50 protein-coding genes (1 of these 50 running past the window's edge) are annotated in these 56,885 nt (G+C 62.8%); 43 read left to right on the top strand and 7 right to left on the bottom strand.

From position 1 onward, the window contains the following. Nucleotides 1-85 precede the first annotated feature (85 nt). The 3 genes from ACYQ8E_RS02205 to ACYQ8E_RS02215 all read left to right on the top strand — a co-directional run bounded on the left by ACYQ8E_RS02205 (nt 86) and on the right by ACYQ8E_RS02215 (nt 2,218). Entirely contained in the window at nt 86-481 is a 396-nt protein-coding gene (locus ACYQ8E_RS02205; protein ID WP_066726561.1) for a DUF948 domain-containing protein, read from the top strand. Nucleotides 482-484: 3 nt separating this feature from the next. After that, a complete protein-coding gene (locus ACYQ8E_RS02210) occupies nt 485-802 on the top strand; it encodes a YtxH domain-containing protein (RefSeq protein ID WP_066726563.1) in 318 nt (105 codons plus the stop codon). A 78-nt stretch (nt 803-880) separates the two neighbouring features. Continuing rightward, the gene (locus tag ACYQ8E_RS02215) at nt 881-2,218 is read left to right on the top strand and encodes a YhjD/YihY/BrkB family envelope integrity protein (RefSeq protein ID WP_066726565.1); all 1,338 of its coding nucleotides are present in this window, start codon (nt 881-883) and stop codon (nt 2,216-2,218) included. Here the strand turns inward: ACYQ8E_RS02215 and ACYQ8E_RS02220 are convergent. Next, nucleotides 2,212-2,922: a UDP-2,3-diacylglucosamine diphosphatase gene (locus tag ACYQ8E_RS02220; protein WP_066726567.1), complete on the bottom strand. Its 711-nt coding sequence runs from the start codon at nt 2,920-2,922 to the stop codon at nt 2,212-2,214. The genes ACYQ8E_RS02215 and ACYQ8E_RS02220 overlap by 7 nt on opposite strands. Nucleotides 2,923-2,982: 60 nt before the next feature. Between ACYQ8E_RS02220 and ACYQ8E_RS02225 the strand changes: the two genes are divergently transcribed. The 31 genes from ACYQ8E_RS02225 to coaBC all read left to right on the top strand — a co-directional run bounded on the left by ACYQ8E_RS02225 (nt 2,983) and on the right by coaBC (nt 36,583). Then, nucleotides 2,983-3,441, top strand: coding sequence for a nucleoside recognition domain-containing protein (locus ACYQ8E_RS02225; protein ID WP_066726569.1), 459 nt, complete (start codon nt 2,983-2,985; stop codon nt 3,439-3,441). Continuing rightward, nucleotides 3,441-3,884, top strand: a complete 444-nt coding sequence (locus ACYQ8E_RS02230) for a nucleoside recognition domain-containing protein (RefSeq protein ID WP_066726570.1) — start codon at nt 3,441-3,443, stop codon at nt 3,882-3,884. The genes ACYQ8E_RS02225 and ACYQ8E_RS02230 overlap by 1 nt, the downstream gene beginning before the upstream one ends. 105 nt (nt 3,885-3,989) lie before the next feature. Further along, nucleotides 3,990-4,208 carry a tautomerase family protein gene (locus ACYQ8E_RS02235; protein WP_066726571.1) on the top strand — a complete coding sequence of 73 codons (219 nt, stop codon included), beginning with the start codon at nt 3,990-3,992 and terminating at the stop codon, nt 4,206-4,208. Nucleotides 4,209-4,320: 112 nt separating this feature from the next. Continuing rightward, nucleotides 4,321-5,574 carry a tetratricopeptide repeat protein gene (locus tag ACYQ8E_RS02240; RefSeq protein WP_066726572.1) on the top strand — a complete coding sequence of 418 codons (1,254 nt, stop codon included), beginning with the start codon at nt 4,321-4,323 and terminating at the stop codon, nt 5,572-5,574. Beyond that, nucleotides 5,571-8,075: a heavy metal translocating P-type ATPase gene (locus ACYQ8E_RS02245; protein WP_066726573.1), complete on the top strand. Its 2,505-nt coding sequence runs from the start codon at nt 5,571-5,573 to the stop codon at nt 8,073-8,075. Before ACYQ8E_RS02240 ends, ACYQ8E_RS02245 begins: the two co-directional genes overlap by 4 nt. A 39-nt stretch (nt 8,076-8,114) precedes the next feature. Further along, nucleotides 8,115-8,615: a TIGR00725 family protein gene (locus tag ACYQ8E_RS02250; RefSeq protein ID WP_066726578.1), complete on the top strand. Its 501-nt coding sequence runs from the start codon at nt 8,115-8,117 to the stop codon at nt 8,613-8,615. Further along, nucleotides 8,605-9,642, top strand: a complete 1,038-nt coding sequence (locus ACYQ8E_RS02255) for a DHH family phosphoesterase (protein ID WP_066726582.1) — start codon at nt 8,605-8,607, stop codon at nt 9,640-9,642. Before ACYQ8E_RS02250 ends, ACYQ8E_RS02255 begins: the two co-directional genes overlap by 11 nt. A gap of 101 nt (nt 9,643-9,743) precedes the next feature. After that, nucleotides 9,744-10,823 (top strand): N-acetylmuramoyl-L-alanine amidase, encoded by a 1,080-nt coding sequence (locus ACYQ8E_RS02260; RefSeq protein ID WP_066726583.1) that lies wholly within the window; start codon nt 9,744-9,746, stop codon nt 10,821-10,823. Beyond that, nucleotides 10,813-11,547, top strand: coding sequence for a ribonuclease PH (gene rph, locus ACYQ8E_RS02265; RefSeq protein WP_335339867.1), 735 nt, complete (start codon nt 10,813-10,815; stop codon nt 11,545-11,547). The genes ACYQ8E_RS02260 and rph overlap by 11 nt, the downstream gene beginning before the upstream one ends. Further along, nucleotides 11,547-12,155 carry an XTP/dITP diphosphatase gene (locus ACYQ8E_RS02270; RefSeq protein ID WP_066726590.1) on the top strand — a complete coding sequence of 203 codons (609 nt, stop codon included), beginning with the start codon at nt 11,547-11,549 and terminating at the stop codon, nt 12,153-12,155. Before rph ends, ACYQ8E_RS02270 begins: the two co-directional genes overlap by 1 nt. A 51-nt stretch (nt 12,156-12,206) precedes the next feature. After that, nucleotides 12,207-12,569, top strand: coding sequence for a hypothetical protein (locus ACYQ8E_RS02275; protein WP_459860011.1), 363 nt, complete (start codon nt 12,207-12,209; stop codon nt 12,567-12,569). 148 nt (nt 12,570-12,717) lie between these two features. After that, nucleotides 12,718-14,229 carry an SDR family oxidoreductase gene (locus ACYQ8E_RS02280; RefSeq protein WP_459860012.1) on the top strand — a complete coding sequence of 504 codons (1,512 nt, stop codon included), beginning with the start codon at nt 12,718-12,720 and terminating at the stop codon, nt 14,227-14,229. A gap of 133 nt (nt 14,230-14,362) precedes the next feature. Beyond that, nucleotides 14,363-16,090, top strand: coding sequence for an autotransporter assembly complex protein TamA (locus ACYQ8E_RS02285; protein ID WP_066726597.1), 1,728 nt, complete (start codon nt 14,363-14,365; stop codon nt 16,088-16,090). After that, nucleotides 16,084-20,352, top strand: a complete 4,269-nt coding sequence (locus tag ACYQ8E_RS02290; protein WP_066726600.1) for a translocation/assembly module TamB domain-containing protein — start codon at nt 16,084-16,086, stop codon at nt 20,350-20,352. Before ACYQ8E_RS02285 ends, ACYQ8E_RS02290 begins: the two co-directional genes overlap by 7 nt. 97 nt (nt 20,353-20,449) lie before the next feature. Beyond that, nucleotides 20,450-20,863 (top strand): nucleoside-diphosphate kinase, encoded by a 414-nt coding sequence (gene ndk / locus ACYQ8E_RS02295; RefSeq protein ID WP_066726602.1) that lies wholly within the window; start codon nt 20,450-20,452, stop codon nt 20,861-20,863. Between the two features lie 83 nt (nt 20,864-20,946). Beyond that, on the top strand, nt 20,947-22,341 hold the full coding sequence (locus ACYQ8E_RS02300; protein WP_066726604.1) for an MBOAT family O-acyltransferase: 1,395 nt from the start codon (nt 20,947-20,949) through the stop codon (nt 22,339-22,341). 9 nt (nt 22,342-22,350) lie between these two features. Further along, a complete protein-coding gene (locus ACYQ8E_RS02305) occupies nt 22,351-23,487 on the top strand; it encodes an alginate O-acetyltransferase AlgX-related protein (protein ID WP_197463757.1) in 1,137 nt (378 codons plus the stop codon). A gap of 84 nt (nt 23,488-23,571) precedes the next feature. After that, entirely contained in the window at nt 23,572-24,630 is a 1,059-nt protein-coding gene (gene rlmN / locus ACYQ8E_RS02310; protein ID WP_231875405.1) for a dual-specificity RNA methyltransferase RlmN, read from the top strand. Nucleotides 24,631-24,675: 45 nt separating this feature from the next. Beyond that, complete coding sequence (gene mtnP, locus ACYQ8E_RS02315) at nt 24,676-25,542, top strand: S-methyl-5'-thioadenosine phosphorylase (RefSeq protein ID WP_459860016.1); 867 nt, start codon at nt 24,676-24,678, stop codon at nt 25,540-25,542. 95 nt (nt 25,543-25,637) lie between these two features. Beyond that, nucleotides 25,638-26,549: a PfkB family carbohydrate kinase gene (locus tag ACYQ8E_RS02320; RefSeq protein ID WP_066726613.1), complete on the top strand. Its 912-nt coding sequence runs from the start codon at nt 25,638-25,640 to the stop codon at nt 26,547-26,549. Between the two features lie 16 nt (nt 26,550-26,565). Further along, complete coding sequence (locus tag ACYQ8E_RS02325; protein ID WP_157471839.1) at nt 26,566-27,333, top strand: hypothetical protein; 768 nt, start codon at nt 26,566-26,568, stop codon at nt 27,331-27,333. A 9-nt stretch (nt 27,334-27,342) separates the two neighbouring features. Beyond that, a complete protein-coding gene (locus ACYQ8E_RS02330) occupies nt 27,343-28,092 on the top strand; it encodes a tetratricopeptide repeat protein (protein ID WP_066726617.1) in 750 nt (249 codons plus the stop codon). A gap of 67 nt (nt 28,093-28,159) precedes the next feature. Continuing rightward, entirely contained in the window at nt 28,160-28,732 is a 573-nt protein-coding gene (locus tag ACYQ8E_RS02335) for a response regulator (RefSeq protein ID WP_066726619.1), read from the top strand. 4 nt (nt 28,733-28,736) lie between these two features. Further along, the gene (locus ACYQ8E_RS02340; protein WP_066726621.1) at nt 28,737-29,564 is read left to right on the top strand and encodes a purine-nucleoside phosphorylase; all 828 of its coding nucleotides are present in this window, start codon (nt 28,737-28,739) and stop codon (nt 29,562-29,564) included. Between the two features lie 122 nt (nt 29,565-29,686). Then, entirely contained in the window at nt 29,687-30,082 is a 396-nt protein-coding gene (locus ACYQ8E_RS02345) for a response regulator (protein ID WP_066726626.1), read from the top strand. A 21-nt stretch (nt 30,083-30,103) separates the two neighbouring features. Further along, on the top strand, nt 30,104-30,553 hold the full coding sequence (locus ACYQ8E_RS02350; RefSeq protein ID WP_066726629.1) for a universal stress protein: 450 nt from the start codon (nt 30,104-30,106) through the stop codon (nt 30,551-30,553). 171 nt (nt 30,554-30,724) lie between these two features. Beyond that, a complete protein-coding gene (locus tag ACYQ8E_RS02355; RefSeq protein ID WP_066726630.1) occupies nt 30,725-31,915 on the top strand; it encodes a response regulator in 1,191 nt (396 codons plus the stop codon). 41 nt (nt 31,916-31,956) lie between these two features. Further along, complete coding sequence (locus ACYQ8E_RS02360; RefSeq protein WP_066726632.1) at nt 31,957-33,549, top strand: NAD(P)/FAD-dependent oxidoreductase; 1,593 nt, start codon at nt 31,957-31,959, stop codon at nt 33,547-33,549. After that, nucleotides 33,546-34,658: a 3'-5' exoribonuclease YhaM family protein gene (locus ACYQ8E_RS02365; protein WP_066726634.1), complete on the top strand. Its 1,113-nt coding sequence runs from the start codon at nt 33,546-33,548 to the stop codon at nt 34,656-34,658. Before ACYQ8E_RS02360 ends, ACYQ8E_RS02365 begins: the two co-directional genes overlap by 4 nt. Before the next feature lie 3 nt (nt 34,659-34,661). After that, complete coding sequence (locus tag ACYQ8E_RS02370; RefSeq protein ID WP_066726636.1) at nt 34,662-35,279, top strand: MBL fold metallo-hydrolase; 618 nt, start codon at nt 34,662-34,664, stop codon at nt 35,277-35,279. Nucleotides 35,280-35,377: 98 nt separating this feature from the next. Then, nucleotides 35,378-36,583: a bifunctional phosphopantothenoylcysteine decarboxylase/phosphopantothenate--cysteine ligase CoaBC gene (gene coaBC, locus ACYQ8E_RS02375; protein ID WP_066726641.1), complete on the top strand. Its 1,206-nt coding sequence runs from the start codon at nt 35,378-35,380 to the stop codon at nt 36,581-36,583. Here coaBC and ACYQ8E_RS02380 read toward each other — a convergent pair. Next, nucleotides 36,580-37,488 carry a zinc dependent phospholipase C family protein gene (locus ACYQ8E_RS02380; protein WP_066726643.1) on the bottom strand — a complete coding sequence of 303 codons (909 nt, stop codon included), beginning with the start codon at nt 37,486-37,488 and terminating at the stop codon, nt 36,580-36,582. The two genes, coaBC and ACYQ8E_RS02380, sit on opposite strands and share 4 nt — an antisense overlap. Nucleotides 37,489-37,555: 67 nt before the next feature. Between ACYQ8E_RS02380 and ACYQ8E_RS02385 the strand changes: the two genes are divergently transcribed. Genes ACYQ8E_RS02385 through ACYQ8E_RS02395 form a run of 3 tightly spaced genes read left to right on the top strand, consistent with a single transcriptional unit; the run spans nt 37,556 to nt 39,843 of the window. Then, nucleotides 37,556-38,287 (top strand): uracil-DNA glycosylase, encoded by a 732-nt coding sequence (locus ACYQ8E_RS02385; protein WP_066726645.1) that lies wholly within the window; start codon nt 37,556-37,558, stop codon nt 38,285-38,287. A 3-nt stretch (nt 38,288-38,290) separates the two neighbouring features. Then, a complete protein-coding gene (locus ACYQ8E_RS02390; RefSeq protein WP_066726647.1) occupies nt 38,291-39,046 on the top strand; it encodes an ABC transporter ATP-binding protein in 756 nt (251 codons plus the stop codon). After that, on the top strand, nt 39,043-39,843 hold the full coding sequence (locus ACYQ8E_RS02395) for an ABC transporter permease (RefSeq protein ID WP_066726649.1): 801 nt from the start codon (nt 39,043-39,045) through the stop codon (nt 39,841-39,843). Before ACYQ8E_RS02390 ends, ACYQ8E_RS02395 begins: the two co-directional genes overlap by 4 nt. Before the next feature lie 52 nt (nt 39,844-39,895). On the opposite strand, the gene ACYQ8E_RS02400 is transcribed toward ACYQ8E_RS02395, so the two are convergent. Together ACYQ8E_RS02400 and ACYQ8E_RS02405 are read right to left on the bottom strand one after the other, a co-directional pair. Then, the gene (locus ACYQ8E_RS02400; protein ID WP_066726651.1) at nt 39,896-40,702 is read right to left on the bottom strand and encodes a mechanosensitive ion channel family protein; all 807 of its coding nucleotides are present in this window, start codon (nt 40,700-40,702) and stop codon (nt 39,896-39,898) included. Nucleotides 40,703-40,736: 34 nt separating this feature from the next. Next, complete coding sequence (locus ACYQ8E_RS02405; RefSeq protein WP_066726653.1) at nt 40,737-42,119, bottom strand: sigma-54-dependent transcriptional regulator; 1,383 nt, start codon at nt 42,117-42,119, stop codon at nt 40,737-40,739. Nucleotides 42,120-42,258: 139 nt separating this feature from the next. Here ACYQ8E_RS02405 and ACYQ8E_RS02410 point away from each other — a divergent pair, with 139 nt between their 5' ends. The 6 genes from ACYQ8E_RS02410 to ACYQ8E_RS02435 all read left to right on the top strand — a co-directional run bounded on the left by ACYQ8E_RS02410 (nt 42,259) and on the right by ACYQ8E_RS02435 (nt 52,905). Further along, entirely contained in the window at nt 42,259-43,605 is a 1,347-nt protein-coding gene (locus ACYQ8E_RS02410; protein WP_066726655.1) for an NfeD family protein, read from the top strand. A 22-nt stretch (nt 43,606-43,627) separates the two neighbouring features. Continuing rightward, nucleotides 43,628-44,389, top strand: coding sequence for a slipin family protein (locus tag ACYQ8E_RS02415; RefSeq protein ID WP_066726659.1), 762 nt, complete (start codon nt 43,628-43,630; stop codon nt 44,387-44,389). A gap of 325 nt (nt 44,390-44,714) precedes the next feature. Then, entirely contained in the window at nt 44,715-48,167 is a 3,453-nt protein-coding gene (locus ACYQ8E_RS02420; protein ID WP_066726661.1) for a pyruvate carboxylase, read from the top strand. Between the two features lie 171 nt (nt 48,168-48,338). Further along, entirely contained in the window at nt 48,339-49,247 is a 909-nt protein-coding gene (locus ACYQ8E_RS02425) for a SphA family protein (protein ID WP_082820242.1), read from the top strand. Nucleotides 49,248-49,663: 416 nt separating this feature from the next. Then, complete coding sequence (locus ACYQ8E_RS02430) at nt 49,664-51,193, top strand: ATP-binding protein (RefSeq protein WP_066726663.1); 1,530 nt, start codon at nt 49,664-49,666, stop codon at nt 51,191-51,193. Beyond that, nucleotides 51,190-52,905 carry a sigma-54 dependent transcriptional regulator gene (locus ACYQ8E_RS02435; RefSeq protein ID WP_066726666.1) on the top strand — a complete coding sequence of 572 codons (1,716 nt, stop codon included), beginning with the start codon at nt 51,190-51,192 and terminating at the stop codon, nt 52,903-52,905. Before ACYQ8E_RS02430 ends, ACYQ8E_RS02435 begins: the two co-directional genes overlap by 4 nt. Before the next feature lie 131 nt (nt 52,906-53,036). On the opposite strand, the gene ACYQ8E_RS02440 is transcribed toward ACYQ8E_RS02435, so the two are convergent. The 3 genes from ACYQ8E_RS02440 to metG form a co-directional block, all read right to left on the bottom strand. After that, nucleotides 53,037-53,501, bottom strand: a complete 465-nt coding sequence (locus ACYQ8E_RS02440) for a hypothetical protein (protein ID WP_459860024.1) — start codon at nt 53,499-53,501, stop codon at nt 53,037-53,039. Nucleotides 53,502-54,054: 553 nt separating this feature from the next. After that, entirely contained in the window at nt 54,055-55,440 is a 1,386-nt protein-coding gene (locus ACYQ8E_RS02445; protein ID WP_066726670.1) for a TatD family hydrolase, read from the bottom strand. 68 nt (nt 55,441-55,508) lie between these two features. Further along, on the bottom strand, nt 55,509-56,885 hold the 3' portion of the coding sequence (gene metG / locus ACYQ8E_RS02450) for a methionine--tRNA ligase (RefSeq protein WP_066726672.1). The gene runs 156 nt beyond the window's last position; only the last 1,377 of its 1,533 coding nucleotides appear in the window; the start codon falls outside the window, past its right edge; the stop codon is at nt 55,509-55,511.

Genomic DNA, 56,885 nt, shown 5'->3' on the forward strand with positions numbered 1-56,885 from the left:
CTGATTGCGATATTGCATCCGATGCGGATTGTGCTCTAATTTAGGGGCAAGCCCGCTCAAGGGTCGGTAACGCCGAGGAGGATGCATGTCTGTCCAGATCGATATCTTTGTCCTGATCATTACCGTAGTCTTTCTCGTCATCGCGGCGGCACTCGTTCCCTTGCTGCTGCAGCTGAAGCGCACTGCCAGTGAAGCCGATGCGCTGCTGGCCGAGCTGCGCCGCGAACTGATTCCGACCCTGCGGGAATTCCGCGAGGCTTCCGAGCGTCTCAACCGGGCTTCGGCGCAGGTCGAAGCCGGGGCGGGCCGGGCCGGAACGCTTCTCGAGTCGTTGGGCGAGGTCGGGGATTCGATCCACAGCGTCAACAGTTTTTTCCATCGTGACATGGCTCGCTACGCGGGCAATGCGGCCGGTCTCTGGCTGGGGATCCGGGCGGCCAGCAAAGTCATTCTCAAGGGTCTCCAGGAAAAGGGAGGTTGAATCATGGCTGATGATTGCAGGGACTCGGGAGTTGCATCGGTATTCCTGGCGTTTGTGCTTGGGGCCGCCATCGGCGGTGGTCTGGCACTGCTGACAGCGCCCCGCTCCGGCGAAGAAACCCGTAACCGGATCCGGGACCTGGCCGACGAAACCCGGGACCGCCTCGGCAAGCTTGCCGAAGACGCGGAGTCGCGGGTCAAGGAGGCGGTCGAGGAGGGCAAGGAACTTCTTGAAGCGAAGAAGGAACTGGTCCAGGCGGCGATCAAGGCCGGCAAGGAAGCGGTCGAGGCCGAGCGGGCCGGAAAGTCGAAACCGGCGTAATCGGGTTGCTGAAAAGCCCACCGCAGGGTGGGCTTTTCTTATGATGGTGCAACAAATTCTGAAACGAGGGCAGCAGCGATGATTTCAGGTCAACGCTGGCGGGACCTCCGCCAGTTTTTCAGCAAAGGGCTATGGGAGGTCGATCCCAAAAAACTCGGTCGCGGGCGCCATATCCTTCTCCACCCGCTGCAGCTGGCGACCCTGGTGGTACGGGATTTTATTGCCGATCGCTGCATGCTGCGCGCTTCGGCCCTGACCTACACCACTCTTCTCTCGATCGTGCCGCTGCTGGCCCTGATGTTCTCCGTCCTCAAGGGGTTCGGGGTGCAGAACAGCCTGGAGCCGATGATCCTCGAGCGGATCGCCGTTGGGTCCGAGGAGATCGTCGACAATATCATCACCTATATCGACAACACCAACGTCGGCCGCCTCGGAACGGTCGGTCTCGTTGCCCTGATTCTGACGGTTCTCGCCCTCCTCTCCAATATTGAGGAGAGCTTCAACCACATCTGGGGGGTCCGGGAGACGCGCAGCCTGATGCGGCGCTTTTCCGATTACTTTTCCGTCGTCATCTTCGGCCCGATCTTACTCCTGGCCGCCGTTTCGATGACCGCTACCCTGCAAACCCAGGGCTTCCTGCAGCACCTGATGAACCTGGCGTACATCGGCCCACTGATCCTCTTCCTCTTTAAAGTGCTCCCCTACGTGGCGATGTGGGCGGCGTTTACCTTTCTCTATGTCTTCATGCCGAACATCAAGGTGCAGATCCGTTCCGCCCTCATTGGCGGCATTGTCGGTGGCACCCTCTGGCAACTGGGGCAATTTGGCTATGTTCATTTCCAGGTCGGCGTCGGCCGCTACAACGCCATCTATGGAACGATGGCGGCCCTGCCGATCTTCATGGTCTGGATCTATCTCTCCTGGCTGATCGTCCTGCTCGGCCTCGAAGTGACCTATGCCTCGCAAAACCTGAAGACCATCCGCCAGGAAATCCACGGCGGCAAGGTCAACTTTACCAGTCGTGAGCGGGTCTCCCTGGCCGTACTCCTGATTATTTTTGGGGCATTCCTGCGCGGCGAAGAAGCCCGGACCCAGGAAGAGATCGGCGAGGAGCTCGACCTGCCGCCGCGGCTGGCACGCAGCACGCTCAATGACCTGGTGCGACTCGGGTTTCTCACGGTGGTGCAGGGGGAGGATCAGGACCGCTACCAACCGGCGCAGGCGCCGGAGAGTCTTGCCGCCTTTACCGTATTGCGGAGCCTGCGCAGCGATGGCATCGAATTCCTGCAGCGGGAGCGCCCGGAACGGGATATCGTCCGTCAACTGGTGGCGCAGCTGGAAAAGGTCCAGGAGGAGGCGCTGGAAGGGGTGTCGATTGGTGAGCTGGTGCGGCGCGCGGAGGAGGGAGCTCAGTAAGTCATCAGGGTGAAGCGGCCGTCTTCGACGACAGCATAGGCCGACTGCTCCAACCAGCCGCCGAGGGACAAGAGGGTCCCTGCGGCGGTTGTTTCGTGATGCGGAATATGGAAGTGGCCGGTGATCACGACCTGGCAGCCGGCAGCGAAGCGCTCCCTGGCGTGACGACGCAGCAGGTCGAGGGGGAGCTGGCGATCCACTTTCGCTGGTTTGCCGGCAATGCTGCGAGCCTCCAGCCAGCGGTAGACCACCCAGGTCCAATCCGGGTGCACCACCTGCGCCAGGGCGCGAATCAGGGGGCTGCGTAACAGCCGGCGCAGGCGGCGGTAGCCGCGGTCGCCGGCGTTGACCAGGTCGCCATGGGCAAGGTAAATTTGCTGACCGTCGATCGCGACGGCTCCGCCATCGGGCAGGATCCTCGCACCGAGTTCCGCGCTGAAGTAGGGGCCAAGATGAAAGTCGTGGTTTCCTTCGACGCAGACCAGTTCGGTGCCGGCCTCGTGCAATTTGCGCAGTTCCGCCAGCAGCGGGACGTGCGCCGCGTAGACGGTGTGGCGAAAGCCGAGCCAGAAGTCGAAGATGTCGCCCAGCAGGTAGAGGGTGCGTACCTGGCCGCGTTGCTCGGCCAGAAAGGCAAGCAGCCGCCGGTACGACGGGTCATCGGGGTGGCGCAGATGTGCATCGGCAAGAAAGATATCCCTCATGGCGTGCCACTATAATGAGCAGTCACATCGAAGTCAATTGCTGAAGGGGCAGGGAACATTATGACGACCCTCGAACCGGCCATTCCGGCGCTGCGGACGCGGTTGAATATCGGGATTCGCAGCGGCCTGCAGACCTCCTGGAAGCTGATCCGCTTCGTGCTCCCTCTCTATGTGGTGGTCGACCTCCTCAAGGAATCACCGCTGGTCGATTTTCTCGGCGCCCTCTTTGCGCCGCTGATGAAATTATTCGGCCTGCCCGGCGAAGCCGCCTTCGCCTTCATGGCCGCCTTTCTGCTCAACCTCTATGCGGCGATTGCGGTGATGGCGCCCCTCGATTTGACCCCCTGGCAGGTGACCCAGTGCGGCCTGATGATGGGGATCGCCCACAACCTCCTCCTCGAAGGGGGCGTACTCGGTAGTACCGGCGCCCGCGGCGGCCTGCTCACCCTGTGCCGGCTCGCCATTGCCTTTGTCACCGGCGGCCTGCTCGAACTGGCCCATCGCCTGTGGGTGGCCTGATGGACGCGTTTCTTCTTGCCCTGCTCGGGGCCGGCAAGCTCTCCCTGAAGCTGGTGCTGATCATCGTGCCACTGGTGACCATTTTCGAAGTTCTGCGCTACCTCCCCGTCTTTCGGCGCGCCGGGGGTGCGGTCGATCCGCTGATGCGCGGCATGGGACTGACCCGGGACGCCGCCATCCCCCTCTTTACCGGCATCTTCCTCGGCATCGCCTACGGCGCCGGTATCATCATCCGGGTCGCCCAGGAAAAGCGCCTGCCCCGGCGGGAGCTCTTCCTGATGGGGCTTTTTCTGGCGACCTGTCATGCGGTGGTCGAGGACACCCTGGTCTTTGTCGTCATCGGCGGCAATGGCTGGATCATGCTCGGGGTGCGGCTGCTGATTGCCATCGGCCTGACCGCACTGCTGGCGCGGCTGTGGCGCCCGACGCTCCCCCGCTCCTGATCGCCTTGCCCTCAACGCCGGGATACTTGGCAGGGAGGGGGCTAAAGAGTAGACTGATGGAGAAGTGCGGAGGTTTGCCGCCATCCTTTGATCCGGGAGGTTCCCATGCCTTATGTCAATGTCAGAATCACCACCGGCGCCAGCCGCGAACAGAAAGAGCAGCTGATCGCAGGGATCACCGAACTGCTGGTGCGAATTCTCGACAAGAACCCGGCCAGCACCCAGGTCGTCATTGATGAAATCGCGCCGGAATCCTGGGGAGTCGGGGGGAAGAGTGTGGCTGAACTGCGCGCCAGCGGTGCTCCCGGGGTTTCCAGGGGCTGAACGCCCCTGACCCGTCCTTGGCGGGTGCATCGGCTAGGCGAATCTGTTATAGTGGCCGCCCCGAGTGACCGGACCTGACGGGTCATTCGCCAATTTCCGATCGGGAGTCACTATGGAAGACGAATTCGACGATTATCTTGATGACGAGGACGATGCCGAGAAGCTCGAGCTGGCTCAGGCCGCCCTGGACCGGGGGGAAGACGAGACCGCTCTTGATCTTGCTGAAGAATACCTCGAATCCTACCCCCTGGATATCGAGGCTCTCAACCTCTGTGCCGTAGCCGCAGCCAACCTCGATGACGAGACCAAGGCCCTCGGCCTTTATCGCAATGCCTTGCGTTTTGACCCGAAGAATGGAGCCATCCACCACAACTACGGGGTCCTGCTTGAGCGGCTAGGCGATCTTGAGGCCGCACTGAAACATTTCCGCCGCTCCCTCGAATTGCAGCCCGATTTCCCCGAAGCCTATATCAATCTCGGCAACACCCTCGATGAACTGGGGCAGACCGAGGAAGCTCTGGCGATGTACGACGAGGCCTTGCGCCGGCTTCCGGACAGCCCCGATGCCTTCTATAACAAGGGGTATGCCCTCAACCGCCTTGGCCGCTACCAGGAGGCGGTGGCAAGCTTTCTGCTCGCTCTCGAACACAATCCCGGCGATGCGCCGAGTCTCAATGGCCTCGGTTACGCCCTCGCCGGGACCGGCCAGGACCGGGAAGCGCTCGAGCATTACCGGCGCGCCATCGCCCGGGAAGGGGACGTTGCCACCTATCACTACAACTGCGGTCTCTCCCTCGCCCGGCTTGGTGAAGAGGAGGAGGCCCTGGCCGAGTACCGCCGTGCCCTCGAAATCGATCCGGAGTTTTTCGAGGCCTGGGTAGAGCTCGCCAACCTGCACAGCCAGCAGGAGCGCTACGCCGAAGGGCTTGAGGCGTTGGCGAGCGCCGACCGCATCGAGCCGGAGAGCCCGGAGACCCCCTTCTACCGCGCCCTGCTGCTGGAGAAACAGGGGAACCTCGAGGCGGCCCTGGAGGAGCTGGAAGAGAGCCTGCGCAGGGACCCGGAGTCGGTCTATACCCTCAACAACAAGGGGAATGTCCTGATGGATCTCGGCCGGCTTGATGAGGCCCTGACCTGTTTTGACGCCATTCTCGGCCGCACCACCCGTTATCCCCTGGCCCATTACAACCGGGCCTGCGTTCTGGCGCGGATGGGCAAGGTCAGGGAGACGGTGCGCGCGCTCTCGGCGGCTGCTGCCGGCGATGACCGTTTTCTCGATGACGCCCTGGAAGATCCGGATTTTGCCGAAATCCGCAGGACTCCGGCCTTTCGCCGCCTGCTGGGCGGGAGAAAGACTGTTGCATGAAGGAAGACCGGCCTGCGGCAGCGACCCTGAATATTCCGGTGGCCGGGATGAAATGCGGCAAGTGTGTCGCCAAACTGACCACCGCCCTGGAGGCGTTGCCCGGCGTCTCCGCCGTGGCGGTGAGCCGCGAAGAAAAGTGCGCCAAGGTCACGGTCGATAAAGCCCTCTGCAACCGGCCGGACCTGGTCGCTGCCGTTGTCGCTGCCGGATTCACGGTCCCGGATGGGAAGGAAAACCCTCGTTCCCATGCGTCCTCTGAATCCCAAAGGACTCATGAGACCGATAAGACCAACGATCAAGCTTCCGCCGCCGTCGCCGCCGGCAACGACCGGCGGGCGACGTTGCACCTCTCCGGAATGCATTGCGCCAATTGTGCGCAGACGATCGAGAGCGGAATCGCCAGGCTGCCGGGGGTGCGCCGGGCGAACGTCAACTTTGCCGCCGAGAAGCTGGTTGTTGAATATGCCGCCGGGAGCCAGTCGCTGGAGTCGATCATCGACCGGGTCGCCGGCCTCGGCTACCAGGCCAGCCTGACCCGGGACGCCGGCCGGGAGGCGGATGAAGCGCGGCGCGAACTGCGCTGGCTGCTGCTGGCGGCGGCTTTTTCCGCACCGATCATGCCGCTGATGTGGTGGCAACCCCTTGGCGCCAGCACCATCTACCTCAACCTCGCCCTGGCGACGATCGTGCAGTTCAGCGCCGGCCTCACATTTTACCGGGGCGCCTGGGTTTCGCTGCGCAATCGTTTCGCCAACATGGATGTCCTGGTGGCCCTCGGGATCAGCGCCGCCTACGGCTATTCGCTGCTGGCGACCTTCGGCCTGTTTGGCCTCAGCGGTCCGGTCTTTTTCGAAACCGGCGCCATGCTGATCACCTTTATCCGCTTTGGCAAGTGGCTTGAAGCGCGGGCGCGGGGGCGGGCCGGGGCGGCCTTGCGCGCCCTGCTCAATCTGCAGCCGGACCAGGCGCGGCGACTCAGCGATGGCAACGAGGAGGATGTCCCCCTCGACCAGGTCCGGGTCGGAGATCTGCTGCTGGTTCGTCCCGGCGAGAAAATCCCCGTCGATGGCGTGGTCACTGCCGGGGAGTCGACGGTGGATGAGGCGATGCTCAGCGGCGAGGCGCTGCCGGTCGCCAAGACGGTGGGGAGCGACGTCGTCGGGGCGACCATCAATTGCGGCGGCCGCCTGACGATTCGCGCCACCCGGGTCGGTGCGGAGACGGTCCTGGCCCAGATCGTGCGCCTGGTCGAGGACGCCCAGGTCGACAAGGCCCCGATCCAGCGCCTTGCCGACAAGGTTTCCAACTACTTCGTGCCGACGGTGGTGGCGATCGCCCTCTTCACCTTCGCGGTCTGGTACTGGGGGGCGGGGAGCGGTTTCCTGTTCGCCTTCAAAATGGCGATCGCGGTCCTGGTGATCGCCTGCCCATGCGCTCTCGGTCTTGCGACCCCGACCGCCATCATGGTCGGCAGTTCCATCGGCCTTGGCGCCGGCATTCTCATCAAGCGCGCCTCGGCGCTGGAACATATCTCCGGTCTGGACCTGCTCCTCTTTGACAAGACCGGTACCCTGACCACGGGCCGCTTTGCAGTGACCGGATTGCTCCCTGCCGCCGGCAGCGACGACCGGGAATTGCTCCAGGCAGCTGCCGCTGCCGAGGCGGTGAGCAATCATCCCCTTGCCCGGGCGGTGGTGAACCGGGCGGCGACGGCGGGGATCACCCCGGCCGTCGTCAGCGACGTGGAAGAGCAGGGCGGACACGGCCTGCGCTGCACCCTCGACGGCGAGACCCTGCTGGTCGGCAGCAACCGGTTTCTCCAGGCGGCCGGGATCGAAACCGATACCCTGGCCGAGGATGGCGATGCCCATGCCCGGCGCGGTGAATCGCTGGTCTATGTCGCCCGCGGCGGGCGCCTGCTTGGCGCCCTGGCGCTGGCGGACAGCATCAAGGAGGGTTCTGCAGCGACCATCTCCGCGCTGCAACGGCTCGGGATCCGCTCCGTCCTGGTCAGCGGCGACCGGCGCCCGGTCGCCCTGGCGGTGGCCGCCGAGCTCGGGATCGAAACGGTCGAGGCCGAGGTGCTGCCTGCCGACAAACAGCAGGTGGTGCAGCGCTACCAGCAGCAGGGGTACCGGGTCGGCATGGTCGGTGACGGCATCAATGACGCCCCGGCCCTGGCCCAGGCCGACGTCGGCATCGCCATCGGCAGCGGCACCGACGTGGCCAAGGAAACCGGCGATCTGATCCTGGTCAAGGGTGATGTCCGGGATGTCGAACGGGGAATTCGCCTTGGTCGCAAAACCCTGACCAAGATCCGCCAGAATCTCTTTTGGGCCTTTGCCTATAATGTCATCGGTATCCCGATTGCGGCGGGGGTCCTCTACCCGGCTTTCGGTATCGTCCTGCAACCGGAGTATGCCGGGCTGGCGATGGCCTTTTCGAGTCTCTCGGTGGTCACCAACAGCCTGCTCCTGAAGCGTTTCGCCCACCACCTCTGACCCTAAGCCCGGCGCGGCCGGAAAGTTCAGGTTGTGATCATGGCAGCAGATACTCTGCCTCGGCGGATCGGCGTGATCGGCGCCGCGGAGCCAAGCCCCGCAGGATATGCCGACGCTTTCGAGGTCGGGCGGCTCATCGCCGCCGCCGGCGCCGTGCTGGTCTGCGGCGGTCTCGGCGGGGTGATGGCGGCAGCCTGTCGCGGCGCCCGGGAAGCGGGCGGCTTGACGCTCGGCATCCTCCCCGGTTCCGCGGCCGCCAGTGCCAACCCCTGGGTGGTGCTACCGGTCGTCACCGACCTTGGCCACGCGCGCAACGTGGTGATTGCCCATACCGCCGAGGTGCTGATCGCCATCGAAGGGGGTTACGGCACCCTGTCGGAGATTGCCGTGAGCCTCAAGCTCGGTCGCCAGGTCTTCACCCTCGGCACCTTGCCGCACCTGCCGGGAGCGCAAGCTGCCGAGACTCCCCGCGCTGCCGTCGCCGCCGCTCTGGCAGTGCTGGCTCATTTACCGGAGAGAGAGGATACGGATGGCTGTTGATTTTGCCCGTTCCGCCGAATTTTCCGCCGCGATCATCGACTGGATTCGCGGCAAAGGGAAGATCCTGATCATTGCCCACGACAATCCGGACCCGGACTCGCTGGCGGCAGCCTTTGCCCTCAAGCAGCTCTTCTGGGTGAAGACCAACGTGGAGGCCACCGTCGCTTTCGGCGGCATCATCGGTCGCGGCGAGAACCGGGTGATGGTGCGCGAGCTGGAGATCGACGCCCTGCCGATCGAGAAGATTGACCTGGAGGAGTACGGCGTGGTCTGCATGGTCGATACCCAGCCGGGGACCGGCAACAACTCCTATCCCGAAGATCGCGAAGTTCATATTGTCATCGACCATCATCCGTTGCGTGAAGCGACCCGCCGCTGCCGCTGGTTCGATGTCCGCGAAGACTTCGGCGCCTCGGCGACCATCCTCTTCGAATATCTGCAGTGTCAGGATGTCTATATCGGAACCAAGCTGGCGACGATCCTCTATTACGCCATCAAGACCGAGACCCAGGACCTCGGCCGCGAATGGAATCGGGCCGACCGCGACGCCTACCTCAAGCTGCTCCCCCTTTCCAACAACCGCATCCTTTACGAAATCAGCCACCCCCGGGTGCCCCGGGAGTATTTTTTCGTCTTCAACCTCGCGCTGGAGAACGCCAGAATCTACGAGCAGGTACTGGTCTTCAACCTCTACCAGATCGACAATCCCGATATCGTCGCCGAGATGGCCGATTTCCTGCTGCGCATGGAGGGGGTCGAGGTGGTGATGGGGATGGGCTGTTTCAATGAGCGGGAAATCCTTTCCCTGCGCACGGCCAGCTTCGAAGTGGTCGCCGGTGAAGTCATTCACAAGGTGGTGGGCGAGCTTGGCACCGCCGGTGGGCACAACATGACGGCCGGCGCCCAGATCGTGCCGATGCAGGGCGACAAGGCCGTGCAGAAGGAGCTCGAAGCCACCCTCACCCGGCGACTGCTCGAGACCCTGCAGGTGCCGATACAGCGGGGCCGCCGCCTGATCCCGGCCTGAGCCGCGGCGTTGACAGCGCCGCGGCTGCCGAGGTATAAATCGTCACTCGTCCCAAGCCTTTTGCCGTTGCCGCCTGCGCGGCGACACAGGAATACTGCCCGATGCAGCGCCTCCTTCTACCGCTTCTCTGCCTTCCTTTGCTTCTGGTCCCCGTTTCCGTACAGGCCGCTGCCGAGCTCGCCCTTGCGGGGCAACCGCCCCAGGTGATCACCGAGGTCTATCTCCAGGATGGCATCGCCTTTCTCCCCCTCGACGATGTCCTGCCCGCCCTCGGGCTGAGCGGCCACTGGGATTCGGTCCGGCATACCTATGCCATGCGCACCCCACGGGGGACGGCAACCCTCTTCCCCGGCGGCCATTACCTGAACTTTGGCGACAGCTTCCTCCCCATCTCGCAGCCGGCGCGATTCATCGACGGTCGCCTGCGGGTACCCGAAGATTTCGTCACCGGACCCCTCGCCAACCTCCTTGGCAGCCGGGTCTACTACCGGAACCTGCAGCCGCCGGCCGCGGCCCCGGTGGAAGGGAGCTCCCTCGACCGCCTGTTTGCCTTTCTGCTGCAGAAAAAGGGAGCCCGCCAGGGAACGGCCCTGCGCGGCGTCGCCCTCGATCCCGGCCATGGCGGCCAGGATCCCGGTTCTCTCGGCGGGGGGCTCAAGGAGAAGGATCTGACCCTGGCCCTGGCCCGCGATCTCGAAAAACAGCTGAAGATGCAGCTTGGCATCCCGGTCTACCTGAGCCGCGACGCCGACTACCAGCTCAACGTCGAACAGCGGCTGCAAGCGGCGACCCCTCCCGAGGTCGATGCCCTGTTGCAGTTGCATGTTCAGGCCGCCTTCAGTCCAGCCGCGGCGGGGATCACCCTCTTTGTTCGCCCGGCCGAGGAACGCGATGGCAAACTGCTTGCCGCCGCCGGCGGTGACAGCATGCGCCTGGCCCTCCTCCTCGAGGAGGCGCTGCGGCAGGCTGGCCTGCCGGTAACCGGCATCGTCGCCGCGCCGTTGCTACCTCTCGGGCGCGGGGACCTGCCGACGGTCCTGGTCGAAGCTGGCTACCTTTCCAACCCCGCTGACCGGCTACGGCTGGCCGACCCGGCCGCGCGCCAAAGCCTGACCGCTGCGCTCTTTTCCGGCCTGCGCGCTTTCGGCCAGGAAACCATGGAGGAACACCGTGTCAATTGAAGCCAGATTCCGCGCTGAAGGCAGGGCGATGGACAGCCTGCGGCCGATCCATTTCGAACGTCACTTCACCCGCTATGCCGAAGGGTCGGTCCTCGTCAGTTTCGGCGCCACCCGGGTGTTGTGCAACGCCAGCGTCGAAGAGTCGGTTCCCCCCTTTCTCCGCGGCAGCGGCCGGGGTTGGGTGACCGCCGAGTACGCCATGCTGCCGCGGGCGACCCACTCGCGCTCACCGCGAGAGTCGACCCGGGGCAAGGTCGGCGGCCGGACCCACGAAATCCAGCGCCTGATCGGCCGCTCGCTGCGGGCGGTGATCGACCTGCAGGGACTCGGCGAACGCACCATCCAGATCGATTGCGATGTGCTGCAGGCGGATGGTGGCACCCGCACCGCCGCCATCACCGGCGCCTGGGTCGCCCTGGCAGATGCGGTACAGGGGCTGCTCGACCGCGGCCTGCTCCAGCAGAACCCGCTGCGGGAAAGCGTCGCCGCCGTCAGTGTCGGCATCGTGGAGGGTCGGCCCCTGCTCGACCTTGACTATGCCGAAGACTCCCATGCCGAGGTCGATATGAACTTCGTCATCACCGCCTCCGGGCTCTTTGTCGAGGTCCAGGGGACTGCTGAAGAGACTCCATTCAGCAGCACCGATCTCGATCGCCTGCGTGATCTCGCCCTGGCGGGCTGCCGTCGCCTGAGCCTGCTGCAGCAGCAGGCGCTGGAGGGGTGATGGAACTGGTCGTCGCCACCGGAAATCAGGGGAAACTGCGGGAGATTCGCCGCCTTTGCGCCGATCGCGGCATCGCGGTGCTGGGGCTCGATGCGTTTCCCGGCGCGCCGGAGGTGGTCGAAGACGGGGCTACCTTTGCCGAAAATGCCGTCAAAAAGGCGGCCAGCCTCGCCCGTTTCTGCGGGCGACTGACCCTGGCCGACGATTCCGGGCTGACGGTCGCGGCCCTCGATGGTGCCCCGGGCGTCCAATCGGCGCGCTATGCCGGGGAACCGAGCGACGACGACGCCAACAACCGCAAGCTGCTGGAGGCAATGCAGGGGGTCGCGGCGCGGGACCGGGGCGCGGCGTTCTGCTGCGTCATCGCGCTTTGTGAAGCGGACGGGATGTGCCATACTTTCGAAGGACGGCTCGAAGGTCTGATCCTCGAAACGCCGCGGGGGGAGGGCGGTTTCGGTTACGACCCTCTCTTTTTGGTGCGGGAATATGGCAAGACCCTGGCCGAGTTGCCCCTCGAAGTGAAAAACCGGATCAGCCATCGGGGGCAGGCCCTGGGGAAGGCCTTTGCCTGGCTCGACCAGAAGCGCCCGGTGCCGGTTGCCAGATGAGTTGAACCCCGGGTAGATGTGAGTTCCGGTTTCCAGTGGAGTACTGGTTTGATGACATACAGGCCGTTGAAATCCTTCACGATGATTCTGTTGGCCCTCAGTCTCGGTGGGTGTCCGTCCCTGCTATTGACCGACGCCGATCGGGCACAGATGGACCGGATGATTGCCGCCGCCGATCGTGCCGAGGCCGCTGCGGTGCGCAATGACGCCGCCGCCGAACGTTACGAAGCAGCAGCGCAGCGCAACGAGGAGGCGGCCCGACGTGCCGAAGCTGCCGCTCAGCGCGCGGCGGCTGCCAGCCAGCGCGCCGAAGCGGCCGCAGGGCGCGCCGAGGATGCGACCGTTCGGGCCGAACAGGAAGCGAACAAGGCGCTCCAGGATGTTCTCAAGTTCCTGCGGGACCTTGGCCAGTAACTTCCTTCCCCTCCCTTTTCCCATCTCCCCCCGGCAATCTACAGCGCGCTCCTCGCGGGCGCGGTTGCCACCGTAGCCTGGCGGTTTAGAATTAAACAGGAATTCCGACAACGACGATGCGCGGGGAGCCCCGCTGCAAGGCAGACCGATGGAGCAGGAGAGAGGAACCATTGCGGTGCTCGGGGCGACCGGCTATATCGGTGGGCGCCTGGTTCCGCAGCTGCTGGCGGCCGGCTACCGGGTCCGTGCCCTGGGGCGCAGCCTGGAGAAACTGCGCGGCCGCAATTGGGCGAACCATCCGGCCCTTGAACTGGCCGCTGCCGATGTCCTGCAGCCGGCCTCGCTGCAGGCCGTCCTGCAAGGATGCAAGGCTCTCTTCTACCTGGTGCACTCGATGGCGCCGGGCCATGGCGATTTTGTCCGCGCCGACCAGGATGCTGCCAGCCATACCGCCGCCGCTGCAGCTGCCGCGGGAGTCGGGCGGATCATCTACCTCGGCGGACTCGGGGAGGACCATCCGGGATTGAGCCGGCATTTGCGGTCCCGGGCGGAGGTTGCGACGCTGCTGGGAGCCGGGCCGGTTCCGGTGACAGTGCTGCGGGCAGCGATGATCATCGGTTCGGGGAGCGCCTCCTTCGAGATCCTGCGATACCTGGTGGAGCGGCTGCCGGTCATGGTGACGCCACGCTGGATCAATACCCCCTGTCAGCCGATCGCGGTCCGCAATGTTCTCGGCTACCTGGTCGGCTGCCTTGCCGTCCCGGAAACGGTCGGTGCAACCTTTGACATCGGCCAGGAAAGGGTAGTCACCTATCGCGAACTGATGGCCATCTATGCTGAGGAGGCCGGTCTGCGCCGGCGCCTGATCCTGCCGGTCCCGGTCCTGACGCCGCGGTTGAGCTCTTACTGGATTCACCTGGTGACGCCGGTTCCGGCGAGCCTCGCCCGTCCCCTCGCCGAAGGCCTGAGCAATCCGGTCGTCTGCCAGGAAGATCGCCTCGCCGCCCTCATCCCCCAGCAGCTCCTCGATTGCCGGGAGGCGATTCGCCTCGCCCTGCAGAAGGTCCGGGATCAAGCAGTGGAAAGTTCCTGGACCGACGCCGGAAATTTGCCACCCGCCGAGTGGGGGCGGGCCGGCGATCCCCACTGGTCGGGCGGCACGGTCTTCCGGGACGGTCGGAGCATGCTGCTGGGGGTTGCCCCGGCTGTCGCCTGGTCGGCGGTGACGCGGATCGGCGGGGCGACCGGCTGGTATTACGCCGACTGGCTCTGGGAGGTACGCGGCGCCATCGACCGGCTGCTGGGAGGGGTGGGTTTGCGGCGCGGACGCCGGGACGCCGCGGCCCTGCAGGTCGGTGATGCCCTTGATTTCTGGCGCGTCGCCGCCCTCGAACCACCGCAGCGCCTGCTCCTGGTCGCCGAGATGAAGCTCCCCGGGGAAGCCTCCCTCGAATTTACCCTGCGGCCGGTGGCGGCCGGAACCGAACTGCTGCAGGTGGCGCGCTTTCGCCCGCGGGGTCTCTGGGGGCTCCTCTACTGGTGGCTGGTCACTCCCTTTCACCGGCCTGTTTTTTCGGGGATGCTGAAGGGGCTGGCCGCGTCTCTCGGGACGCAACCGCTGGCCGGGCCCCAGCGGCTCCCTGCCGAGGAGGAAGCATGAGGCTGCACCAACTACTGGTCGCCCGTCGGTTGCAGGGAATCTTTGCCTTTCGCCGCGAGGCCCTGGCCGCCCATTTTGGAGTTCTCCCCTGAAGAGTTGCAGAAGTGGCATACCCTGCTGGATCGTTTCCGGGATGATCCTGATTCTCAGTCTCGCGTCGCCGGTTTTTGCCGCTGACCAACTGGAAGTGCAGGTCCAGGGTCTGGAGGGCGAGCTGCTGGCCAATGTCGAGGCTGCCCTCACGCCCCCGGTTGGGTTGATCCGCAATGGCGATCTCGATCGTCCCTGGCTGGAGCGTTTCCGTCGCCAGGTGCCCGGTCTGGTACGTGCGGCCCTGGAACCCTATGGCTATTTCGACCCGACGGTGGCGGTCGAACTCAAGGAACTCGGGGGGGGGAAGGTCCGTTTTGCGGTAGATGTGGCCGCCGGCGAGCCGGTCAGGGTGGCCACTGTCCACGTTGTCCTGCGGGGGCCCGGTCGCGAGGAGCCAAAGCTGCGCAGCATGGTCGCTACCTTTCCGTTGCGGGCCGGCACGGTGTTGCGGCAACCAGACTACGAGGCCGGCAAGGGTGCACTCAAGTCGAGGGCGATCGATCTCGGTTATCTCGATGCGACCTTTACGGTTCATCAGCTGGCCGTCTCCCGCGTCGATCGGCGCGCCGACGTTCGCCTGGAACTGGAAACCGGCCCGCTTTACTTTTTCGGACCGGTATTGATTCACGGCAATGTCGATTTTCCCGAACCCTTCCTGCGCCGCTACCTCGCCTTTCATCCTGGAGAGCGCTTTCACTACCGGCTGCTCGGGCAGACCCAGCTCAATTTTCTCGATTCCGATCGCTTCCGGGAAGTGCTGATCACCCCCCGGCGCGAGTTTACCGTCGGCCAGGAGGTCCCCGTCGGCATCCAGCTGGTTCCTGCCGACCGCCGCCGGTTGCGGCCCGGTCTCGGTTACGGGACCGATACCGGGGTGCGCGGTTCGCTGCGCTACCAGGACGTCAATATCTTTCATCGTGGGCACGAATTCAAACTGGAGACTGGCCTTTCCGAGTTGAAACAGAACGTCGGGGCCGATTACCTGATTCCCAGCCCGAGTGGTCTGGACAATCTTACCGCCCTGCATCTCAACTTCGACCGCGAGGAGACGGACACCTACCAGAGTTCCAAGGTGAGTGCCGAACTGGAACGTATCGAACGCCTCGGTCGTGACCTCCTCGGCTCCCTCTTCCTGCGACTCCAGCAGGAACATTACCAGATCGGGGTGACGGACCAGCGCTCGCGGATGGTGATTCCGGGCCTTCGGCTGACCCTGCGTAATTTTTCCGACCCCCTGCGACCGGTAAAGGGCTATCGTTTCAACCTCGAAGTGCGTGGCAGTCACCCGGCCCTCGCCTCCGACGCCAAACTGTTGCAGGTTCTCGGCGACACCACCCTGCTGGTACCGCTCCCCTGGCGCCTTTCGTTCCTGGCCCGGGGTGAAGGCGGTCTGACCCTGCAGAGCGATCGTCTTGCCGAGATCCCGGCTTCACTGCGATTTTTCGCCGGTGGGGACCAGAGCGTGCGTGGTTACGCCTACCGCTCCCTCGGTCCCCGCGATGCCAGCGGAGAAGTGGTCGGAGGGAAACAGTTGCTGGTCGGGAGCCTCGAACTGGAACGGGCGATTGGAGAGAATTGGGGGGTCGCCGCCTTTTACGATGCCGGCAACGCCTTCAACTCGCTGGCCGACCTTTCCCTGGCCCAGGGCGCCGGTCTCGGTCTGCGTTACTACACCCTGGTCGGCCCGATCCATCTCGATCTGGCACGGCGCGTCGGTGAAGCGACCGGCGCCTTCCGGGTTCACATCAGCGTGGGTTTCGCATGGTAAAGGGAGGCTGGCGCATAGGGCTGTTTCTTCTGGCCACGCTCACGCTGCTGGCCCTGGCCGGCATCGTCTGGCTCGGCTGGAGCAGCGGCGGGGCGCGCTGGGTACTTGCCACCAGCACCCGGTTGCTGCCAGGGCAGCTGACCTTTGCCGCGGCAGAGGGACGGCTCGCAGATCAGCTGGTGTTGACCGATCTTGCCTATACCGGCCCGCAGGGATCGATCCGCGCCGATCGTCTCGAACTGCGCTGGCAGCCCTTCGGGATGGTGCGCGGCGAATTGCGGATCGCCCGATTGGTGCTGCATGACCTTGAGGTGACCCTTGCTGCAGGCAACGGGGAGGTTAAGGCAGTCCCGGATGGGTCTCGGGACGCCTGGTCCTGGCCACAGTTGAACGGTTGGCCCCTGCGGGTCAGGGCACGCATCGATGCGCTGGTCGTCGACCGACTGCGCATTCGCTCCGGCGCAGCGTCCCTCTACGAGCTGAAGCGCCTGCATGGCGCGTTACGCTGGACGGGGGAAACGCTGAAAATTGCAGATTTGCAATTAGAAAGCGGCGACGGACAGCTCGGCATGACCCTGGAGGCCAATCTTGTCAGTCGTCGGGCCCAGGCGAAGGTGACCTTTGCGCCCGACCCCGCCGGGCAACTGGCCGGAGTTCCCGGTGGGGAGGTCAACCTGCAACTGCTGGGTGGCGATGCCGAAATGCCCTTGCGGGGGGAACTGCGGGCGGCCGCCGCCTGGGGCGCCGAGCCGAAGCTGCAGCTTATCACCAGTCTCGAACTGGGGCGCGACGAACTGCGACTCCCCCACCTGCAACTGAGCCGGGAAGGGGTAGCGGGGAGGGCGACCGGTTCTGCACGCTGCTTTAGCCGCGATGGCGCGCCGGTTCTGGACCTCGACCTGCAACTGCAGGCGGTCGATCTCCAGCCCGAAACCCGCTTTGCCACCACCATCTCCGGCAGGTTGCAAGGTCGGGTGGATAAGGAGGGGTATCATGGCGATTTCGACCTCGTCAATGCCGTTGCGGGGTGGAAGGAACTCGCGGTGCGCGGGCATTTTGCCGGTGGTGGGAGCGGCATCGAATTGAGCGCCTTGCAGGCCGACTGGCTTGCTGGTGGGGTACAGGGGCGGATTGACGTCAACTGGCACGGAGTCCCGTCGGTAAGCGTCGAGCTCGACGGTGGCGGACTCGACCCGGCCCGGGTCGCCGCCGACTGGCCCGGTTCGATCAATCTGGCGGTGCGCGGCCGCCTTGACTTCCCCGCGGATGCCTGGATGCAGGCACGTTGGCAGGCCGAAATTTTGCCGAGTAAACTGCTCGGCCGGCCGTTGCAAGGGGGGATAACGGGACGCTACGACGGAACTACCATCGAACTGGCCGAGTTGGCGTTGCGCGGAGATGGTTTTAATCTCACGGCGCAGGGGCGATTGCAAGAACGTCTCGATGTGACGCTGCAAGCTGAGGATATTGGTGGTCTGCTGGCGGGTGCAACCGGAGCCGGCACCCTGGCGGGTTGGCTGAACTGGCAGCCGGACCAGGGATGGGCGGGGAAGGCACACGCGGAAGGGCGCCAGCTCGCCTACGGACCCTGGCAGATTGCCGAACTGCAAATGCATGGCGAATGGTTGCCGGAGCAGAACCAGATGGCCTTTGGGGCCATGCTCCGCCAACTCTCCCGGGGGGTATGGGCGGCGGACAACCTGCAGGTCCAGGGCTCCGGAAGGATCGATCGTCACCGCCTGGAACTGGCAGCCCGCTGGGCGGGTGGGGACAGCAACCTGTTGCTGGCCGGGGGGTGGCAGGAGGGTGCCTGGCGCGGCGAGTTGCGCACCCTGAATGCCCATGACAACCAATACGGCACCTGGCAGCTGCAGCAGCCGGTAATGCTCGACCTGAACCAGGACCGGATCGCCTGGACGCAGCTGGTGCTGCTGGGCGAGGGGGAACAGCGGCTCAGCAGTCAGGGTGCGCTTCGCCTCGGTCGTCTCGATGGCAGTCTGGAACTGGAACTCCGGCAATTTTCCCTCGGCTGGCTCGCCCCCTGGCTGGCGGATGCCGACCTCTCCGGCGCCGCTGACGGCTCGATCGCATTGCGCTGGCAGGATGGGAGCCTGCTGGCGCTGGATGGGCGTGCTGCCGGCACGGGGGCCTGGATTCACGGTGAGCAGCGTCTCGATGTCGATCGCCTGGACGCCGAGTTGAGTTGGTCGGCCGCCGGCCTGAAGGGGCGCTGGCAGGTCGATCTTGGTTCCCGCGGCACCAGCAATGGCCTGGTAAGCTCGCGACTGTTACCGCAACTTGCCCTGCCCGAGCGTGGGGTTGTGGACGGTTCCTGGGAGAATTTCGACCTTACCCTGCTCAACCCCTGGTTCGAGGCGCTGCAACTGAGCGGCCACAGCTCCGGCAGCGGGCGGGCGAGCTGGCAGGAAGATCGCTCGCTGACCCTGCATCTCGATGTGCAGGGAACACCGGTCCTCGATACGGCAGAGATCCATCTCGCCCTGACCCGCGTCGAACTTGGTCTCGACTGGGACCAGGACGGTTTGCGTGGCCATCTTGAGGTGACTGAGGCCACCGGGGGCCAATTGATCGGCGACCTGCACTCTGCCGAACCCGCCCGGCTCGCCTGGCCCCAGCGCGGGGAAGTCGCTTTCAGTGGCCAGGGGATTGATCTTGCCCTGCTGCGCGCCTGGATCCCGAAGGGGGTGGAGCTTGTCGGGGTACTCTCCGTCAGCGGCCGGGGAAACTGGGAGCCAGGTGGGGCGCTGACTGCGAGCGGCCGGGCGGACCTGGAGGACGGTCGCTGCAGCTGGCGCAGCGGTAATCGTGAAGTTTTCGCGCCCTTGCAGGCGGTCGGTCTTGACTGGCGTTGGAATGGCGAATCGCTCTCCGGCGACCTGGCGGTCAAACTCGGCGCCCGGGGCTCGCTGCAGGGGACGTTGCAGCTCCCCTTGCCGGCCCGTTGGCCGTTGCGCCTGAATCGGCAGGGGGCACTCGCGGCCACCCTGGACGGTCGTTTCAACGAGGACGGCTTGTTCAGCTCCCTCTTTCCCGGGCTGGCCCAGGAAAGCAAGGGGGAGTTGCGTCTGCAGCTTGCCCTTGCCGGTACCTGGGACGCGCCGGAGCTGACCGGAACCACCCTGATCAGCAGTGGCGGCGCCTATCTTCCCGCTGCCGGAGTGCAGTTGCGGGACGCTTCGGTACGCCTGCGCCTGACCGGCGAGCGGTTGCTGGTGGAGGATTTCACGGTTTCCTCGGGGGAGGGGAGTGTGACCGGTCACGGCGAGGTGGCCCTCAAGGGGTGGACCCCGGGCGATTATCGATTTGTGGTGCAGGGGAGCAAGCTGCAGGCCGTCAATCTTCCCGAGCTGCAGCTGGTGGTCAATCCCGATCTCGAAATCGCCGGTAACGGCAGGCGCCTGAAGGTGACCGGTAGCGTCCTGGTTCCCGAGGCGCTCTTTCGCGGTCGCCAGGGCAAGGCGCCCGTGACCTCAAGCGAGGACCTGGTGATTGTCGATGCCATGGCCACGGAGCAGGCGCCGCTGGCACTGGAGATGGCGCTCAAGGTCAAGGTTCGTCTCGGCGACCATGTCCTGGTCAAGGCCGAAGGGGTCGATGCCCGCCTGACCGGGGAAGTCCTGGTCCAGGGGAACGATATCCGCAGCCTGACCGGACAGGGCCGTATCCTGGTCGCGGAGGGGGACTATGCCTCCTACGGGGTGCGCCTGGCAATCACGCGGGGGAGCGTGGTCTTCGCGGGAGGGCCGGTGACCGATCCGGACCTCGATATCCTCGCCTTGCGGGAACTGGAGGAGGTGAAAGCCGGGGTCCGCGTGACCGGCACCCCCCGGGCCCCCCAGGTGAAACTCTATTCCGAACCGTCGATGCCTGATACCGATATTCTCGCCTATATCGTCCTTGGCCATCCGCTGGGGGGGGACAGCGGCCAGCTGAACCTGATGCTGGTGGCAGCCGGCGCGCTCCTCTCCCAGGGAGATTCGGTGGTCCTGCAGGACCGGCTCAAGCGCCAACTGGGGATCGATGTCATCGACGTGCAGACCGGGAACGGCGAAACCACCCAATCGATCGTCACCATCGGCAAGTACCTCAGTCCCCAGCTTTACATCAGTTTCGGCCAATCGGTCTTCTCCAACCAGAGCCAGGTCGGGGTTCGCTACGAAATCGATCGGCACTGGCAGCTCGAGTCCTCCATGGGGAACGAAAGCGGCGTCGATCTCTTCTACCGCATCACCTTCGATTGAATATCCCGGGGCCGGACTTGTTCTTGACATCCCCGGGCGCAGGTGTTAGAAGATGACGCTTTGACAACACCAATTCAGCGTCCTGGAGGATGAATCGATGGAAAAAACCTTTGCGATTATCAAACCTGATGCCTTTGCCGCCGGTCACGCCGGGAAAATCCTGGCCCGCATCTATGCCGAAGGCTTTAAGGTCGTTGGCCTGAAGAAACTCTACCTGAGCAAGGTCGAAGCCGAAGGCTTCTACTATGTCCACAAAGAGCGCCCTTTCTTTGGCGAACTGACCGATTTCATGAGCAGCGGCCCCTGTATCGTCATGGTCCTCGAAGCCGAGGGAGCCATCAAGAAATGGCGCGACCTGATGGGCGCCACCGACCCGGCCAAGGCCGATGCCGGCACCCTGCGCAAGGAGTTCGGGACCTCCATTGGCAATAACGCCACCCATGGCTCCGATGCGCCGGAAACCGCCGCCTTCGAAATTCCCTATTTCTTCTCCGGACTTGAGCTTCTTTAAACGACTGTCTGGAAGGGACCTGCTGAAATCACCCAAACCCTTTGGAATAGCATCCAAAGGGTTTGTTTCGTTGGAACTTTGGCATGTTATTCAATTCTCCGATCTACATTTTTTTGTTCCTTCCAGTCGCCCTGGCGGTCTATTTTTTGCTCAACCGGTATCGGATGCTGATTGCCGGCAAAAGCTGGCTGGTATTCACCTCGCTCTTTTTCTACGGCTACTGGAATCCCCTCTACTTACCGTTGATCATCGGATCCATGCTCGCCAACTACGGGATTGGTACCGCTCTCGGCAAGGCGGCCGGCGGCGCCAGCCGGTATTCCCGTCGAGTGGTATTCGCCTTCGGTATCGGCGCCAATCTCGCCTTGCTCGGTTACTACAAGTATGCTGATTTTTTCCTGAGCAATTTCAACGCCGTTATCGGCAGCGATTTCTCGCTGCTGCGTCTGGCCCTGCCGCTCGCCATCAGCTTTTTTACCTTTCAGCAGATTGCCTACCTCGTCGACAGCTACCAGGGGAAGACCCGTGAATACGACTTCCTCAACTATTGCCTGTTTGTAACCTTTTTCCCGCAACTGATTGCCGGTCCAATCGTCCACCATGAAGAGATGATGCCCCAGTTCGAGCAGCTGCGGGGTAAATTTCGCAACTACCGTAACCTCGCCCAGGGGGTCTTCATCTTTGTCCTGGGCCTCTTCAAGAAGGTGGTTATTGCCGATACCTTTGCCAGCTGGGCGACTGCCGGATTCGACCAGAGTCCGGAGTTGAGCTGTGCCGGGGCCTGGATTGTTTCCCTTTGCTATGCACTGCAGCTTTATTTCGATTTCAGTGGCTATACCGACATGGCGGTCGGTTCCGCCCGCATGTTCAATATCCAGCTTCCGGTCAACTTCAATTCTCCCTATAAGGCGCTCAATATACAGGATTTCTGGCGGCGCTGGCACATGACCCTGAGCCGCTGGCTGCGTGACTACCTCTACGTTCCCCTCGGCGGCAACCGCAAGGGGAATGGGCGAACTTATGTCAATCTCTTCCTGACTTTTCTCCTTGGCGGGCTCTGGCATGGTGCCGGCTGGACCTTTGTCCTGTGGGGGGCGATGCATGGTGCCGGGACCGCCCTGCACAAATTTTGGTCCGGTTTTGGTATTCGGATGCCGCGACCTGTTGCCTGGCTGTTGACCTTCGGCTTCGTGAACTTTTCCTGGGTCTTCTTTCGTGCCCGCAGTTTTGCCGACGCCAACAAGGTGTTTGCCGGGATGTTCAGTTTTTCCGGCTACCGGATGCCTGCAGGAGTACGGGACGAGGCGATCGCCTGGGTCGTCGTCTGCCTGTTGATCACAGCTCTGGCGCCCAATTCCCTGCAGCTTGCCGAGCGCTTCAAGCCCAACTGGAAATGGCTCCTTTACACATTGGGGATGGCCTTGGCAGCCATCGTCAGTCTCGACCGGGTCAGTGAATTTCTTTACTTTCAGTTTTAGCAGGCGATGATGATCCTATTTCGATCCTATCGGAGATTTTTCTGGCTGGCCCTGACCGGAATCGGCCTGATTGCCCTGGTCAATGTCCTGACCTGGTATTTGGCCGCCAGCAAGGTGCTCTCGGGGGCGCCTGATATTGGTGACCTGGCCCGCATGGGCTATCTGCCTGCCTATGTCGCGGACGGCAAACCCGGGGGGACCCTGCCGCCCGGGAGTAAGCACCTTGAATACTGGCAATACCAGGGGCAACCTGTCGATATCGTGACCATCGGCGACTCTTTCTCGCAAGGGGGGGGCTGGTCCTACTATCAGGATTATCTGGCTGAGAGCCAGAAAATGACAATCCTCAATCTCAGCGAACTCTTCTGGTACCCGAAGTTGACCGACCGGTTTGATCCGGTGGTCAATCTCCTCAATGCCGGAGAATTCGACCGGCTGCGGCCGAAATATCTCCTGATTCAAAACGTCGAACGCCTGGCGGACGCTCTCGCTGCCGATGTCGACTGGGAAGCGAGGGAGCGGGCCGGGGATTACCTGGAATACCTGGCCCAGCGCCAGCGGGAGACACGTCTCGAAACACCCGTCAAAAAAGGAATATTCAATCTCGGCAATGTCAAGTATCTGTATAATAAGCCCTTTTACTATTTTGCCCACCACGACTATCGAAGGCGGATCTACAAGGTGCGTCTTGATAAGAATTTCTTCAGCGGCCGGCACGGAGATGGGCTGTTGTTCCATTTCGAAGACCTCAAGTGGGCGCGGCGCTATACTCCGGCCATGGCAGAAAAAATCAATGCCAACCTCAATGAGCTGGCCCATAGGCTGGCCGCGCGCGGCATCGGGCTCTGTTTTATGCCGGCGGTCGACAAGTACAATCTCTACCGTGAATTTTTCGCTGAAGATCTCGACTACCCTGTCGCATCCCTCTTTGCCGACCTGGAAGGGTTGGAAAAAGACTACATCCTGATCAACACCCGTTCGATTCTTCTTGAACAGGTCCGTCGTGGCGAACTGGACATCTTCTGGCAGGATGACACTCACTGGAGTTGGAAAGCCGGGGCTGCAATCGCGGAAGCGGTCCATTTACCACCGGTGCCACCCCTTTTCGCCAAGGGTGTCAGGCCGAGCCCAGTGCGAGCAGAATAACCTTGTGAAATCAAAACCCTTCAGTTAATATCGAAGGGTTTTTTGCTGAACATTGCCCTTTCGATTTGCCGCCTGGAAATGCCTGTGCCAGATAAGGTCGACCTGAAAAACTTCACCCTCGATGAGCTGACCCGTTTTCTCACCGGCCTTGGCAAGGAGCGGTTCCGCGCCGGGCAGATTTTCCGCTGGATCTATCAGCGCGGTGTGGTCGACTTTGCCGAAATGACCGATCTCGCCAAGGCGCTGCGCGAGGAGCTGACGGCGCGCGCTTTCATTTCCGACTGGCAACCGGAGGCGGTGGAGCAGAGCAGCGACGGCACCAGGAAGTACCTGTTTCGCCTCGCGGACGGCCAGACTGTGGAAACCGTTCGCATTCCGATGGAAGAGGGGCGGGCGACCTTGTGCATCTCCAGCCAGGTCGGCTGCGCCATGAACTGCTCTTTCTGCCTGACCGGGAGTTTTGGCCTTCGTCGCAACCTGACCGCCGCCGAGATCGTCAACCAGGTCTGCGCGGCGGCACGGGAAGGGACCATCAACAACATCGTCCTGATGGGGATGGGCGAGCCGCTGCACAACCTCGACAATGTGGTGCGGGCCCTCGAAATTCTCTATGCCCGCGATGGCTTCGATTACGGACCCCGCAAGGTCACCCTCTCGACCTCGGGCCTGATCCCGGAACTGATCGAGCTGGGGCAGCGGATCCGCGTCAACCTGGCGATCTCCCTCAACGCCACGACCGATGCGGTGCGCGACCAGCTGATGCCCATCAACCGCCGCTATCCCCTGGCCGAGCTGATGGCCGCCTGCCGCGAATTTCCGCTGGCACCGCGGCAGCGGATCACCTTCGAATATATCCTCATCCGCGGGGTGAACGACTCTCTTGCCGATGCCCGGCGGCTGGTCAAGCTCCTGCACGGCATCAAGGCGAAGGTCAACCTGATCGCTTTTAACGAACACGAGGGGTCGGCCTTGCGCGCGCCGACAGCGGAAGCTATCGACGCCTTTCAGGGGTACCTGCTCAGCCGCGACCTGGTGGCGATCCGCCGGGCCAGCAAGGGGCAGGATATCTCTGCCGCCTGCGGCCAGCTCAAGGGGAAGCTGGAGCGACTGCAGGGGAGGCTGCCGGCCCCGATCGATTCCTGAGACCCGGAGCGGCTACCGGGTTACATTTCCTTCCGGAGGTTTATCATGTCCAATCCCGCCATCGGCGTAATCGGCGGCAGCGGCCTCTACGAGATCGAAGGCCTGACCGAGATCCGCGAAGTTGTCCTCGAAACCCCCTTTGGTGCGCCCTCGGACGCGTTTATCTGCGGTGTTCTCGACGGCGTGCAGATGGTCTTTCTTCCCCGGCATGGGCGCGGTCACCGGCGGCTCCCCTCGGAGGTCAACTACCGCGCCAACATCTACGGCATGAAGCAGCTCGGGGTCGGCCGGATCATCTCGGTGTCGGCGGTGGGAAGCATGCGGGAAGAGATCGTCCCCGGGCATATCGTCATTCCTGACCAGTTCTTCGACAGGACCCAGGGGAAACGGGCTTCGACCTTCTTCGGCAACGGCGTGGTCGGGCATGTGCAGTTCGCCGACCCGGTCTGCGGCGAACTCTCCGCCGCCCTTTACGATGCGGCCAAAACGGTCGGCGCTACGGTTCACCGCGGCGGCACCTATATCTGCATCGAGGGGCCAAATTTCTCCACCCGGGCCGAATCGAATATCTTCCGCAGCTGGGGGGTTGATGTCATCGGCATGACCAACCTCCCCGAAGCCCGGCTCGCCCGCGAGGCGGAGATCTGTTACGGCACCGTCGCTCTTGCCACCGATTACGACTGCTGGCACAGTGAGCACGATGACGTTTCGGTGGAGGCGGTCCTCGCCATTATCGAACAGAACGTCGCTACCGCCCGCAATATCATCCGGACGGTGGTGCCGCAGCTGGCCGCCGCACCCGGTTGCGGCTGCGGCGAGGCGCTGCGCTACGCCATCATGACCCGGCGCGATCTGATCCCCACCGAAACCCGGCGCCAGCTGGCGCCACTGCTCGCCAAGTATCTGGACTGAACAGGCCAGGATCGCGGCAGGGGTGGTTGCCCCAGGCCGGTTCCTGGGTTAACATCAAATGCGGCCGTTGCCGGCCTTTAAGGAGAGAATTCCGGATGAGCATCCTGGTTGTCGGTTCCGTCGCCTTCGATTCGGTCGAGACCCCCTTCGGCAAAGTCACCGAAGTCCTTGGCGGCTCGGGAACCTATTTTTCCACTGCGGCGAGCTTTTTCACCCCGGTCAACCTGGTCGCGGTGGTCGGCGCCGACTTTCCCGAGGAACATATCGAATTCCTGCGTTCGCGCAATATCGACCTGGCCGGACTGCAACGGGCCACTGGGCGTACCTTCCGCTGGCAGGGGCGCTATGGCTACGACCTCAACGAGGCGGAAACCCTCGACACCCAGCTCAATGTCTTCAGCGACTTCAGCCCGCAGATCCCCGAAGGTTATCGGGACGCCGAGTTCGTCTTCCTCGCCAACATCGACCCGGAGCTGCAGCTGGAAGTGCTGAAGCAGGTGCGCCGCCCGCGCCTGGTCGCCTGTGATACGATGAACTTCTGGATCGCCGGGAAACGCCAGGCGCTCCTCGAGACCCTGCAGCATGTTGATATTCTGGTCATCAACGAGGGGGAGGCGCGGCAGCTCGCCGAGGAACCCAACCTGATCCGGGCGGCCCGGCGAATTCTCGGCATGGGACCCCGTACCCTGGTGGTAAAGCGGGGGGAGTACGGGGTGCTCATGTTCAGCGAGCACAGTGTTTTCGCGGCTCCGGCCTATCCGCTGGAGTCGGTCTTCGATCCGACGGGGGCCGGTGATACCTTTGCCGGCGGCTTCCTTGGTCATCTTGCTGCCAATGGCAACCTGGAAGAGGCTGGTTTGCGCCAGGCGATCGTTTTTGGCAGCGTGATGGCCTCCTTCACGGTCGAAGACTTCAGTCTCAACCGCCTGCGCACTCTCGATTACGGCGAACTCGAGGAGCGCTATACCCGGGTCAAACTGCTGACCGAGTTTACCGGTCTCAGTTGATCCTGCCGAGGTGACCATGTTCCGTCTGCACAAGGAAATGTCCCGGCTCGATATTCCCGCCCAGAGGGTGCTGCGCCTGGAGCGCTCTCTCAGCGACGTTCAGGTCGCCATGCCCGGGCTGCCCGCCCAGGAAGCGACCGCCTACCTCTGCAGTTTTTCATCCGGGCAGGGACTGCGGGTTGCGGTCGCGCTGCAGTTGCACAGCAGCAGCCAGCTCGCCTTCTACCTCAATGATGATGGAGAGGTTCCGCCCCGGGAAGGGACGCGAATTTACAATCAGGCCCTGGGCTTCGCCGAATCGATGGGGTTCATGCTCGGTGATCTCGATATCCACCTGAAGTCGGCTGAGGAGCGCACCCAGCTATGGAAGTCACTCCCGCTGCAGTCCGGCCTGGCGGCGCCGGCCCCGGCGGTCGCGCCGGCCCCAAAGAGTTCGGTGGCAGCTGGGGCTGCCGCCCAGGCGGCGCCCACAACGGCGCCCACAACGAAAACCGTGGTCCGCGCCCAGGTTTCCGCTGCCTCGGGGGCGAACCTCTCTCCGCCCGCAGCACCCGCCGCCAAGCTGTCGGGGCCACCCGACCGCCTTCCCGGGAAACCCGCCCCACCGTCGCCGCCGGTATCGGCATCCAATCCGGCCGGTCCCTCCTGTACCACCAGGGAATCTGTCGCTCCGCTGGTTGCGGCCGGGGGAAAATCCCCCACCCGTTGCCCCACTCCGGCCGAGTTGGCCGTCAAACGCAAAGAGCTCCGGGAAAATCTCGGGCGGTTTTTGGCGTCACTTTGAGGAGGTTGTGTGCTCATTCGATTTTTCTGTCTCACCCTTTGCTCCAGTCTGCTCTTTATCGGCGGTTGCAGTCTCAGCAAGAAAGAGGCGCAGCAGGCTGATATTCACTACGTCCTCGGCCTCTCCTCCCTGCGCGAACAGAATCCGACCATGGCGATGCGGGAGTTGCTGCAGGCGGTGGCGATTGCCCCGGAGCGCGCCGACATTCACGATGCCCTCGGCCAGGCCTATTACCTGAAAAAGGCCTATCCCGAGGCCGAAGCGCAATTTCTCAAGGCGGTCGAACTGGCGCCTGAGGATGCCCAATACGAAAACAACCTGGCGGCCCTCTATCTTGACCTGCAGCGCTGGGACGATGCGGCCCGCCATTTTCTCCATGCGGCGCGCAATCTCTTTTTCGCCACCCCGGAGGTCGCCTTTACCGGCGCCGGGTTCGCCAACTTCCAGAAGGGGAATTATGTCGATGCCATCCGGCTTTACCGGGAGGCTCTCGACCATAATCCGCGCTATGCCCAGGCCTTTGTTTACCTCGGCGAAACCTACTATGCCATGGACAAGACCGAGCTGGCGGTCGCTGAGTACACCCGGGCGCTGGAGATAAACCCCGATTACACCGAGGCCAATTACCGTCTCGGTCTGGCCTACCTCAAGCTCCGGCAACCCGAGAAGGCGGAAAAGTCGTTCCGGACGGTGTTGCGGCTGGCGCCCGATAGTGACCTCGCCAGGCAGTCGCGGGACTATCTCAAGCTCCTTCCCTAGCGCCACGAGTTTGGCGGAACAGACGCTACGGCCAGGTCGTACTATCTATTCCTTGCGGAGATGAGTAATGCAGATTCAATGCCCCGGTTGCGGCGGCTCCTACCGGATCAATACCGAACGCTCCGGGCGTTCTTCGGGGCGGGTTCGCTGCCCGAAGTGTTCCCGGATTTTCGAGGTTCAACTCGACGGGGCGGTTCCGAAACCGGTGACGGAACCACCGCCGGCAGCTGCGCCAGCGACTGCCGCGCCTGTTGCCGGGAACGGGAAGGGGGCTGGCGCCACGATCCTGGTGGTCGATGACGCCCGTTTCTTTCGGGAAATGATTCTCGATCTTCTTGCCCCTCTCGGCGCCCGCGTTCTGACCGCTGCCGATGGCGAGGCGGCCCTCGAACTGGTTCGCCGTGAACAGCCGCAACTGGTAATTCTCGACCTGAACCTGCCGAAGATGAGCGGCTATGACCTGGTTCGCGGCATCCGTGCCGAATGCGGTCAGGGGATCAAGCTGCTCGCCATGAGCGGGGTTTTTCGCAAGGACGAGGATATCAGCGGAATCGAGCGCGCCGGCGCCGATGACTTCACCAGCAAGTCCTTCAAGCCGGAAACCTTTCTTGCGCGGGTGCGCAAGCTCCTCGGAAGCTAGTCTGATGAGCGGGGAATTTGCCGGCCTCCGGCAGCGGGTCGCGGGGGAGGTCGGCCCCGAGCCCTTCTCCACGGCAGTCATCCTCGGCTCCGGTCTTGCTTGCGGTGCGGAGGTTGGCAGGACCCTGGGGGAGATCGATTACCAGGAACTCCCCGGACTGCCCGCGGCAAAGGTGGCCGGTCATGGCGGGCGGCTGGTCGCCGCGGAATGCTGGGGGGAGCGAACTCTTTTCTTTGTCGGTCGCAGCCATCTTTATGAAGGATACGACGCCCGCACCGTCGCGGCTCCCGTGCGGGCTGCCCAAACCCTGGGCTGCCGCCGTCTTTTACTGACCAGTGCCGTAGGCGGCATTCGGGCAGGGCTTGAACCTGGTGATTTTCTTTTTGTCACCGACCATCTCAATCTGCTCGGCGATAACCCCCTGCGGGGGGAGCGCCTCGCCCCCTTTATCGACCTCTGCAGCCTCTATCGCCGGGACCTTTTTCCGCCCCTCGCCCGTCGTGCCGCCGACCACGCTATCGACCTCCACTCCGGTGTCCTCGCCGCCTGTCCCGGTCCCTCCTACGAAACACCAGCTGAAGTTTCCATGCTCGGACGTCTCGGCGCCGATGCCGTCTCCATGTCCACCATCCCCGAGGCGATCATGGCCGCCTACCTGAAGATGGAGGTCGTTGCCCTGTCGCTGGTCAGCAACCATGCCGCCGGTCGGGCTGCCCATCCCCTGAACCATGCCGAGGTGCTGAGCGTGGGGGCCGCCTCGCGCTCAAAATTCCTGCTATTGTTGGCGATCCTCCTCGAACTGTGGCACGAAGCTCCGGTTGTTTCCGGGTAAGTCAGGATTTTGTAACTATCTGTATAATCAAGCAAAAAAGAAATAAATCAGGGTTTATGGATGGCTTGACAGGGTCCGACTTGGTGGTAGACTTCCCTGCAAATCAATTCGGGAGTTGTGTTTTGGGTCGTCATATTCGGAAGATATTGATTGTTGATGATGAAGAGAATGCCCGGCTGGGTCTCGGCAAACTGCTGACCCAGGAAGGGTACGAAGTCAACAGCGTCGCCAATGGCTTCGAGGCCCTGCAATTCCTCGGGCGGCACCAGGTCAACCTGGTGATCAGCGATATCAATATGCCGGAGATGAACGGGCTTGCTTTCCTGCGGGAATTGCATCGCAGTTACCCGGAAACCCACGTGATCATGATCACGGCCTATGGCGGTGTGGAGTCTTATCTGGAGGCGATGAATCTCGGCGCCTTCGAATATATTCACAAACCGGTCAAGCTTGAAGAGCTGAAATCGGTGATGAACAAGATTGCTGCCGACAAAAGCTCTCCCACCTTGTTGCCATGAAACCGATTCCAGGGAGGATCCATGAACGACTTTAAAACCATCCTGTTCGCCACCGACTTTTCCGAGAGTTCCGACTTTGCTTTTGGGCGGGCTTTGACCTTGGCAAAAAAATTCAACGCCCGGCTTCTCATTCTTCATGTGATCAATGAGCCGGTCGATCTCCGCGGTTTCTATGTCCCGCATATCTCCTTCGACAAACTCGAAGAGGAGATCGAGGAAGGGGCGCAGAAGATGATGGAAAAATTCTGTCGAACCCATATCCAGAACTACGACAACTACGAATGCTTCATCCTTCCCGGTATTCCCTATGACGAGGTAATCAAGAAGGCCGTCGAGGAAGGGGCGGACCTCGTCGTAATGGGAACGCATGGCCGTACCGGGCTCGATCATGTCCTGTTTGGCAGCACTGCGGAGAAAGTGGTTCGTAAATCCCCGGTTCCGGTGATGACGATCCGGGTTCCCGCCGCCTAGAGGGGAAAATCGGGCAAGGACAGACCTTCGGGGTGGCCGTTGACGGCCACCCTTTTTTGCATGTCGGCTGCGGCGGCTTTGCCCTTGTCAAACCCTGGCCCAGACGGTATCCTACTTTGCGTTTTCCGGGCCGCTGGCTGGCCCGCCCCGTTTCGCTCCCCGGGAGAAGGCATGCCGACAAAAGAGAGAATTCTGGTCGTCGATGATGAACGGATTATCCTCGAACTGACCTCGATGATTCTGCGCAGTCGCGGTTACGAAGTCCTCACTGCGGAAAGTGGACGTGAAGGTCTGGAGCAGGTTGCCGCTGCCAACCCGGCGCTGGTGCTGCTCGACTACATGATGCCGGCCATGGATGGTCTGACCGCCCTCAAGCAGATCCGTCAGAATTACCCGGAAACCTACGTCATCATGTTCACCGGCAAGGGGAGCGAAGAGATTGCCGTCGAGCTGATGAAGGCCGGCGCCTCCGACTACATCCTCAAGCCATTCAACAACCAGGACCTTGTCGAGCGGATCGAGAGCGTCCTGCGACTGCGGCGGATCGAACTGCACAACCGGGAACTGGTGCAGGAACGGGAACGACTCCTCCTCGAAATCGAAAGCTGGAATCACCAGCTGGAGCAACGGGTGGAAGAGAAGTCCCGGGAGCTGGAAAAAGCCCACCGGGAGATCGTTCAGGTCGAAAAGCTCGGTGCCCTCGGCCATCTTTCCGCCGGCATGGCCCACGAAATCCGGAACCCGCTCAACTCCATCAGCCTCTTTGCCCAGGTTCTGCGCTCCGGTTTCCAGGCGGAGGATGAGATGGCCGGATATGCCGATCGGATCATCAAGGAGGTCGATCGTATCGACGGTCTGCTGGTCCGGCTGCTGGCCGCCAGCAAGAGGCCCCGCTTCGAATTGCAGGCGGTCGCTCTGCCGGAATTGATCGAGCGGGTTCTGGCCAGCGTGGAACCGCAGTGTCTGGCCCAGGGGGTGACGATCGATCGCCAGTTCGTCACCAGCCCACCGCCGTTGCACGCGGATGCTGCGGAGGTTGAACAGATCTTTACCAACCTCTTTACCAATTCCCTTTTCGAGATGCAGCAGGGGGGCGTCCTCGGCGTTCGGCTCTACCATGACGACGAGACGATCCATATCGTTGTTTCCGACAGTGGGGGTGGCATCCCCGCAGAGAACCTGAACCAGATTTTTGATCCCTTCTTTACCACCAAGCCCCGCGGCACCGGCTTCGGCCTGTCGGTGGTGCTACGGATCGTCAAGAACTACAATGGTCGGATTTCGGTCGACAGCAGCCCCGGAACCGGTACCCGTTTTCACATCCAGTTGCCGATCCAGATGGATGGGGAGCTGCCGGGTTGACCAGAGTTTCCCTCCCCAAAATGGTGGCTTGAGTGAATTCAATGCGCCTGCGGCTGCGTGAGCTTTCCCTGCGACTCGATGAAGCAGAGGAAGACTTGCCCGGGAAGGTCGCCGCAATTCTTGGGGTCGAAGCCTCCCGGATCAGTGCCCTGCAGGTGGTCCGTCGGGCGATCGATGCGCGCAAGAAGCCCCGGGTGGTGCGGGTTTATACGGTCGAATTCAGCGTGCCGCGCAGCGGGCCGCTGGAAGCGGCCGTCGCGGCCGATGCGCGCCTGGAGGAAGTTGTTGCCACGCCGCTCCCTGTCCTGGTCAGGGTTCAGGGAGAACCCCGGGTGCTGGTCGTTGGCATGGGGCCGGCCGGACTCTTCGCCGCGCGCCGGCTGGCTACTGCCGGCTGCCGGGTCACCCTGGCCGAGCGGGGGCGGCCGGTGGAACAGCGGGTCCGCGATGTCGATCGCTTCTGGCGGGACGGGCTGCTCAACGAAGAGAGCAATGTCCAGTTCGGCGAAGGGGGTGCCGGTGCCTTCTCCGACGGCAAGCTGACGACCCGCATCAACCATCCCTGGACGCGGCTGGTTCTGGAAACCCTGGTCGAGTGCGGGGCGCCGGCGGAAATCCTGAGCGCTGCCAAGCCCCATGTCGGGACCGACCGGTTACGGCTGGTGCTGATCAATTTTCGTCGTGCCCTCGAAGCGGCCGGGGTGGTGCTGCGCTTCGAATCGTGCCTGACCGGGCTGATGACTGCGGATGGCCGGGTGGTGGGAGGCCGTTTCCAGGATGGCCGCGAAGTCGCCTGCGATCACCTCGTCCTGGCCCCCGGACACAGTGCCCGTGATACTTACCGCATGCTGGAAAAAGCGGGGGTCGCGCTGCAATTGAAGCCCTTTGCCGTCGGTCTGCGGGTCGAACACCCGGTCGCGGTGATCAACCGCATTCAGTACGGCATGGCCGCCCATCCGCGGCTGCCGGCTGCCGATTATGCGCTGGCCTGGAATGACCCCGACAGCCGGCGCGGCGTCTATTCGTTCTGCATGTGCCCCGGCGGCGAGGTGGTGATCGCCTCCTCGGCGGTCGGCGGGGTGGCGGTGAACGGCATGAGTTACCTGCAGCGGGGCGGGGAGTGGTCCAACAGCGCCCTGGTGGTCAGCGTTGGTCCCGCCGATTTCGAGGGCGCCGACCCCCTCGCCGGGGTCCGTTTCCAGGAGCGCTGGGAGGCGGCCGCTTTTGTCGCCGGGGGTGGCAATTACCGGGCACCGGCGCAGAATCTCCTGGCCTTTCTCGGCCGCGGCAGCGGCCCGGTGCGCAGTACCTGCCGGCCCGGAGTTCGGGCGGCGGAACTCGACCAGGTCCTGCCCGACGCTGTCAGCCAGGGATTGCGCCGGGCCTTGCCCCATTTTGACCGGCGCATGCAAGGCTTTATCACCGCCGAAGCGACCCTGACCGGGGTCGAGACCAGGACCTCGGCGCCGCTGCGCATCCTCCGCGGCGCAACCGGTGAGTCGGTTTCCCACGGCGGCCTTTATCCCGCCGGCGAAGGGGCCGGTTATGCCGGCGGCATCATGAGTGCCGCCCTTGACGGCCTGCGCGTCGCCGAGACCATTATCCAACGTGTCACTGACAGGAGCCCGGAGTGAAAAAGATATTCGTCGAGCAGATTCGTGAGCGGGACTGGGTGGAGAGCCCGTTTCTGGTGCGCGACAAGATCATGGCCATGGCCAAGAATGGCAAACCCTACATGACCCTCAAGCTGATCGACCGCAGCGGCGAGGTCGAAGGGCGGGTCTGGGACCGGGTCGACGAGCTGGCGGAGCTCTTCGAACGGGACGATTTTCTTCTGGTCAAGGGGAAGGCGAGCGTCTACATGGGGAAGATGCAGCTCGTGATCCAGGAACTTGAGCGGCTGCCGGAGAACAATATCGACCTCGCCGACTTTCTCCCGGTCGCCCCCCGCGATGCCGGGGAGATGCTGCAGGAGCTGCGCACCCGCGTCGCCTCCTTAAGCGACCCCCACCTGCGCGGCCTGCTCGAGGATTTTCTCGCTGATCCCCTTTTTCTGCAGCGCTATACCACGGCACCGGCCGCCAAGGCGATGCACCATGTCTATATCGGCGGGCTGCTCGAACATTCCCTGGCGGTGGCCGCGCTCGCCGACGATGTCTGTCGCCGCTACCCCGGCATTAACCACGATCTGCTGGTGGCCGGCGCACTGCTCCATGATGTCGGCAAGGTCGCCGAGCTGAGCTACGTGCGCAGCTTCGACTATACCGATGACGGCAAGCTTCTCGGTCATATTGTCATCGGTGTCGAAATGATCGAGGAACGGCTGCGCCGGCTCCCCGATTTTCCGCGGCCCCTGGCGACGCTCCTCAAGCACCTCCTCCTCTCCCATCACGGCCAGTACGAGTACGGGTCGCCAAAACGGCCCAAGACCCTCGAAGCGGTAATTCTCAACTTTATCGATGACCTCGACTCGAAGATCAACGGGGTGCGCACCCATATCGAACGCGAACCGGATAGTGAATCGTCCTGGACCAGTTACCACCGCCTCTATGATCGCTACTTCTTCAAGGGGAGTGAGGCCCCGCGCAAGCGTGTCGCCACCGCCCCGGTCCCACCGGCCAAACCGGCTCCGCCGGCCGCTGCACCGGCGGAGAACAGGCCCCGCTTCGGAACCACCCTGGGCGAGCAGCTCAAGGGGAAAAGCCTCGACCTCTTTGCCACTCCCGATACGGAGAAGGAGTAAGTCATGCTGGTGACCCCCGTTGTCGTTGGCCCGCTGCAGGTCAACTGCTTCGTCGTCGGCTGCGAGACCAGCGGCCAGGCCCTGGTGGTTGACCCCGGCGCCGATGGTGACCGCATCCTCGCGGCTCTTCGGTCTGCCGGCCTGACCTTGCATACCATCGTCAACACCCACTGCCATTTCGATCATATCGGCGCCAACCGCCATCTCGTCGATGCGACCGGTGCCCGCCTGCTGCTGCATGGCGCCGATCTTCCCCTGCTGCGCAACGCCGGCCAGCATGCGGCGATGTTCGGTTTGAGCGCCGACCCCTCCCCCGAGCCGACCGCGCTGCTCGCCGAGGGGGACCAGGTGGAAGTCGGCACCCTGCAGTTCACGGTTTTTCACACCCCCGGTCATTCGCCCGGCGGCATCTGCCTCTACGGCGAGGAGCACCTCTTCGTCGGTGACACCCTCTTCGCCGGGTCGATTGGCCGTACCGACCTTCCGGGCGGCAACCACGACCAATTGATCTCCATGATCCGGACCAAGCTGCTGCCGCTGCCGGCGGCAACCATCGTTCACCCCGGTCACGGCCCAGACACCGACCTCGGTCGCGAGCGCCGCCACAACCCGTTTCTTTGACCGGCAAAGTGGCAACGACGCCTCCCCATCCGGAAAAAGTGTAGAATTGCGCTGAACAGGTCGTTCCCGGGACGCCACTTACCAACACAGGGGGCCTTATGCTGAGGGAAAAAACCATCATTCTCGGGGTCAGCGGCGGCATTGCCGTTTACAAGGCGGCCGAACTGCTGCGCCTTTACGTCAAGGCCGGTGCAAAAGTCCATGTCATCATGACCCGCGCCGCGCAGGAGTTCGTCACCCCTCTCACGTTCCAGACCCTGTCGGGAAATCCGGTTCACAGCGAGCTCTTCAACCTGATCCAGGAACAGGAAATCGGTCATATCTCCCTGGCCGACCGCGCCGACCTCATCGTCGTCGCTCCGGCGACCGCCAACGTGATCGGCAAGGTCGCCAACGGCATCGCCGATGACCTGCTGACGACCACCCTGATGGCATCCAGGGCCCCGGTTCTCTTCGTCCCGGCCATGAACGTCAACATGTGGGAGAACCCGCTCTATCGCCAGAACCAGGAAAAACTGGAACAGCACGGCTATCGATTCGTCGAGCCGGCGACCGGTTTTCTCGCCTGCGGTTGGGAAGGGAAGGGGAAGCTGCCTGACCCGCAGACCATATTCGAGGAATCGCTGGCGCTCCTGTTTGCCGGCGATCTGGCGGGAGAGACCGTGCTGGTGACGGCAGGGCCGACCCGCGAAGAGCTCGACCCGGTCCGTTATCTGAGCAACTATTCCTCCGGCAAGATGGGATATGCCCTGGCCCGGGCGGCTAGGGCCCGCGGCGCACGGGTAATCCTGGTCTCCGGCCCGACCGCCCTGATCCCGCCGGCCGGGGTCGAAACGATCCAGGTCAAGAGCGCCGTCGATATGCACCAGACGGTGATGAAGCGGGCCGCCGAAGCAACGATCGTCATCAAGGCGGCAGCGGTCGCCGATTACCGCCCGGTCGCCCGGGCGGCTGCCAAGGTAAAGAAGCAGGGAGCAGGGCTGACCCTGGAGCTGGTACCGAATCCCGATATCCTTGCCGACCTCGGCCGGCTGCCGGCTTCGCCGCTGCTGGTCGGATTCGCCGCCGAAACCGAGGCGCTGGCCGCCAATGCCGCCAAGAAGCTGGCGGCCAAAAACCTCGACCTGATCGTCGCCAACGACGTCACGGCGCCCGGGGCCGGGTTCGATGCCGACACCAACATCGTTCGGCTCATCTACCGGGATGGGCGGGAGGAAGCTTTGCCGCAGGAGCAGAAGGAACGGCTCGCGCACCAGCTTCTCGATCGGATTATCGCCCTGCGGCGGGACGCCGGGGTGGGCTAGACGCCCGAGAGGAGTTCCAGCAACTGTTCGGGATTGGTAATGCCGTTCCGGAAGCGGGGACGGAGCTCGGCGAGCATGGCCTGGGCCGCCGGGGGGGGCAATTTGCCATCCCGCCAGAGGAGGTTGAGGTTTTTGCGGATCGTCTTGGCTGCGGCGATCGCCCGCTCCCCGGTCGGATCGGCCTTCCAGTAAGGACTCTGGTCGTGATGACTGAGGATGCTGACGACCGCTTCGCGGGCCAGGCCGAGGTACTCGTCCAGAAACTCTTCCGGCATCGTCCACTTCGAGGCGGTATTCAGCGAGCGCAGCATCTTCTGCCATTGCTGCAGGCGATTGAGCAGGAGCAGGGAGTTGAAGAGGCGCTTGTTGGTGGAAAAGGAGAAGATCGTGTCCGAAAGGACGCTGCGCAGCAGGGCATCGTTGCTGCGGTAGTTTTTGCGCGCCACGCTGCGCGCCACCTGCCACACCTTCGGATCGACGGTCGCCTCGGCGCGCATCTCCCAGTAGGTGTGCTTGAGCATCACCGTATTGAAGGTGCGCACCATCTTGAAGGGGACAAAATAGGAGTGGGCGACGGTATCTGCCGCAAGGTGCGAAAGATAGCCGTAGGCGCAGGCCCGTTGCGGTTCGGTCTGGGCTGCCGCGAGAACCTTGCTCCCCATGCGCCAGGAATGACAGTGTTGCAGGTAGTGGGTAAATTTTTTGCCGAGGGTGATGTCGGCGCTGATGCAGCCATAGAGAAAGTCCTGCGGCCAGGCACGCAGCAGCTGCTGCAGATGCGGCGGCAGGAGGGGAAGGTTCTCCAGGATGTAGGAGCCCATCTGCAGATGCACCCCCACCCCCCAGGCCCAGGCCGAATCGGGGAGGGCGAACAGCAGCAAGGCCGTCCATATGAATATCTTCAAGGCGTTGGCCTCATAGGCAAATCACTGGTAAAAGGATAGTCCACCGCTGCCGGGATGTAAAGGAACGATGGCCGAGAACCTCAGACGGGAACTGCACGACCTTACTGCCCAGGCCCGGGACCTGCTCGAAGACCTCGGGCGTCTTGGTCTTGGCGAAATCGCTCTGCCCGACCTTCCGGACCAGCTGCCGGTCTGTCCTCCGGCCATTCGTGGCATCGGGGAGGGCGGGGAGGAGCTCTGCCGCCGGGAGACCCTGGAAGAGATTCGCACCGAACTGGAAGACTGCCGGCGCTGCCCGCTCTGCCAGGGGCGGAAGCGGGTGGTCTTCGGGGTTGGCGACCCGCGCGCCCGGGTGGTCTTTGTGGGGGAGGCGCCGGGACGGGAGGAGGACGAAACGGGGGAGCCCTTTGTCGGCGAGGCCGGGCGCCTCCTCGACCGCATTCTGCTCGCCATGGGGCTCTCCCGGCCAGAGGTCTACATCTGCAACGTGATAAAGTGCCGCCCGCCCGGCAACCGGGACCCCCAACCCGAGGAGATTGCCGCCTGCGAGCCCTATCTCAAGCGCCAGCTGGCGGCAATCCGGCCGCAGCTGATCGTAACCCTCGGCAAGTTCGCGGCGCAAACCCTGCTGCAGGATCCCAGCCCCATCAGCCGGCTGCGTGGCCACTGGCGGGAGTACCAAGGGATTCCGCTGATGCCGACCTTTCATCCAGCCTACCTGCTGCGCACCCCGAGCGGGAAAAGGGAGGTCTGGGAAGACATGAAGCAGGTGCTGGCGCGGCTGCGTGCCGAGGGCTAGGCCATGGAGTGCGAACTTCGCCTTGAAGGGGTAAGCAAGCGCCGCCTCGACCGCTCCGGGCGCTCTGTGGAGGTGCTGCACGGCCTCGACCTCGAGATGCCGACGGCGCAGCTGACCGTCATTATCGGTCCCTCCGGCAGCGGCAAGAGTACCCTCGCCCGCCTCCTCAATCGCCTCGAAGACCCGACCGACGGCAGAATCCTGTTGCGCGGGACGGAGCTGAAGAGCCTGCCGCTGCTGGCGTTGCGGCGCCAGGTCGGCCTGGTGCCGCAGCAACCCTTCATGTTCCCGGGGAGCGTCCTCGACAACCTGCAGCTCCCCTTTTCCTACCGCGGTCTTCCCCTCCCGACCGCCAGCGATGACCGATTGCGCCAAATCCTCGCGCGCTGCGGCCTGGCCGCCGAACTCCTCGAACGGGACGCCCGCACCCTCTCGGTGGGGCAGCAGCAGCGGGTCAGCCTCGCCCGCACCCTGCTGCCAGGTCCAGCCGTTCTCGTCCTTGATGAGCCGACCAGCGCCCTCGATCGCCCCTCCGGTGACCGGCTCGCCGAAACCCTGATGACTATTTGTCGCGAAGAACGGCTCACGATCGTCATGGTCAGCCACGACCTGCGCCTGGCCGAACGGATTGCCGACCACCTGGTCTACCTGGAGGCGGGGCGGGTCTGCGAAGCCGGTACCGCTGCGCAGCTGCTGCAGCATCCGGCCAGTCGCGAACTGCGCCAGTTCCTGGCCGGGACCGGCGGGGGGGACGCATGAGCAGTGCCGGCATCATCCAGCTCTCTCTCGGCGACCTGGCGGGCGCCTTCGGCCTGATCCTGCTGGCGGCGGCCCTGGCGCGGTTGCAGGGCGCGGGTCAGGGGCGGGACCTGCTCTGGTCGGCGCTGCGCATGGTGGCCCAGCTCCTCGCCGTCGGCTACCTGCTCCACTTCGTTTTTGCCCTCGACCGCCCGCTGCCAGTCCTGCTGCTACTGTTGCTGATGACCGGATTCGCGGTGCAGACGGTGACGGCGCGGGTGCGGCGGCGCATGCCCCGTTTCTACCGGATTGTCGGCGGCGCGATCCTGGTCGGCTGCGGCGGGACCACGATGGTCTTCTGCACCCTGATCATCGGGCTGACCCCCTGGTACGATCCCCGCTACCTGATCCCGCTCGCCGGGATGGTCATCGGCAACTCAATGACCGGCGCCAGCCTCGCCGCCGAGCGCCTCGCCGGCGAGATGGCCGAGCGCCGCCAGGAGATCGAAACCGCCCTCTGTCTCGGGGCGCCGGCGCGACTGGCGGCGCGGGAAGGGGTGCGCAATGCCTTTCGCGCCGCCCTGATTCCTTCCATCAACGCCATGGCGGCGATGGGAATCGTCTTCCTGCCGGGGATGATGACCGGCCAGATCCTCTCCGGAACCGAGCCGATCGTCGCCGTGCGCTACCAGATCGCCATCATGTGCGTCATCACCGGCAGCGTCGCTGTGACCACCTTTCTGATCCTCCTCTTCGGTGCCCGCAGCTACTTCGTCAACGAGCACCAGTTGCGGGAAGGGGAGCCGACGGAGGGTTGAAAGGTCTGGCAACAAAAATCCCGCCGGCGCAACGCGCCGGCGGGATTTTTTGTCAGGAGGCCTTTTCTACTGGGAAGAGGTGGACATCCCGTTGCGGGAAGGGGATGGAGATCCCCTCGGCGTCGAAGCGCAGCTTGATTCTCTCCAGGGTGTCGAAATGGAGGTCCCAGTAATCGTCAACCGCGACCCAGGGGCGCACCGCGAAGTTGACGCTCGATGCGCCCAGTTCCAGGACCGCCACCGTCGGCGCCGGGTCGGCCAGGACCCGCGGGTCCTCCTTGAGGAGTGCCTGGAGCACCTCCTTGACCCTGCGCAGGTCATCCCGGTAGCCGACCCCGATCACCAGGTCAAGGCGCCGGGTCCCCTTTTTGGAGTAGTTGACGATATTGTCCCCCATCAGCTTGCCGTTGGGGATAAAGACCGTCTTGTTGTCGCCGGTTTTCAGCTGGGTGGTGAAGATGTGAAGTTCTTCGACGGCGCCGATCACCCCGGCGCCTTCGATGACGTCACCGACGCGGAAGGGGTGGAAGAGGAGAATCATCACCCCGGCGGCAAAGTTGGAAAGGGAGTTCTGCAGGGCGAGGCCGATGGCGAGACCGGCGGCGCCGATCACCGCGATCAGGGAGGTGGTCTGGACACCGAGCTGGCCGAGGGCGGCAATGATCGCGAAGGTGACCAGCGCTGCATTCAGCAGGTTGCTGCCGAAAATCACCAGGGTCGGGTCGACGCTGCGCCGGTTCATCAGGCCGCGGGTCAGGCGGGCAAAAAATCGCGCCGCCCAGATCCCGAGCACGAGGATGACCAGCGCAGCGAGAATTCTCGGGCCGTAGGTGAGGGTCAGGGTCGATGCCTGTTCCATCGGGTTCTCCTTCAGGTATGAGCAGCGTGCCGTGCTAAAAATCGAGGCCGAGACGTTTGATCTTTTCCACCAGGGTGGTGCGGTTGATGCCGAGCAGGACGGCGGCGCGGGCCTTGACCCCCTTGGCCAGGGCCATCGCCTCGGCGATCATGGCGCCTTCGATGCGGGCGATAACCGCCGGCATGTCGACGCCAGTTTCGCTCACCTTCGGAAAGGGGGGGCTGTTCTCGTCGGCCAGGCCACCGGCGATATTGGGTGGCAAATCCTGGCACTCGATGTTTTCACCGTCGGTCAGCGTCACCGAGCGTTCGATGACATTCTCCATCTCCCGAACATTTCCCGGCCAGGGATAGTTCTCCAGGGCCTTCATCGCCTCGGGAGCCAGGGTCATCAGTGGCCGCTTCAGCTCGCTGCAGCTCTTCTGGAGAAAATGCCGGGCGAGCAGGGGAATGTCCTCGCGGCGTTCCCGCAGTGGCGGCAGGACGATGGGGATGACATTGAGCCGGTAGTAGAGATCCTCGCGGAACTGGCCCCGTTTGATTTCTTCTTCGATATCAGCGTTGGTGGCCGAAATCACCCGGACGTTGAGCTTGATCTTGCGGCTGGCGCCGACCCGTTCCAGTTCCTGCTCCTGGAGGACCCGCAGCAGCTTCATCTGCAGGTGCATCGGCATGGTGCCGATTTCATCAAGGAAGATGGTGCCGTTGTTGGCGACCTCGAACTTGCCCGGCTTGTCGGCCACCGCCCCGGTGAAGGCGCCGCGGACATGGCCGAAGAGCTCGCTCTCCAGCAGCTCGGCAGGGATGGCGCCGCAGTTGATGGCCACGAACGGCTTCTCCTTGCGGCTGCCGTTAAAATGGATCGCCTTGGCGACCAGCTCCTTGCCGGTCCCCGATTCGCCGAGAATGAGGATCGAGGAGTCGGTGTTGAGCACCCGCTCCATGCGGCCGAAGACCTGCTGCATGGCGAGGCTGTGGCCGAGGATCTGGTCGAACTTGTACTTGCCGCGCAATTGCTGGCGCAGGTAGAGATTTTCGGCGACCAGCCGGCTCTTTTCCACCGCCTTGGCGACCTGGATTTTCAGCTTTTCGAAATTGAACGGCTTGGTGATGTAGTCGAAGGCCCCTTCCTTCATCGCCTCGACGGCAGTTTCGGCGCTTGCATTGCCGGTGATCAGGATGACATTGGTCGAGGGCGAACTCTCTTTCACCGATTTGAGGATGCCGATGCCGCTCACCCCCGGCAGGAAGAGATCGGTAATCACCACGTCGAAGGAATTTTTCTCCAGGATCTGTAACGCCTCTTCACCGCTGGCCGCGGTCTCCAGGCGATAGCCGGCATTTCCCAAGAGGAGCGACAGGGCTTCCCGGTTGTGAGCTTCGTCGTCAATCAGCAGGATCTGCGACAGGTTTTTCACACCATCCTCCGGCCCGGTGGGCGTCATTGATTTGACGAAAAGCAGGCTAACATGGCTTTGGCGCTGGTGCAAGTGGCACCCCGCCGGCTCCGCTCCCCGGCGGAATTGACAGCAACCCGGGGATTGCTAAACTTCGCTTATGAAGGTCACGATAAGTTCAATAATTTCGATTCTATTTCTTGCCGTTACGGCGTTCCCGGCCCTCGCGGAGCCGGCGCCGGGAGCAGGGTCGGCGTGGATTGCCAAGATCCGTATCGACGGGGTTATCAACCCGGTGACCGCCAGTTTCACGGCAGCGAGTCTCGCTGCCGCCAACCGTGATGGCGCTGCCGCCTTCCTGCTGCAGCTCAATACCCCGGGCGGCCTTGACAGCGCCATGCGGCAGATCATCCAGGCCGAGTTCGCCTCGGATATTCCGGTGATCGTCTACGTCGCGCCGAGCGGCGCCCGTGCCGCATCGGCCGGGGCACTGATCACGCTGGCGGCCGATTTCGCCGCCATGGCGCCGGGAACCAATATCGGGGCCGCCCACCCGGTCTCCATTATTCCGGGCGGGGGGGGCGACGATGAGGTTATGAAGACCAAGGTGGTCAACGATGCCGTCGCCTATGCCCGGAGTATCGCCAGTCGTCACGGCCGCAACCTGGAGTGGGCGGAGAAGGTGGTACGGGAGAGTCTGTCCGCGGCAGCCGAGGAGGCCCTCGAACTCGGCGTGATCGACCTGATCGCCCCCGATGAATATTCCCTGCTGCTGCGCCTCGACGGCCGCAGTTACCAGCGCGGCGATCAGAGCCTGGTCCTGCACAGCAAGGGAGCCCGGGTCGAAACCTTTGCCATGGACTGGCGCCAGGAGATCCTGGACACCCTGAGCAACCCGACCGTCGCCTACCTGCTGCTGATGCTCGGCATCCTCGGCATCTTCTTCGAAATCAGCCAGCCCGGGGTGATACTTCCCGGGGCGATCGGGGCCATCGCCATCCTCCTCGCCCTCTTTTCATTCCAGGCGCTGCCGATCAATTTTGCCGGCGTGCTGTTGATCGTCCTGGCTGTGGTTCTCTTCCTGCTCGAAATCAAGGTCACCTCCTTTGGCATGCTCACCATCGGCGGGGTGGTCGCTCTTTCTCTCGGCTCCCTGATGCTGATCGACAGTTCTGCACCCTATCTGCAAATTTCCCGGGCGGTGATCGCGGCCACGGTACTGGTCTGCAGCGGCTTTTTCGCCCTCGTGGTCTGGTTCGTGGTGCGCACCCATCGCCAACATTTCGTTTCCGGCCGGGAAGGCCTGGTCGGGGAGCGGGGGGTAGCCGTCGATTCCTTCAGTGGCAGCGGCCGGGTCTTCGTGCACGGGGAATATTGGGATGCTCATTGCGTCGAGCCCTTGAACGCCGGGGACGCGATCGAGGTGGTGCGTCTCGAACCCGGCATGCGGCTTGAAGTCCGGCCGGCGGCGATGGCCGGCGCGCCCGGAACAGAACCGAACACCTAACCTGAATTTTATGGAGGCTGAAATGTTCCCAGTCGGTCTGGTCGGTCCCCTGGTGCTGATCGCGTTGGTAGCGATCATCCTGTTCAATGCCGTCAAGGTCCTGTTCGAGTACGAGCGCGGGGTGGTTTTCCGCCTCGGCCGCTATTCCGGGGTCAAGGGACCGGGCCTGCGCCTGATCATCCCGATCATCGACCGCCTGGTCAAGGTCAGCCTGCGCACCGTGGCGATGGACGTTCCGCCCCAGGATGTCATCACCAAGGACAATGTTTCGGTCAAGGTCAACGCGGTCCTCTATTTCCGGGTCATGGCTCCCGAAAAGGCCCTGATCGAGGTGGAGAACTATCTCTACGCGACGAGCCAGCTGGCCCAAACCTCCCTGCGCAGCGTCCTCGGCCAGTCGGAACTCGACGAACTTCTCGCACATCGCGACCAGATCAACCAACAGTTGCAGCAGATTCTCGATCGCCAGACCGACCCCTGGGGGGTCAAAATCTCCAATATCGAGATCAAGCACGTCGATCTGCCGGTCGAGATGCAACGGGCGATGGCGCGCCAGGCCGAGGCCGAGCGGGAACGCCGGTCCAAGGTGATCCATGCCGAAGGGGAGTTCCAGGCTTCCCAGAAGCTGGCTGACGCCGCCCGGGTCATCTCCACCGAGACCGGCGCGCTGCAGCTCCGTTTCCTGCAGACCCTGACGGAAATCTCTGCCGAAAAGAATTCAACCATCATCTTCCCGATCCCCATCGACCTGATCAAGCCGTTTCTCGGCAAGGAGAAAACCTGAAGCCGAGGGAGGTGGAGAGCCGCAACCACCAGGGTTTTGCTGCCCACCGCGAGCGGTTGCGGCGATGAATGGTAACTCAATTCCAGATATCGAATTAAATGAGAATCAGAGTATTGTTTCCTTAGCAATTTCGCCATCTTACAAATTAAAACAATATTTTATCTTGACAGCCATGGGCAGCTTTGTTTAAATTTGCCCACCGAGGAAGTCTTGTAACTATTCATAATCACTAAAAAATTTAACTCCCACTAAAACTTTATCACTTATTTATCCGTTTTATTTTTTATAAAAACAACATTCGGGGAACGACTCTGGAGGAGGTTTGATGGAGGTCAGGAAATTCAAGAAAATCATGGCGGCCAACCGGGGCGAAATTGCAATCCGCATCTTTCGCGCCTGCACCGAGCTTGGGATCAGCACCGTGGCGATCTACTCGGAGCAGGACCGGTTGTCACTGCACCGCTACAAGGCCGACGAGGCCTACCTGATCGGCAAGGGGAAAGGGCCGATCGACGCCTATCTCTCCATCGACGAAATCATCGACCTCGCCCGCAAGAAGGATGTCGATGCCATTCACCCCGGCTATGGTTTTCTCTCCGAGAACGCCGACTTTGCTGCTGCCTGTGACCGGGCCGGAATTGCTTTCATCGGCCCGACGGCGGAGATCATGCGCAGTCTCGGCGACAAGGTCGCCGGCCGCGAGGTGGCGGTGGCTGCCGAGGTGCCGGTAGTACCGGGAACAACGCGGCCGATTGCCACCGAGGAGGAAGCCCTGATCTTCGCCAAGGAGGCTGGCTATCCGATCATCGTCAAGGCTTCTGCCGGTGGCGGCGGCCGCGGCATGCGGGTGGCGCGCAATCAGAAGGAGCTCCTCGAGGGGCTGAAAAGCGCCGCCTCCGAAGCCCAGGCTGCCTTTGGCAACGCCGCGATCTTCCTTGAGAAATACATCGAGAAGCCGAAGCACGTCGAGGTCCAGATTCTCGGCGACCACCACGGCAACCTGGTCCATTTCTATGAGCGTGACTGCTCGATTCAGCGCCGCCACCAGAAGGTGATCGAAATCGCGCCGTCCCTCTACCTGACCGCGAAACAGCGCCAGGAGCTGTGCGGCTATGCCCTGAAGATTGCCGGGGCGGTGAACTACCGCAACGCCGGCACCGTCGAATTTCTGATGGACAAGGAAGGGCACTTCTACTTTATCGAGGTCAACCCCCGCATCCAGGTCGAGCATACCGTCACCGAGCTTGTGACGATGCGCAACCTGGTGCAGGCGCAGATCCGGATCGCCGAAGGGCACAAGCTCAGCGACCCGGAGATCGCCATCAAGTCGCAGAAGGATATCGAGCTGCGCGGCTTTGCTATCCAGTGCCGGGTCACCACCGAGGACCCGACCAACAACTTCGCCCCCGACTTCGGCACCATCAAGGCCTACCGTACCGCCGCCGGCTTCGGTGTGCGGCTCGATGCCGCCGCCGGCTACGCCGGGGCGACCATCACCCCCCACTACGATTCCCTGCTGACCAAGATCTCCACCTGGGGGCTGACCTTCAAGGACGCGGCCCGGACCATGGATCGGGCGCTGCAGGAGTTCCGCATCCGCGGCGTCAAGACCAACATCGGCTTTCTCGAAAAGATGGTGACCCACCCGGTCTTTCTCAGCGGCGAGTGTGATACCTCCTTCCTCGACACCCACCCGGAGGTCTTCCAGCTGCCAGTGAAGAAGGACCGCGCCAACAAGATTCTCTCCTTTCTCGGCCACACCACCGTCAACGGCTATCCCGGGATCAAGAAGGAACGGGCGCTCCGTTTCAAGGACCTGCGCGAGCCGACGGTGCCGGAGATCCCCTACGGCCAGCAGCATCCCCGCGGGACCCGCGACATTCTGCGCGAGAAGGGGCCGGAAGGGCTGGCCCAGTGGGCGCGCAAGCAGAAGCACCTGCTGATCACCGACACCACCATGCGCGACGCCCACCAGTCGCTGATGGCGACCCGCTTTCGCACCTACGACCTCGACCGCATCGCCGAAGCGACCGCCCATCTCGGCGGCGGCCTCTTCTCCCTGGAGATGTGGGGGGGGGCGACCTTCGACGTCTCGATGCGTTTTCTACGCGAGGACCCCTGGGAGCGCCTTGACCGGCTGCGGGCGAAGATCCCCAACATCCTCTTCCAGATGCTGCTGCGCGGCAGCAACGCGGTGGGCTATACCAACTACCCGGACAACGTCGTGCAGGAGTTCGTCAAGAAAGCGGCCGAGGGCGGTATCGACGTCTTTCGCGTCTTCGACTCGCTGAACTGGACCAAGGGAATGGCGGTGGCGATGGACGCGGTGCGTAAAAACGGCGCCATCTGCGAGGCGGCGATGTGCTATACCGGCGACATCAGCGACCCCAGGCGCGACAAGTACCCGCTCGCCTACTACGTCAACCTGGCGAAGGAACTGGAGCAGATGGGAGCGCATATTCTCGCCATCAAGGATATGGCCGGCCTGCTCAAGCCCTTTGCCGCCGAAAAGCTGGTCAAGACCCTCAAGAGCGAGATCGGCATTCCGATCCATCTCCATACCCATGACACCTCGAGCAATGGTGGGGCGATGCTGATGATGGCGGCCCAGGCCGGCTGCGACATCGTCGACACGGCGCTCTCCTCGGTTTCCGGGCTGACCGCCCAGCCGAACATGAACGCCCTGCTTGCTACCCTCGAAGGGACGATCTGGGACCCGCAGCTCGACCAGGAGGGGCTGCAGCAGCTCGCCAACTACTGGGAGACGGTGCGCACCTACTATGCGCCCTTCGAGTCGGAGCTGCGCAGCGGCACCGCCCAGGTCTACTACCACGAAATTCCCGGTGGCCAGTATTCCAACTACAAGCCGCAGGTGGAGGGGCTCGGCCTCGGTCACCGCTGGGAGGAGTGCAAGGAGATGTACCGCAAGGTCAACGACATGTTCGGCGACCTGGTGAAAGTCACTCCTTCCTCCAAAATCGTCGGTGACATGGCGATGTTCATGGTGCAGAACAACCTCGAACCGGCCGATGTCTTCAGCCGCGGCCACGAGCTGACCTTCCCCCAGGGGGTGGTCGACTTCTTCAAGGGGATGATCGGCCAGCCCTACGGCGGCTTTCCGCAGGAGCTGCAGAAGATTATCCTGAAAGGGGAGCAGCCACTCACCTGCCGTCCCGGCGAACTGTTGGAGCCGGTTGACTTTGCCGCCAAGAAGATTCAGCTGGAGAAGAAGGTCGGTCACGCGGTCAAGGAGCGGGATGTCCTTTCCGCGGTCCTCTATCCGGGCGTCTACGAGGAGTTCGACCGCCACCGCCAGGAGTACAGCGACACCTCCTTCATGCCGACGCCGGTCTTCTTCTACGGCCTCGAGGTCGGCGACGAGGTGACCATCGACATCGAGGCGGGCAAGACCCTGATCGTCACCCTCAACGCCATCGGCCGGGTTCAGGCCGACGGGACCCGGAATATCTACTTCGAACTCAACGGCGAGCCGCGCCAGGTCAGCGTCAAGGACCTCTCGGTGGAGTCCGACGAGGTGAGTCACGTCAAGGCCGACCCCGACGAGCCGAAGCAGGTCGGCGCCCCGATGCCGGGCAAGATCTTCAAGCTGCTGGTCAATGTCGGCGACGAGGTCAAGGAGGGGGATACCCTCCTCTCCACCGAGGCGATGAAGATGGAGACCAACATCAAGGCGAAGAAGGACGGCAAGGTCAAGGAGGTTCTCTTCAAGGAGGGAGCCCAGGTGCAGCAGGGGGACCTGCTGGTGGTGCTCGAATAACAACCCTTACCGGGACGAAACCGGGGCCGGCAGCGATGCCGGCCCTTTTTTTGTAGAGGACGGGCGAATGAAAACGGAGGTTGCCGCCGTCCGCGGTTCGTTGCTAGAATGCCAGCCAGTTTGTTTTGTTGTGGCTGCGTGACGCTTGAACCAACCTTCAGGAGGTAACCCATGACCCGATCAAAGGCGATTCTGGTCGCGGCGGCACTGCTGCTGCTTCCCCTCTTTACCACCCCGGCGGCGGCCTTCGACCAGCCCTCCGTCAACCTCGGCTTCACCAGCTTCCTCGACGGTGGTCCGCCTGCCGGCCCGGGCTTCTACTTCACCGAGTACATCCAGTACTACACCGCCGATAAACTCGCCGACCTGCCGATTCCTGATCCCAGCGTCGATGTCTGGGTCAGCCTCAACCAGTGCATCTACCAGTCGAACCAGGCCTTGATCGGGGGCGGTAAGTGGGGCGTAGACCTGATCGTGCCGATCGTCAGTATCGACAGTGATCCACTGCCAGACAACGGCACCGGTCTTGGCGATATTCTGGTCGGCCCCTACCTGCAGTGGGATCCGGTCATGGGCAAGAGCGGCCCGCTCTTTATGCAGCGTGTCGAGCTGCAGATGATCTTCCCCACCGGCAAGTATGACAGTGACAAGGCCCTCAATCCGGGGAGCAACTTCTTCTCCTTCAACCCCTACTGGGCGGCGACTCTCTTCGTCACCCCCAAGCTGACCACCTCCTGGCGCCTGCACTACCTCTGGAACGCCAAGAACGACGAACCCTTCGGCGGCGCCAGCGACGCCCAGGCCGGCCAGGCGGTGCACGGCAACTTCGCCGCCGCCTACGAGGTGGTGCCGAAGATGCTGCGCCTCGGCGTCAACGGCTACTTCTTCAAGCAACTGACTGATTCGCAGGTAAACGGCAGCGATGTCGCCGGCAAGGAACGGGTGCTGGCGATCGGCCCCGGCGCCCTGCTCAGCTTCTCCCAGGATACCCATCTCTTCCTCAACGCTTATTTCGAGACCAATGCCGCCTACCGCTCCGAAGGGGAGCGCTACCTGGTGCGGCTCGTTCACCACTTCTGATTCAATCCTTTTGCTAGTCACAAAAACGCCTCCGTCGGGTAATCTGACGGAGGCGTTTTGTATTGCTGGCTGAGAGAAGTGTCGGTCACTGTTGAGGGATTTTTATTCATGAAGCGGGGAGACCAGCTTGGATCGATTTGATGCTGTTGGTATTCATAAATAACCAAAATCATAGGCTGTTAAGATTGAAATCAGAATGGATTTTTGTCCTCAGAGGGGGTCGGGGGGCGGAAAATGGGAGCGAGCCGTTTGAATTGAAAACAATCAGGCCATGCAGGGGAGGAGCCGCCAGATGCCGATCGCCACTTCCGATTCCCCTGGGCGCCCCCAGCAAAGGAGAAATTTTTTGGTAGGATTTAGCGGCATAACCACAGGGGACGGAAGGAGCGATCTGCAGACGGGGTTGGAGGGGGAGGATGGGACTTGAGGGCAAGATGATCCTGCTGATTGAAAATGACCCGGAGCACATCCGCCAGATCCGGGAAGCCTTTGCCGCGGCGGCGGCTGAAGCGGCATTGGAGGTCGTGGCAACCCCCGCCCAGGCGCGGGCGAAAATAGGCCAGGAGCGCCCTGATCTGGTTATCATCGACCTGCTGCCGCAGGCTGCGGCGGATGGCATCGAGCTGCTCCAGTCGGCAACGGGTACTGTCGAATTTCCGGTGATTATTCTCGCCCGAACTGGGGACGAAAAAAGTGCGGTGGCCGCCATCAAGGCCGGCGCCCTGGACTTTCTGGTCCGCAACGAGGTCAATATCCGGGCCCTTCCGCAGATCGTTGAAGGGAGGTTGCGGGAATGGAAGCAACTCCAGCTGACCAGGGAGGCCGAAGCGGAGCTGCGCCAGAGCAAGGCCCGCTACAAGCGCCTCTATCAACAATTTCAGGCCCTCCTCGATGGCATCCCGGATATCCTGATCCTGTTCGACGCAAATCTCAAAATCGGCTGGATCAACCGAGCCGGCATGGAGCGTTTCGGAATCGGCGCATTGGAAGACGGGACGTCCCCCTGCTGTTTTGAAGACTTTCATGGTAACCGCGAGCCCTGTAGCGACTGCCCGGTGCAGGCCAGCTTCACCAGCGGCAAGGCCGAAGAGAGCCTGGTCACCACCCCAGGCGGCCGCATCTGGGGGATCAAGGCGTTTCCCCTCAAGGGTCCGGATGGGGAGATTCAGAACGTCATCGAGTTGGCCAGTGAAGTGACTGAAAAGATCAAGCTGCGGGCCGAAGGCGTGCGCGCCTCGCAATTGGCAACCCTCGGCGAACTGGCCGCCGGCGTTGCTCATGAAATCAACAACCCGGTCAACAGCATCATCAACTTCGGTCAGCTGCTTCTCGACCGTCACCATGACGTCGACCGGGATTACGAGGTCGCCCGGGAAATCATCGACGACGGAATGCGCATCGCCAGAATGGTGAGGAGCCTGCTCTCCTTTGCCCAGAACCGGGGCGAGGCCCGCCGGGCTCTGCGCCTTGATGAAATCATTGCATTTTGTCTCGACCTCTCCAATTCGCAGTTGCGCAAGGAAGGGATTTCTGTCGAACTCGACCTGCCCACCGACCTGCCGGCCGTGGTAGTGGAAAACCAGCCGATCCAGCAGGTGGTGCTCAACCTGATCAGCAACGCCCGTTATGCCCTCAACGAAAAATATCCCCCCAACCACCCGGGCAAGCGGCTCTCCTTCCGGGGCCGGAGACTGGCTGGGGAAGATGGGGCCAGGGTTCGGCTCGAGGTGACCGATTTCGGTACCGGCATTCCCGCCCAGGTCCTCGGGCGGGTGATGGACCACTACTTCACGACCAAGCCGCCCGATCGCGGCAACGGCCTAGGCCTGAGCATGAGCCGGGAGATGGTGGCGAAGCAGGGGGGCGAGCTGCGCATCGCCAGCATTGAGGGGGAATCGACCACCGTCACCCTCGATCTGCCGGCCGCGGAAGAGGAGATTGTATGAACAAGGGTCGTGTCCTGGTGGTGGATGACGAGAAGAATCTGCGGTTCACCTTCGCCGAGTTCCTTACCGGCGACGGCTTCCGGGTCGAGACCGCCGATTCATTCGAGGCGGCAATCGCCTGGCTCGGTGGCAATGTCCCCGACGTGGTGATCGCTGACATTCTCATCGGCGACCGCTCGGGCATTGATCTGCTGCGGCAGGTTAAGGCCGGCCACCCGCAGGTGCCGGTCATCATGGTGACCGGCTATCCCAATCTCGATTCCGCCTCCGAGGCGGTGCGGCTCGGCGCCTTCGATTATCTGGCCAAGCCGGTGACCAAGGCCAACCTGCTGCAGGCAACCCGCTCGGCGTTGTCCTTCCGCCAACTCCATACCCAGCTGATCCGCTACCAGGCCAATCTCGAGGCCCTGTTTCGCTCCCTGCCCGAAGCCATTCTCACCCTTGACACCGATGGATGCGTCACGGCGCTTAACCAGAGGGCCCGGCGTCTCTGCCAGCTTTCCGCTTCCGCCGTTGGCAAACCCCTTGCGGCGGTGTTTGGTGAGGCAAATCGGGATTTGGTGGCGCTGCTGCAGGAAGCACTACACAGCCGCCGGTCGCAGGAGATCGAACGCCACGAATGTCGCTTCGGGACCGGCGCCAGGCTGGTAGTTTCGGTCAGCGCCCAACCCCTGGTACACGAGTCGGGCCAGTTTCTCGGCGCGGTCCTGATCCTGAGCGACGAAACCCGCCTCGATCGGCTCGAACGGGATTTGCGGGAACGCCGCCAACTGCGCGGGATCATCGGCAAAAGCCCGAAATTGCAAGAAATCTACGCCCTGATCGAGGATCTGGCGAATGTCCCGTCGTCGGTCCTGGTGCTGGGCGAATCCGGCACCGGCAAGGAACTGGTCGCCGATGCCATCCACCAACTGGGTGAGCGCCGCAACCAGCCCCTGGTCAAGGTCAACTGCGCCGCCATGAGCGAAAATCTTCTCGAGAGCGAACTTTTTGGACACACCCGCGGTGCATTCACCGGCGCTGTCCGCGATCGCATCGGCCGCTTCCAGAAGGCCGATGGCGGCACCATCTTTCTCGATGAGATCGGCGACATTTCGCCGAATATGCAGTTGCGGTTGCTGCGGGTCTTGCAGGAGAAAGAGATCGAACGTCTGGGGGAATCCAGGCCGATTCCCGTCAATGTGCGGGTCATCGCCGCGACCAATCAGAACCTTCAGGAAAAAGTTCGCCGGGGCGAGTTCCGCGAAGATCTCTTCTATCGCCTGCACGTTGTCACTGTCGAGCTGCCGCCGCTGCGCGAGCGTCGTGAGGACATCCCCCTGCTGGTGGATCATTTTTGCGGACGCCTCAACGAAGAATTGCACAAGGAGATCAAGGGAGTCAGCCAGGAAGTCATCGACCGTTTCATGGGCTATGCCTGGCCGGGCAATATCCGCGAACTTCGACACATACTGGAACATGCATTTATTCGCTGCCATGAGCCGGTGGTTACGGTCGGCAATCTGCCGCCGGATTTTGCCACGTCCGATTTGGCCATGCCGGCGCCTGGACCCGGTTCCAGGGACGTCGAGCGTGAGCGGCTGCTGTCGGCCCTCAACAGTTCTGGCTGGAACAAATCCAAGGCCGCCAGGCGCCTTGGGCTCGACCGCAAGACCATCTACCGGCAGATGAAACGGCACGGGCTGGAAGAACCCTCTGCCGAGGGTTCCTGAGGCTATTCCGGAGTCACAGGATTTCTCTTCTTTTTGACGGTAATAGTAACGGCCTGCTCCACTTGGAGCAGGCCGTTACCGTACCGGGTGCGCTAGCGCGCTGAACGGTTTTTACCTCTGGAGAGGGAGGACTACATTTCGTGGCACCCGGCACAACCGTATTGCTCTTGAATTTTCATACCTTCCGCATCCAGGTGACTCGTTGGCATGATCTTGTTGTTGGCGATTACGATGCGGGGGCTATTGCGGAGGCCATCGCTGGTCTTGACTACGTATTCCCACCCCTTGATGAGATGAAGTCTGTCGCTTACCTTACCAGTTTCTGGAGCGTTAAATACGACCTTATCCAGTTTATAGTTATCACTTTTGTTATAAGTGATATACTTTTCAAGTTTATCATCCCAGATTGTATAGTAATCCGTGTTGTTGTTGAAGTAGAGCGTATTGGGAACCACATCCCCGTCACTGAAGAATCCACCATCCGTCCGATGGTTGAAAGGTCCTTCATTGATTGAATCTGGCATAGCCTTAAAAAAAAGCGATACAAGGGGAATAAGGAGCAGTATAGCAAAGCTGTTCAGTCTGATGGTCGTCATGTCCGCCTCCCTTTTTAGCGGTAAAAATTCTTTTTACCAGGCCTCCAGTAGTAACTGAGTCGTTAGCGCTTGCCTATTTACTAACTCAATACTGATGCCAACTTCGGGGACGATGAGGAGTCAGGCCTGGACCGGACTCCGGAATTGGTTTTCCCATTGGAGTAACTAGCCGAAAACATGAAAGAAACATTGGTGAAAAAATTTTCGTCTGCGAGGGGAAATATCCCATTTAAGGGCGCTTTGGCGAGACATTGCCGATGCCGAAAGCGGGGCATGCCCCACTTCCGCCCACCCCAAAAGTGGGGCGGGCAGCAGGTCATGAAGACTGGGATCTGGTTGTTTCGAGGCGGTTAAATTAGGGCTGAACTGAAGGGAGGATCCTGGAGGAGGGTGCGGTAGGAGCCTGCGGCAGTCTGAAGGCGGCTGTCGCCCGGAAAGGGAGCGCTACCTGGCGCGGCTCGTTCTCTACTTTTGCAAACGCGCTTCGTTACATCAAAAACGCCCCTTCCGGGAACCCGGAAGGGGCGTTTATTTCTTCAGCAGGGGAGAACAGCTAACCGACCTCGTTGTACTCCCGCTCGCGGAAGGGGACCCCGAGCTGGGCGGCCAGCGCCCGACAGGCGGCGATATCGATCCCGGGCAGGGTGACGGCGGTGGCGGTCACCTCGGGAATGTAGCGCGGGGCTGCGCGCAGAAAGTCGCAGAGCGCCTGGTAACCTGCCTCGCCGAAGCGGCTGCGGCACCAGTGCTGGTAGGTTGCGGCGTCGGGGGCGTTGAGGGAAATCGAGATGCTGTCAACGAGCCCCTGCAGTTCGGGGAGGATGTCGCGGCCGTGCACCAGGTTGGCCTGGCCGTCGCTGTTGATACGCACCTTCACCCCTTTTTCGTGCAGCCAGGCGGCGATCTCCTTCACCAGGTCAAGCCGGATCAGCGGCTCGCCGTAGCCGCAGAAGACGACCTCGTCGAAGCGGGTCGGGTCGCCGATCGCCTCTTTTACCTCGGTGACGGTCGGCTCATGGGTGAGGCGGAGCTGGTGCCCCTTGACGGTGAAATCCTTGAACTTGGCGCAGAAGGTACAGGCATTGGTGCAGCGGTTGGTGATGTTGAGGTAGAGCGAGTTGCGGATGGTGTAGGCGATGCGGGTGGTCTGGTCGACTTCGCCGACGCCGAACAGGGTGTAGGCATTGAGCGTCGTCACCCGCGCCACATCGTCGAGAGTCAACCCCTTGACCTCGGCGACCTTGGCGGTCGTCTCGGCCACCAGGGCCGGTTCGTTGCGCTTGCCGCGCCGCGATTGGGGAGCGAGGTAGGGGCAGTCGGTTTCGACCAGCAGGCGGTCGACGGAGACGGCTCGCACCACCTCCCGCAGCCCTTCATTGGCCGGATAGGTGACCGGTCCGGCGATGGAGATGTAAAAGCCGAGTTCAAGGCAGGCTCTGGCCATGGCGAGATCGCCGGAGAAGCAGTGCAGTACCCCGCCGGCTTCGCTGGCTCGTTCCTCGCGCAGAATCGCCAGGATCTCGTCGTGGGCATCGCGGTCATGCACGATGAGAGGTTTGCCGATCTCCCGGGCGAGGCGGATCTGGGCGCGGAAGGCTGCACGCTGGGCTTCGCGGGGGGCGCGGTCGCGGTAGAAGTCGAGGCCGGTTTCACCGATCGCCACGACCTTGGGGTGGGCGGCCAAGCGCCGCAATTCCTCGATCGCGGCGGTATCGGCGGTCAGGGCATCATGGGGGTGAATGCCGACCGCGGCATAGACGGCAGCATGCTCCTCGGCCAGGGCGATGCTCGCCCGCGAGGAGGGGAGATCGCAGCCGACGGTGATCATTTGGGTGACCCCGGCCGTCACGGCGCGGGCCACGACTTCCGCCACTTCGCCCGCAAAGCGGGGGCCATCGAGGTGGGCATGGCTGTCGACCAGGGGGTGGATGTTGCTCATGACGGGGCTCCAAAAAAGGAACGGGGCGCCGCAGCGCCCCGTCGCGGTTCTGCGGTCAGTATAAAGGATTACTCCGTTTCAATGCGCGGGAAGAGGGGAGCCGCCTTTTCGATGGTTGTCCCGGCGGCCAGGCCGCCCCAGCGATCGTGGCCGGCGATGCTGAGATCCAGCGGGTCCCCGCCGAGAATGCGTGCGATGCCGGCGGCGGTTTCGGGCATGAAGGGCGCGATCAGGAGCCCGACGATGCGGACCGCCTCGAGCAGGTTGTACATCACCGTACCGAGTCGTTCCCGATCCTCGCTCTTTTTCGCCAGGGACCAGGGGGCGGTGTCGTCGATATACTTGTTGGCAGCGCTGACCAGCTCCCAGATCGCCTGCAATGCCTTGTTGAAGGCCAATTCGTCCATGAACCCGTCGACGCTGGCCATCGTCCGCGGAAACCGCGCAATAAAGGCGGCATCGACCTCGTTGGCGGTTGCGGCGGGCGGGAGAATGCCGTCGAAGTACTTGCTCAGCATCGCCGTGGAGCGGCTAACCAGGTTGCCGAGGTCGTTGGCGAGGTCGGAGTTGATGCGATGGACCAGGGCGCTGTGGGAGAAGTCGCCATCGAGGCCGAAGGGGACCTCGCGCAGCAGAAAGTAGCGGATCGCATCGACGCCGTACTTGTCGACCAGCATGTTCGGCTCGACCACGTTGGCGAGGCTCTTGCTCATCTTCTGCCCCTCCACCGTCCACCAGCCATGGGCGAAGACCTTCTTCGGCAGTGGCAGGCCGGCGGCGAGGAGGAAGGTCGGCCAGTAAACGGTGTGAAAACGGAGGATGTCCTTGCCGATGACGTGGGCGTCGACCGGCCAGAACTTGGCGTAGTTCCCTTGCGGATCGTCTGGATAGCCGAGCGCCGTGATGTAGTTGCTCAAGGCGTCGAACCAGACGTAGATGACATGCTTGTCGTTCCCCGGTACCGGGATCCCCCAGGAGAAGGTGGTGCGGGAGATCGAGAGGTCGCGCAGACCCTCGCGAACGAAGTTGAGGATTTCGTTGCGGCGGCTGCGCGGCTGGATGAAGTCGGGGTTCGCCTCGATATGGTCGAGCAGGGCCTGCTGGTACTTGCTCATGCGGAAGAAGTACGACTCCTCCTTGAGCTTCTCCGTCGGCCGGCCGCAATCGGGGCAGTTGCCGTCCATCAGCTGCAACTCGGTCCAGAAGGTCTCGCAGGGGGTGCAATACCAGTCCTCGTAAGCGCCGAGGTAGATATCACCCCGGGCCTCGATCTTTTCGAAGAGGGCCCGCACCCCCTTTTTGTGGCGTTCCTGGGTGGTGCGGATGAAATCGGTGTGGCTGATATTCAGTTTTTCCCAGAGGGCCTGAAAACGTTTCATCACCCTATCGGCGAGTTCCAGCGGTGTTTCCCCCTTGGTCAGCGCCGCCTTTTCCACCTTCTGGCC

It is taken from the genome of Desulfuromonas carbonis (assembly GCF_054658035.1).

What these genes read in the sequence shown, in the direction of transcription:
- ndk (WP_066726602.1), top strand. Translation starts at nt 20,450, where the DNA reads ATGGAAAAAACCTTTGCGATTATCAAACCTGATGCCTTTGCCGCCGGT.
- ACYQ8E_RS02385 (WP_066726645.1), top strand. Translation starts at nt 37,556, where the DNA reads ATGGCCGAGAACCTCAGACGGGAACTGCACGACCTTACTGCCCAGGCC.
- ACYQ8E_RS02270 (WP_066726590.1), top strand. Translation starts at nt 11,547, where the DNA reads ATGGAACTGGTCGTCGCCACCGGAAATCAGGGGAAACTGCGGGAGATT.
- ACYQ8E_RS02260 (WP_066726583.1), top strand. Translation starts at nt 9,744, where the DNA reads ATGCAGCGCCTCCTTCTACCGCTTCTCTGCCTTCCTTTGCTTCTGGTC.
- ACYQ8E_RS02440 (WP_459860024.1), bottom strand. Translation starts at nt 53,501, where the DNA reads ATGACGACCATCAGACTGAACAGCTTTGCTATACTGCTCCTTATTCCC.
- ACYQ8E_RS02230 (WP_066726570.1), top strand. Translation starts at nt 3,441, where the DNA reads ATGGACGCGTTTCTTCTTGCCCTGCTCGGGGCCGGCAAGCTCTCCCTG.
- ACYQ8E_RS02215 (WP_066726565.1), top strand. Translation starts at nt 881, where the DNA reads ATGATTTCAGGTCAACGCTGGCGGGACCTCCGCCAGTTTTTCAGCAAA.
- ACYQ8E_RS02415 (WP_066726659.1), top strand. Translation starts at nt 43,628, where the DNA reads ATGTTCCCAGTCGGTCTGGTCGGTCCCCTGGTGCTGATCGCGTTGGTA.
- ACYQ8E_RS02300 (WP_066726604.1), top strand. Translation starts at nt 20,947, where the DNA reads ATGTTATTCAATTCTCCGATCTACATTTTTTTGTTCCTTCCAGTCGCC.
- ACYQ8E_RS02370 (WP_066726636.1), top strand. Translation starts at nt 34,662, where the DNA reads ATGCTGGTGACCCCCGTTGTCGTTGGCCCGCTGCAGGTCAACTGCTTC.
- mtnP (WP_459860016.1), top strand. Translation starts at nt 24,676, where the DNA reads ATGTCCAATCCCGCCATCGGCGTAATCGGCGGCAGCGGCCTCTACGAG.
- ACYQ8E_RS02335 (WP_066726619.1), top strand. Translation starts at nt 28,160, where the DNA reads ATGCAGATTCAATGCCCCGGTTGCGGCGGCTCCTACCGGATCAATACC.
- ACYQ8E_RS02430 (WP_066726663.1), top strand. Translation starts at nt 49,664, where the DNA reads ATGGGACTTGAGGGCAAGATGATCCTGCTGATTGAAAATGACCCGGAG.
- coaBC (WP_066726641.1), top strand. Translation starts at nt 35,378, where the DNA reads ATGCTGAGGGAAAAAACCATCATTCTCGGGGTCAGCGGCGGCATTGCC.
- ACYQ8E_RS02350 (WP_066726629.1), top strand. Translation starts at nt 30,104, where the DNA reads ATGAACGACTTTAAAACCATCCTGTTCGCCACCGACTTTTCCGAGAGT.
- ACYQ8E_RS02210 (WP_066726563.1), top strand. Translation starts at nt 485, where the DNA reads ATGGCTGATGATTGCAGGGACTCGGGAGTTGCATCGGTATTCCTGGCG.
- ACYQ8E_RS02360 (WP_066726632.1), top strand. Translation starts at nt 31,957, where the DNA reads ATGCGCCTGCGGCTGCGTGAGCTTTCCCTGCGACTCGATGAAGCAGAG.
- ACYQ8E_RS02280 (WP_459860012.1), top strand. Translation starts at nt 12,718, where the DNA reads ATGGAGCAGGAGAGAGGAACCATTGCGGTGCTCGGGGCGACCGGCTAT.
- ACYQ8E_RS02390 (WP_066726647.1), top strand. Translation starts at nt 38,291, where the DNA reads ATGGAGTGCGAACTTCGCCTTGAAGGGGTAAGCAAGCGCCGCCTCGAC.
- ACYQ8E_RS02400 (WP_066726651.1), bottom strand. Translation starts at nt 40,702, where the DNA reads ATGGAACAGGCATCGACCCTGACCCTCACCTACGGCCCGAGAATTCTC.
- ACYQ8E_RS02245 (WP_066726573.1), top strand. Translation starts at nt 5,571, where the DNA reads ATGAAGGAAGACCGGCCTGCGGCAGCGACCCTGAATATTCCGGTGGCC.
- ACYQ8E_RS02250 (WP_066726578.1), top strand. Translation starts at nt 8,115, where the DNA reads ATGGCAGCAGATACTCTGCCTCGGCGGATCGGCGTGATCGGCGCCGCG.
- ACYQ8E_RS02205 (WP_066726561.1), top strand. Translation starts at nt 86, where the DNA reads ATGTCTGTCCAGATCGATATCTTTGTCCTGATCATTACCGTAGTCTTT.
- ACYQ8E_RS02445 (WP_066726670.1), bottom strand. Translation starts at nt 55,440, where the DNA reads ATGAGCAACATCCACCCCCTGGTCGACAGCCATGCCCACCTCGATGGC.
- ACYQ8E_RS02275 (WP_459860011.1), top strand. Translation starts at nt 12,207, where the DNA reads ATGACATACAGGCCGTTGAAATCCTTCACGATGATTCTGTTGGCCCTC.
- ACYQ8E_RS02220 (WP_066726567.1), bottom strand. Translation starts at nt 2,922, where the DNA reads ATGAGGGATATCTTTCTTGCCGATGCACATCTGCGCCACCCCGATGAC.
- ACYQ8E_RS02410 (WP_066726655.1), top strand. Translation starts at nt 42,259, where the DNA reads ATGAAGGTCACGATAAGTTCAATAATTTCGATTCTATTTCTTGCCGTT.
- ACYQ8E_RS02290 (WP_066726600.1), top strand. Translation starts at nt 16,084, where the DNA reads ATGGTAAAGGGAGGCTGGCGCATAGGGCTGTTTCTTCTGGCCACGCTC.
- ACYQ8E_RS02425 (WP_082820242.1), top strand. Translation starts at nt 48,339, where the DNA reads ATGACCCGATCAAAGGCGATTCTGGTCGCGGCGGCACTGCTGCTGCTT.
- ACYQ8E_RS02435 (WP_066726666.1), top strand. Translation starts at nt 51,190, where the DNA reads ATGAACAAGGGTCGTGTCCTGGTGGTGGATGACGAGAAGAATCTGCGG.
- ACYQ8E_RS02240 (WP_066726572.1), top strand. Translation starts at nt 4,321, where the DNA reads ATGGAAGACGAATTCGACGATTATCTTGATGACGAGGACGATGCCGAG.
- ACYQ8E_RS02355 (WP_066726630.1), top strand. Translation starts at nt 30,725, where the DNA reads ATGCCGACAAAAGAGAGAATTCTGGTCGTCGATGATGAACGGATTATC.
- ACYQ8E_RS02285 (WP_066726597.1), top strand. Translation starts at nt 14,363, where the DNA reads ATGATCCTGATTCTCAGTCTCGCGTCGCCGGTTTTTGCCGCTGACCAA.
- ACYQ8E_RS02340 (WP_066726621.1), top strand. Translation starts at nt 28,737, where the DNA reads ATGAGCGGGGAATTTGCCGGCCTCCGGCAGCGGGTCGCGGGGGAGGTC.
- ACYQ8E_RS02255 (WP_066726582.1), top strand. Translation starts at nt 8,605, where the DNA reads ATGGCTGTTGATTTTGCCCGTTCCGCCGAATTTTCCGCCGCGATCATC.
- ACYQ8E_RS02320 (WP_066726613.1), top strand. Translation starts at nt 25,638, where the DNA reads ATGAGCATCCTGGTTGTCGGTTCCGTCGCCTTCGATTCGGTCGAGACC.
- ACYQ8E_RS02325 (WP_157471839.1), top strand. Translation starts at nt 26,566, where the DNA reads ATGTTCCGTCTGCACAAGGAAATGTCCCGGCTCGATATTCCCGCCCAG.
- ACYQ8E_RS02420 (WP_066726661.1), top strand. Translation starts at nt 44,715, where the DNA reads ATGGAGGTCAGGAAATTCAAGAAAATCATGGCGGCCAACCGGGGCGAA.
- ACYQ8E_RS02305 (WP_197463757.1), top strand. Translation starts at nt 22,351, where the DNA reads ATGATCCTATTTCGATCCTATCGGAGATTTTTCTGGCTGGCCCTGACC.
- ACYQ8E_RS02395 (WP_066726649.1), top strand. Translation starts at nt 39,043, where the DNA reads ATGAGCAGTGCCGGCATCATCCAGCTCTCTCTCGGCGACCTGGCGGGC.
- ACYQ8E_RS02235 (WP_066726571.1), top strand. Translation starts at nt 3,990, where the DNA reads ATGCCTTATGTCAATGTCAGAATCACCACCGGCGCCAGCCGCGAACAG.
- ACYQ8E_RS02225 (WP_066726569.1), top strand. Translation starts at nt 2,983, where the DNA reads ATGACGACCCTCGAACCGGCCATTCCGGCGCTGCGGACGCGGTTGAAT.